The organism is Mycolicibacterium austroafricanum, assembly GCF_902705885.1.
Classification (GTDB): Bacteria; Actinomycetota; Actinomycetes; order Mycobacteriales; family Mycobacteriaceae; genus Mycobacterium; species Mycobacterium vanbaalenii_A.
Map to the genome: position 1 here is coordinate 1 of NZ_CACSIP010000041.1, position 54,520 is coordinate 54,520.

Annotated in this window: 49 protein-coding genes and 1 pseudogene; 23 read left to right on the plus strand and 27 right to left on the minus strand. The window is 68.2% G+C overall.

The window, feature by feature from the left end:
• Positions 1 to 162: 162 nt before the first annotated feature.
• Together BEMPMBAN_RS23995 and BEMPMBAN_RS24000 are read right to left on the minus strand one after the other, a co-directional pair.
• Entirely contained in the window at positions 163 to 1,200 is a 1,038-nt protein-coding gene (locus tag BEMPMBAN_RS23995) for a lipase family protein (protein ID WP_159233769.1), read from the minus strand.
• A 60-nt stretch (positions 1,201 to 1,260) separates the two neighbouring features.
• Positions 1,261 to 1,872: a TIGR03086 family metal-binding protein gene (locus tag BEMPMBAN_RS24000; RefSeq protein WP_159233770.1), complete on the minus strand. Its 612-nt coding sequence runs from the start codon at positions 1,870 to 1,872 to the stop codon at positions 1,261 to 1,263.
• 51 nt (positions 1,873 to 1,923) lie between these two features.
• Here BEMPMBAN_RS24000 and BEMPMBAN_RS24005 point away from each other — a divergent pair, with 51 nt between their 5' ends.
• Genes BEMPMBAN_RS24005 through yhjD form a run of 3 tightly spaced genes read left to right on the plus strand, consistent with a single transcriptional unit; the run spans position 1,924 to position 4,479 of the window.
• Positions 1,924 to 2,364, plus strand: coding sequence for a MarR family winged helix-turn-helix transcriptional regulator (locus BEMPMBAN_RS24005; protein WP_159233771.1), 441 nt, complete (start codon positions 1,924 to 1,926; stop codon positions 2,362 to 2,364).
• A 16-nt stretch (positions 2,365 to 2,380) separates the two neighbouring features.
• Positions 2,381 to 3,397, plus strand: coding sequence for a tryptophan--tRNA ligase (trpS, locus tag BEMPMBAN_RS24010; RefSeq protein ID WP_159233772.1), 1,017 nt, complete (start codon positions 2,381 to 2,383; stop codon positions 3,395 to 3,397).
• An 8-nt stretch (positions 3,398 to 3,405) separates the two neighbouring features.
• Positions 3,406 to 4,479, plus strand: coding sequence for an inner membrane protein YhjD (gene yhjD / locus BEMPMBAN_RS24015; RefSeq protein ID WP_272952250.1), 1,074 nt, complete (start codon positions 3,406 to 3,408; stop codon positions 4,477 to 4,479).
• A gap of 76 nt (positions 4,480 to 4,555) precedes the next feature.
• Here the strand turns inward: yhjD and BEMPMBAN_RS24020 are convergent, their stop codons facing one another.
• Positions 4,556 to 5,782, minus strand: a complete 1,227-nt coding sequence (locus BEMPMBAN_RS24020) for a D-alanyl-D-alanine carboxypeptidase family protein (protein ID WP_159233773.1) — start codon at positions 5,780 to 5,782, stop codon at positions 4,556 to 4,558.
• Positions 5,783 to 5,946: 164 nt separating this feature from the next.
• Here BEMPMBAN_RS24020 and BEMPMBAN_RS24025 point away from each other — a divergent pair, with 164 nt between their 5' ends.
• Positions 5,947 to 7,110, plus strand: coding sequence for a metallophosphoesterase (locus tag BEMPMBAN_RS24025; protein WP_159233774.1), 1,164 nt, complete (start codon positions 5,947 to 5,949; stop codon positions 7,108 to 7,110).
• A gap of 523 nt (positions 7,111 to 7,633) precedes the next feature.
• On the opposite strand, the gene BEMPMBAN_RS24030 is transcribed toward BEMPMBAN_RS24025, so the two are convergent.
• The 4 genes from BEMPMBAN_RS24030 to BEMPMBAN_RS24045 all read right to left on the minus strand — a co-directional run bounded on the left by BEMPMBAN_RS24030 (position 7,634) and on the right by BEMPMBAN_RS24045 (position 11,130).
• Positions 7,634 to 7,954, minus strand: a complete 321-nt coding sequence (locus tag BEMPMBAN_RS24030; protein ID WP_159233775.1) for a hypothetical protein — start codon at positions 7,952 to 7,954, stop codon at positions 7,634 to 7,636.
• Between the two features lie 167 nt (positions 7,955 to 8,121).
• Positions 8,122 to 9,132: an SMP-30/gluconolactonase/LRE family protein gene (locus BEMPMBAN_RS24035; RefSeq protein WP_159233776.1), complete on the minus strand. Its 1,011-nt coding sequence runs from the start codon at positions 9,130 to 9,132 to the stop codon at positions 8,122 to 8,124.
• A 94-nt stretch (positions 9,133 to 9,226) separates the two neighbouring features.
• Complete coding sequence (locus BEMPMBAN_RS24040; RefSeq protein ID WP_159233777.1) at positions 9,227 to 10,615, minus strand: aspartate aminotransferase family protein; 1,389 nt, start codon at positions 10,613 to 10,615, stop codon at positions 9,227 to 9,229.
• Positions 10,612 to 11,130, minus strand: a complete 519-nt coding sequence (locus BEMPMBAN_RS24045; protein WP_159233778.1) for an Lrp/AsnC family transcriptional regulator — start codon at positions 11,128 to 11,130, stop codon at positions 10,612 to 10,614. The genes BEMPMBAN_RS24040 and BEMPMBAN_RS24045 overlap by 4 nt, the downstream gene beginning before the upstream one ends.
• A 121-nt stretch (positions 11,131 to 11,251) precedes the next feature.
• Between BEMPMBAN_RS24045 and BEMPMBAN_RS24050 the strand changes: the two genes are divergently transcribed.
• Positions 11,252 to 12,727, plus strand: coding sequence for a gamma-aminobutyraldehyde dehydrogenase (locus BEMPMBAN_RS24050; protein ID WP_159233779.1), 1,476 nt, complete (start codon positions 11,252 to 11,254; stop codon positions 12,725 to 12,727).
• 82 nt (positions 12,728 to 12,809) lie between these two features.
• Here the strand turns inward: BEMPMBAN_RS24050 and BEMPMBAN_RS24055 are convergent, their stop codons facing one another.
• From BEMPMBAN_RS24055 to BEMPMBAN_RS24080, 6 genes are all read right to left on the minus strand, one after another.
• Complete coding sequence (locus BEMPMBAN_RS24055) at positions 12,810 to 13,670, minus strand: universal stress protein (protein WP_159233780.1); 861 nt, start codon at positions 13,668 to 13,670, stop codon at positions 12,810 to 12,812.
• A gap of 27 nt (positions 13,671 to 13,697) precedes the next feature.
• Positions 13,698 to 15,209, minus strand: a complete 1,512-nt coding sequence (locus BEMPMBAN_RS24060; RefSeq protein ID WP_159233781.1) for an APC family permease — start codon at positions 15,207 to 15,209, stop codon at positions 13,698 to 13,700.
• Positions 15,210 to 15,484: 275 nt separating this feature from the next.
• Entirely contained in the window at positions 15,485 to 17,044 is a 1,560-nt protein-coding gene (locus tag BEMPMBAN_RS24065) for a PTS ascorbate transporter subunit IIC (protein WP_159233782.1), read from the minus strand.
• Between the two features lie 19 nt (positions 17,045 to 17,063).
• A complete protein-coding gene (locus BEMPMBAN_RS24070; protein ID WP_159233783.1) occupies positions 17,064 to 17,837 on the minus strand; it encodes a PTS sugar transporter subunit IIAB in 774 nt (257 codons plus the stop codon).
• A 144-nt stretch (positions 17,838 to 17,981) separates the two neighbouring features.
• Positions 17,982 to 18,959 (minus strand): LLM class flavin-dependent oxidoreductase, encoded by a 978-nt coding sequence (locus BEMPMBAN_RS24075; RefSeq protein WP_159233784.1) that lies wholly within the window; start codon positions 18,957 to 18,959, stop codon positions 17,982 to 17,984.
• A 238-nt stretch (positions 18,960 to 19,197) separates the two neighbouring features.
• Positions 19,198 to 19,812: a TetR/AcrR family transcriptional regulator gene (locus tag BEMPMBAN_RS24080; protein WP_159233785.1), complete on the minus strand. Its 615-nt coding sequence runs from the start codon at positions 19,810 to 19,812 to the stop codon at positions 19,198 to 19,200.
• A gap of 103 nt (positions 19,813 to 19,915) precedes the next feature.
• Between BEMPMBAN_RS24080 and BEMPMBAN_RS24085 the strand changes: the two genes are divergently transcribed.
• The gene (locus tag BEMPMBAN_RS24085) at positions 19,916 to 22,705 is read left to right on the plus strand and encodes an MMPL/RND family transporter (RefSeq protein WP_159233786.1); all 2,790 of its coding nucleotides are present in this window, start codon (positions 19,916 to 19,918) and stop codon (positions 22,703 to 22,705) included.
• A 21-nt stretch (positions 22,706 to 22,726) separates the two neighbouring features.
• On the opposite strand, the gene BEMPMBAN_RS24090 is transcribed toward BEMPMBAN_RS24085, so the two are convergent.
• Positions 22,727 to 23,230 carry a CGNR zinc finger domain-containing protein gene (locus BEMPMBAN_RS24090; protein ID WP_159233787.1) on the minus strand — a complete coding sequence of 168 codons (504 nt, stop codon included), beginning with the start codon at positions 23,228 to 23,230 and terminating at the stop codon, positions 22,727 to 22,729.
• Between the two features lie 86 nt (positions 23,231 to 23,316).
• Between BEMPMBAN_RS24090 and BEMPMBAN_RS24095 the strand changes: the two genes are divergently transcribed.
• Together BEMPMBAN_RS24095 and BEMPMBAN_RS24100 are read left to right on the plus strand one after the other, a co-directional pair.
• Positions 23,317 to 24,180, plus strand: coding sequence for an alpha/beta fold hydrolase (locus tag BEMPMBAN_RS24095; RefSeq protein WP_159233788.1), 864 nt, complete (start codon positions 23,317 to 23,319; stop codon positions 24,178 to 24,180).
• A 96-nt stretch (positions 24,181 to 24,276) separates the two neighbouring features.
• On the plus strand, positions 24,277 to 25,431 hold the full coding sequence (locus BEMPMBAN_RS24100) for an AI-2E family transporter (RefSeq protein WP_159233789.1): 1,155 nt from the start codon (positions 24,277 to 24,279) through the stop codon (positions 25,429 to 25,431).
• Positions 25,432 to 25,473: 42 nt separating this feature from the next.
• Here the strand turns inward: BEMPMBAN_RS24100 and BEMPMBAN_RS24105 are convergent, their stop codons facing one another.
• The 4 genes from BEMPMBAN_RS24105 to sdhC all read right to left on the minus strand — a co-directional run bounded on the left by BEMPMBAN_RS24105 (position 25,474) and on the right by sdhC (position 28,983).
• Positions 25,474 to 26,253, minus strand: a complete 780-nt coding sequence (locus BEMPMBAN_RS24105) for a succinate dehydrogenase iron-sulfur subunit (protein WP_159233790.1) — start codon at positions 26,251 to 26,253, stop codon at positions 25,474 to 25,476.
• Between the two features lie 4 nt (positions 26,254 to 26,257).
• The gene (gene sdhA / locus BEMPMBAN_RS24110; protein ID WP_159233791.1) at positions 26,258 to 28,051 is read right to left on the minus strand and encodes a succinate dehydrogenase flavoprotein subunit; all 1,794 of its coding nucleotides are present in this window, start codon (positions 28,049 to 28,051) and stop codon (positions 26,258 to 26,260) included.
• Between the two features lie 12 nt (positions 28,052 to 28,063).
• On the minus strand, positions 28,064 to 28,483 hold the full coding sequence (locus tag BEMPMBAN_RS24115; protein WP_234897675.1) for a succinate dehydrogenase hydrophobic membrane anchor subunit: 420 nt from the start codon (positions 28,481 to 28,483) through the stop codon (positions 28,064 to 28,066).
• Between the two features lie 62 nt (positions 28,484 to 28,545).
• Complete coding sequence (gene sdhC / locus BEMPMBAN_RS24120; protein ID WP_159233792.1) at positions 28,546 to 28,983, minus strand: succinate dehydrogenase, cytochrome b556 subunit; 438 nt, start codon at positions 28,981 to 28,983, stop codon at positions 28,546 to 28,548.
• 237 nt (positions 28,984 to 29,220) lie between these two features.
• On the opposite strand from sdhC, the gene BEMPMBAN_RS24125 reads away from it, so the two are divergent.
• Genes BEMPMBAN_RS24125 through BEMPMBAN_RS24135 form a run of 3 tightly spaced genes read left to right on the plus strand, consistent with a single transcriptional unit; the run spans position 29,221 to position 32,028 of the window.
• Positions 29,221 to 29,628, plus strand: a complete 408-nt coding sequence (locus BEMPMBAN_RS24125) for a cytidine deaminase (protein ID WP_159233793.1) — start codon at positions 29,221 to 29,223, stop codon at positions 29,626 to 29,628.
• Positions 29,625 to 30,929 (plus strand): thymidine phosphorylase, encoded by a 1,305-nt coding sequence (locus BEMPMBAN_RS24130; protein ID WP_159233794.1) that lies wholly within the window; start codon positions 29,625 to 29,627, stop codon positions 30,927 to 30,929. The genes BEMPMBAN_RS24125 and BEMPMBAN_RS24130 overlap by 4 nt, the downstream gene beginning before the upstream one ends.
• A 10-nt stretch (positions 30,930 to 30,939) precedes the next feature.
• Complete coding sequence (locus tag BEMPMBAN_RS24135) at positions 30,940 to 32,028, plus strand: adenosine deaminase (RefSeq protein WP_159233795.1); 1,089 nt, start codon at positions 30,940 to 30,942, stop codon at positions 32,026 to 32,028.
• Positions 32,029 to 32,117: 89 nt separating this feature from the next.
• Here the strand turns inward: BEMPMBAN_RS24135 and satS are convergent, their stop codons facing one another.
• On the minus strand, positions 32,118 to 33,368 hold the full coding sequence (satS, locus tag BEMPMBAN_RS24140; protein ID WP_159233796.1) for a protein export chaperone SatS: 1,251 nt from the start codon (positions 33,366 to 33,368) through the stop codon (positions 32,118 to 32,120).
• A gap of 123 nt (positions 33,369 to 33,491) precedes the next feature.
• Between satS and BEMPMBAN_RS24145 the strand changes: the two genes are divergently transcribed.
• Positions 33,492 to 35,330, plus strand: coding sequence for an AMP-dependent synthetase/ligase (locus BEMPMBAN_RS24145; protein ID WP_159233797.1), 1,839 nt, complete (start codon positions 33,492 to 33,494; stop codon positions 35,328 to 35,330).
• A 4-nt stretch (positions 35,331 to 35,334) separates the two neighbouring features.
• Here the strand turns inward: BEMPMBAN_RS24145 and BEMPMBAN_RS24150 are convergent, their stop codons facing one another.
• Positions 35,335 to 35,520 carry a hypothetical protein gene (locus BEMPMBAN_RS24150; protein ID WP_159233798.1) on the minus strand — a complete coding sequence of 62 codons (186 nt, stop codon included), beginning with the start codon at positions 35,518 to 35,520 and terminating at the stop codon, positions 35,335 to 35,337.
• Positions 35,521 to 35,556: 36 nt separating this feature from the next.
• On the minus strand, positions 35,557 to 35,895 hold the full coding sequence (locus BEMPMBAN_RS24155; RefSeq protein WP_234897671.1) for a hypothetical protein: 339 nt from the start codon (positions 35,893 to 35,895) through the stop codon (positions 35,557 to 35,559).
• A 133-nt stretch (positions 35,896 to 36,028) separates the two neighbouring features.
• Between BEMPMBAN_RS24155 and BEMPMBAN_RS24160 the strand changes: the two genes are divergently transcribed.
• Positions 36,029 to 36,406 (plus strand): hypothetical protein, encoded by a 378-nt coding sequence (locus BEMPMBAN_RS24160; RefSeq protein ID WP_159233799.1) that lies wholly within the window; start codon positions 36,029 to 36,031, stop codon positions 36,404 to 36,406.
• Between the two features lie 4 nt (positions 36,407 to 36,410).
• Here BEMPMBAN_RS24160 and BEMPMBAN_RS24165 read toward each other — a convergent pair whose 3' ends face one another.
• Entirely contained in the window at positions 36,411 to 37,508 is a 1,098-nt protein-coding gene (locus BEMPMBAN_RS24165; RefSeq protein ID WP_159233800.1) for a C40 family peptidase, read from the minus strand.
• A complete protein-coding gene (locus BEMPMBAN_RS24170; RefSeq protein ID WP_234897672.1) occupies positions 37,508 to 37,804 on the minus strand; it encodes a type VII secretion target in 297 nt (98 codons plus the stop codon). Before BEMPMBAN_RS24170 ends, BEMPMBAN_RS24165 begins: the two co-directional genes overlap by 1 nt.
• A gap of 64 nt (positions 37,805 to 37,868) precedes the next feature.
• Between BEMPMBAN_RS24170 and upp the strand changes: the two genes are divergently transcribed.
• Positions 37,869 to 38,492, plus strand: a complete 624-nt coding sequence (gene upp / locus BEMPMBAN_RS24175; RefSeq protein WP_159233802.1) for a uracil phosphoribosyltransferase — start codon at positions 37,869 to 37,871, stop codon at positions 38,490 to 38,492.
• Between the two features lie 26 nt (positions 38,493 to 38,518).
• Here upp and BEMPMBAN_RS24180 read toward each other — a convergent pair whose 3' ends face one another.
• Positions 38,519 to 40,135 (minus strand): phospho-sugar mutase, encoded by a 1,617-nt coding sequence (locus BEMPMBAN_RS24180; protein WP_234897673.1) that lies wholly within the window; start codon positions 40,133 to 40,135, stop codon positions 38,519 to 38,521.
• 90 nt (positions 40,136 to 40,225) lie between these two features.
• Positions 40,226 to 40,699 carry a MarR family winged helix-turn-helix transcriptional regulator gene (locus BEMPMBAN_RS24185; RefSeq protein WP_159233803.1) on the minus strand — a complete coding sequence of 158 codons (474 nt, stop codon included), beginning with the start codon at positions 40,697 to 40,699 and terminating at the stop codon, positions 40,226 to 40,228.
• Positions 40,700 to 40,778: 79 nt separating this feature from the next.
• Here BEMPMBAN_RS24185 and BEMPMBAN_RS24190 point away from each other — a divergent pair, with 79 nt between their 5' ends.
• Complete coding sequence (locus BEMPMBAN_RS24190) at positions 40,779 to 41,945, plus strand: AbrB family protein (RefSeq protein ID WP_159233804.1); 1,167 nt, start codon at positions 40,779 to 40,781, stop codon at positions 41,943 to 41,945.
• Here the strand turns inward: BEMPMBAN_RS24190 and BEMPMBAN_RS24195 are convergent.
• Complete coding sequence (locus BEMPMBAN_RS24195; protein WP_234897674.1) at positions 41,891 to 42,682, minus strand: purine-nucleoside phosphorylase; 792 nt, start codon at positions 42,680 to 42,682, stop codon at positions 41,891 to 41,893. The genes BEMPMBAN_RS24190 and BEMPMBAN_RS24195 overlap by 55 nt on opposite strands.
• A 40-nt stretch (positions 42,683 to 42,722) precedes the next feature.
• Between BEMPMBAN_RS24195 and BEMPMBAN_RS24200 the strand changes: the two genes are divergently transcribed.
• The 4 genes from BEMPMBAN_RS24200 (at position 42,723) to BEMPMBAN_RS24215 (ending at position 49,137) form a co-directional block, all read left to right on the plus strand.
• Complete coding sequence (locus BEMPMBAN_RS24200; RefSeq protein ID WP_159233806.1) at positions 42,723 to 43,901, plus strand: M20 family metallopeptidase; 1,179 nt, start codon at positions 42,723 to 42,725, stop codon at positions 43,899 to 43,901.
• The gene (locus tag BEMPMBAN_RS24205; RefSeq protein ID WP_159233807.1) at positions 43,898 to 45,070 is read left to right on the plus strand and encodes an amidohydrolase; all 1,173 of its coding nucleotides are present in this window, start codon (positions 43,898 to 43,900) and stop codon (positions 45,068 to 45,070) included. Before BEMPMBAN_RS24200 ends, BEMPMBAN_RS24205 begins: the two co-directional genes overlap by 4 nt.
• Before the next feature lie 184 nt (positions 45,071 to 45,254).
• Complete coding sequence (locus BEMPMBAN_RS24210; protein WP_159233808.1) at positions 45,255 to 48,134, plus strand: MMPL/RND family transporter; 2,880 nt, start codon at positions 45,255 to 45,257, stop codon at positions 48,132 to 48,134.
• Between the two features lie 115 nt (positions 48,135 to 48,249).
• The gene (locus tag BEMPMBAN_RS24215; protein WP_159233809.1) at positions 48,250 to 49,137 is read left to right on the plus strand and encodes a type IV toxin-antitoxin system AbiEi family antitoxin; all 888 of its coding nucleotides are present in this window, start codon (positions 48,250 to 48,252) and stop codon (positions 49,135 to 49,137) included.
• Between the two features lie 66 nt (positions 49,138 to 49,203).
• On the opposite strand, the gene BEMPMBAN_RS24220 is transcribed toward BEMPMBAN_RS24215, so the two are convergent.
• Entirely contained in the window at positions 49,204 to 49,677 is a 474-nt protein-coding gene (locus BEMPMBAN_RS24220) for a gamma-glutamylcyclotransferase family protein (RefSeq protein WP_159233810.1), read from the minus strand.
• Between the two features lie 89 nt (positions 49,678 to 49,766).
• Between BEMPMBAN_RS24220 and BEMPMBAN_RS24225 the strand changes: the two genes are divergently transcribed.
• The 4 genes and pseudogenes from BEMPMBAN_RS24225 to BEMPMBAN_RS24240 form a co-directional block, all read left to right on the plus strand.
• Positions 49,767 to 51,182 (plus strand): NAD(P)H-quinone dehydrogenase, encoded by a 1,416-nt coding sequence (locus tag BEMPMBAN_RS24225; RefSeq protein ID WP_159233811.1) that lies wholly within the window; start codon positions 49,767 to 49,769, stop codon positions 51,180 to 51,182.
• Positions 51,183 to 51,237: 55 nt separating this feature from the next.
• Entirely contained in the window at positions 51,238 to 52,983 is a 1,746-nt protein-coding gene (locus BEMPMBAN_RS24230) for a glycerol-3-phosphate dehydrogenase/oxidase (RefSeq protein WP_159233812.1), read from the plus strand.
• A 5-nt stretch (positions 52,984 to 52,988) separates the two neighbouring features.
• Entirely contained in the window at positions 52,989 to 53,846 is an 858-nt protein-coding gene (locus BEMPMBAN_RS24235; RefSeq protein ID WP_200846104.1) for a pseudouridine synthase, read from the plus strand.
• 492 nt (positions 53,847 to 54,338) lie between these two features.
• A pseudogene (locus BEMPMBAN_RS24240) lies at positions 54,339 to 54,520 on the plus strand (hypothetical protein); the annotation flags it as partial.

Below are 54,520 nucleotides of genomic sequence, written 5' to 3' on the forward strand. Positions count from 1 at the left end.
CCCCAGCCGTAACTACCAACCCGGCGACAAAACCACCCGCACCTATCGCAACCGCAAGCCCCAGCCGGCACCATAAGTGTCAGCGATGTCCCGAGACATAAGTGTCAACGATGTCCCGAGACACCACATCAACCTGCGCGTGACCAACTGCGCCGAAATCGCCTAGCAGCCTTGTCGGTTGGGCGTCTCCAGGGCGCCGTCGGCGCTTTCGATGGCGCCTCGTACCGTTTCGAGCACCTGCGGGTCCCAGGTCAGCGCGGACTCCCACGGCAGCCCTGCGGCGTCGGCGACGAAGATGCTGTGGGTGTCGTCGAAGACCGCGCAGCGACGGTGCGGCAGTACCCGGTCGGTGACGTCGGTGGCCAGCGCGCTGTGGCGTGACACCAGGCCGTCGTTCGGCCACGTCATCGGGTTCACCGGTTCCGGACGGGTGAAGCGGGCGCCGGCGATCAGCACGACGGGGATCCGGTCGAGCACCCCTGCCTGGTATTCGTTCCAGCCCTGCGGCCCCATCAGGTATCCCTGGTTGACCTCGCGTGCCGAGCCGGTCTGCAGCTGCAGCATCTCGTCCTGGAACGCTGTGGCGGCCTGCTCACAGAACGCGTCGCCCGCACAGTCCGACAGCGGGCGAAAGCCATTGGCGTAGTCGGACAGGTAGCTGCCCTGCCACGGGGTGCCCAGGGTGGTCAGTGACCGGATCCGCACAGGTGAATCCAGGCCTTGCAGCACCCGGAACGCCGCACGGGAGTACAGCCCACCCATGGAATGGCCGACGACGTCGACGACGTCGACACCGCGGGTCTCGTGCAGGTAGGTCAGGAACCGGGCCAGGTGCTCGCCGGCGAGGTCGATGGAGGCGGTCGAGTCGACGGTCATGTTCTCCGGCAGCGTGATCGGGCAGTCGCCGAAGGCGCCGAACCCGCCCTGATCGGTCACCGGGCCGCGCCCGGCCATCGCCGGTGAGGTGTAGACGGCGTAGCCGGCGTCGAGCAGGTGGCCACGCAGCGCGGTGTCGGTGTTGCCTGCGGCCAGGCCGGACGCACACCCGTCCCGCGGTGTCGTGAACGGGCTGACGGCCGCCCCGCCCGAGACGATGACCACCGCGTGCCCGGGGGATCGCGGTGCGCCGTGGGCGATTCCCGCGCCGAAGACGGCCGCGAACAGCAAGGCCAGGACCGCCGACCACTGACGCACGAGCATCCCCCAAGTCGTCGCACCGAATCGCGAGAATGCTACCGACTGCATGGGTCTCGGGACGCGTTATGCCGATGCCCGAGCCCAGTCCGGTCGCCGACCGAGATGACGCAGGATGTCTGCGAAGTCCCTGCCCTCGGCGGCGTCGAGGGCAGGGGCGAACGGAGAGTCGGCCGCCGCGCGGAATTCTCCGTCCGGTACCGCCATCGCGAGCGGCAGCACGGCGGTGACCACGTCGTCGGGCAACGTGAACGGCGTCTCGAGCGTCGCCGCGACATCCCAGGCGTGCACCACGTAGTCCACGAAGTGAAAACCCATCGCCATCTCACCGGGAACAGTGACGTCTGCACCGAACTCGGGTAGCGCGAACGGTGCGTCGTCTATCCCGTCGGCGGCGAATGCCGCCAGGACGTCGTGGGCCGCGGCGGCGTAGGTGCCCCCCGGATCGGCGACGATCGCCGCCGAGAACCGTTCGGTACGCCAGACCGCGGGGTCGGCGCCGTGACCGCGCGCTGCCGCGGCGAATCCGTGGTGCTGCGCGGTCATGTGGGTCAGCAGGTCCGCGAGGGTCCAGCCCGCACACGGGGTGGCGAGTCCGAGGTCGTCGGGCGAGACCGCGGCGACGACGTCGATGGAGGCGTGCACCGCGACGCGGTGCTGTAGGGAAAAGATAGTCATATGTAGATGATAAGCAACAGCTTATAATAGGGCAACGCCTACGCTCGTCGGATGGCCACCTCACCCCGGCGCCCGGACCTGGCAGCGATGCTCGCCCCGTTGCTGCGCGAGTTGATCGCCGCTGAGGCGCCGGTGCTCGCTGCCCACGGCCTGACGATGTGGGGCTACGTGGTGTTGTCGACGCTGGACCGGGGGGCGATGCGCACTCAGGCAGCGCTCGCCGAGGCCATCAACGCCGACAAGACCCGCATCATCCCCACCCTCGATGAATTGCAGCAGCGCGGTTACATCGAACGTTTCCCCGACCCGGAGGACCGTCGTGTGCGGCTTCTGGCGATCACCGAAAGCGGCCGCGCGGTCAAGGATGCGGCACAGGCCGAGATCCAGCGCGGCGAAGAGCGGTGGCTGGGGGAGTTGAGCCTCGACGAGCGGCGGATGTTCCTGAAAGCGCTGCGCCGGATGGCCCCCGACGGAATCGAACGGCGCGCATGAAAAACTGGACAGCACCATGAGCTCAAACACCAGGCCGGTCGTCTTCTCCGGCGCGCAACCCACCTCGGACTCCCTGCACCTGGGCAACGCGCTGGGTGCAGTGAGCCAGTGGGTCGCGCTGCAGGACGGTCACGACGCGTACTTCTGCGTCGTGGACCTGCACGCCATCACCATCCCGCAGGATCCCGAGACGCTGCGCCGACGCACCCTGGTCACGGCCGCGCAGTATCTCGCGCTCGGCGTCGACCCCGACCGGGCGACGGTCTTCGTCCAGAGTCATGTGCCCGCGCACGCCGAATTGGCTTGGGTGCTGGGCTGTTTCACCGGCTTCGGGCTGGCCTCGCGGATGACGCAGTTCAAGGACAAATCCCAGAAACAGGGCGCCGAAGCCACCACGGTCGGGCTGTTCACCTATCCGGTGCTGATGGCCGCCGACGTGTTGCTCTACGACACCGAGCTGGTGCCGGTCGGCGAGGATCAACGCCAGCACCTCGAGCTGGCCCGCGACGTCTCGCAGCGGGTCAACGCCCGCTTTCCCGACACGTTCGTCGTCCCCGAGGCGATGATCCCCAAAGCCACCGCCAAGATCTACGACCTGGCCGAACCGACGGCCAAGATGAGCAAGTCGGCCGCCACCGAGGCCGGCCTGATCAGCCTGCTCGACGATCCGGGCAAGACCGCCAAGAAGATTCGCTCCGCGGTCACCGACAGCGATCGGGAGATCCGGTTCGACCCCGAGGCCAAACCCGGGGTGTCCAACCTGCTGACGATCCAGTCGGCGGTGACGGGGGCCGACACTCACAAGCTCGTCGAGGGCTACGCCGGGCGTGGCTACGGCGATCTGAAGAAGGAGACCGCCGAGGCGGTGGTGGAGTTCGTCACGCCGATCAAGGCGCGGGTCGACGAGTTGCTCGCCGACCCGGCCGAATTGGAGAGCGTGCTGGCCAGGGGTGCCGCCCGGGCCCGGGAGGTGTCTGGGGAAACGTTGCGGCGCGTATATGACCGGTTAGGGTTCCTAGCACCGACGAGATAGGGGATCGGATGACTGCGCCGCCCACGCAGGTAGCCACCGGCGACTCGACGGACTCGGCCGATCCCGAGGAGAAGCCGGGCTTCCTGGATCGGCTGCGCGCCCGGATGCCGTGGTTCGACCATGTGATGCGCGCTCAGGAGCGGTACAAGGACTGCAAGGGCGACTTCTACGCCGCCGGCATCACCTACTTCACGATCTTCGCGCTCTTCCCGCTGTTGATGGTCGGCTTCGCCATCGGCGGCTTCGTGCTGGCCAGCAGGCCCGAGCTGCTCGCCGAGGTCGAGAACCAGATCAGGGGCGCCGTCAGCGGCGACCTCGGTCAGCAACTCGTCGAGCTGATGGAATCGGCGATCGACTCCCGTACCTCGGTGGGCATCATCGGTCTGGCCGCCGCCGCCTGGGCGGGTCTGGGCTGGATGGCCAACCTGCGCGAGGCGCTCAGCCAGATGTGGGGCGGCTTCCGTGGCGAATCGCCCGGCTTCCTCCGGACCAAGCTCTCGGATCTGGTGACGTTGCTCTCGGCGTTCGCCGCGATCGTCGCCACTATCGCGCTGACGGCGCTGGGCAGTACCTCGGTGATGAAGGATGTGCTGGGCTGGTTCGGTGTCGCCGACACCTCCGGGCTGAGCCTGCTGTTGCGCTCGGCGTCGGTTCTGGTGTCGGTTCTGGTGTCCTGGTTGCTGTTCACCCTGGTGATCGCCCGGTTGCCGCGGGAGTCGGTGAGCTTCCGCAGCAGTGTGCGGGCAGGGCTGATCGCCGCCGTGGCGTTCGAGATCTTCAAGCTCGTCGCCGCCATCTACCTACGCTCGGTGGTCACCGGTCCGGCGGGTGCGACGTTCGGTCCGGTGCTCGGCCTGATGGTTTTTGCCTACATCACCGCCAGGCTGATCCTGTTCGCCACCGCGTGGGCGGCGACGATGCCGGAGAACATGGGCGAGGATCTGCTGCCGGCTCCCGGGCCCGCGGTGATCAAGAACCGGATCATCACCCGCCCGGGGCTGGGGCCGTGGCAGGCCACCGCCGCGGTGGCCGCGGGTGCGCTCGGCGCGCTGAGCGTGACGCGGTGGCGCAAGCGTCAGTAGCTCCGCCGGAATTGCGTTCCAGCAGGCGTTGTTTCGGGATTTCGCTGCTGGAATACCGTTCCGGCGAGGCGTCGGATCAGCGCACCGGGCGGCGGTTGAGCGATCGGGCGCACATGATCAGGCTGAACACGATGATGGAGCCGATCACGCCCACCCCGACCCGCACCGGCAGCGCGTTGACGTCGGGCAGCGCCGCGTTGGCGTTGTTCATGACACCCGTGGTGCCCGCAGTGGCGGGGTCGGGCGGGATGGCGCCGAGTGAGGGGTCCGGCTCGATCAGGGTGCCCACCTTGGTTCCGGGCGGGGTCGCGAATCCGTAGTCGAGCAACCGGGCAGCCTGCTCCCAGGGGGCGATCGGCTGCCGGGTACCGCGCAGCAGCACGGCCACCAGGCGGCGGCCGTCGCGCTCGGCCGCGCCGACGAAGGTCTGCCTGGCATCGTCGGTGAAGCCGGTCTTGCCGCCGAGGGCGCCCGGGTAGTGCTCCAGCAGCTTGTTGTCGTTCTCGATCGGATAGCCGGTGCCGTCGCGTCCGGGGAACGTGGTCGAGCGGGTGGCGACGATGTCGGCGAAGACAGGGTTCTTCCAGGCGTACCGGTAGATCAGGCCGATGTCGTAGGCCGAGGTGCTCATGCCGGGGCCGTCGAGGCCGGACGGTGTGGCCACCCGGGTGTCGCGTGCTCCCAGCTTGCCTGCCAGGACGTTCATCTTGTTCAGGGCGTTGTCCATGCCGCCCAGTTGCATGGCCAGCGCGTGGGCGGCGTCGTTGCCCGAGTACATCAGCAGGCCGTGCAGCAGGTCGTTGATGGAGTAGAAGCCGCCTTCGCCGACGCCGACGTTCGTGCCTTCGACGGCAGCGTCCTCGGCGGTGCCGGGCACCACCTTGTGCAGGGGCAGGTCGCGGATCGCCTGCATCGCGGTGAGTGCCTTGATGATGCTGGCGGGGCGATGCCGACCGTGGGGGTCCCGGGCGGCGATGACGTCGCCGGTGTCGAGGTCGGCGACCAGCCAGGCCTCGGCGGAGATGTCGGTGGGCACGGGCGGGGTACCGGGCGCGGTGATGACGCCGCACCCGGACAGGGCGTCCCCGCCCAGTGGCTTGGCGGGTACCGGCAGTGGTTCCGGAGGGGGACCGACCTTCGGGATCTCCGAGGCGTCGACCGCGGGCGGCGTCGCCACCCGGTAGGGGCAGGTGTTGGCGTCCAGCACCGCGTCGGGCTCCGCGGCAGCGACCGGGGCCCCGATCAGCAGTGCCGCGATGACCAGCGCAGACACCCGCGCGGAGAGCTTTCTGAAGGTCGCCATCGTCTGCGCAGATTAGGCGATCCAGCCCCCGGGATCGGGGAGCCACGCGGTGACTGCTGTGGCGAGAGTTTCAAATGTGACTCAGGGGGAACGCACGAGACGGGCTCCCGATGGCGTGGTGGCTAGGCTGTCGGCAACCGCCTGGCGCGCAAAAAAGGACGTACATGTTCATAGTTGTCCTCGGCTCGATTCTCGGGCTGATGCACCTTTACGTCTGGAAGCGGATGGTGAAGGACACCACCCGGCCGGGCCGCACCCGATGGCTGTTGACGATCGTTCTGCTCGCGGCGTTTGCACTGTTGCTCGGCACCCTGGTCGGGCCGCGGGTCTTCGGTATCCCGGAAGCAGGCTGGTTCGCGTGGCCGGGGTACTTCTGGTTCGGGCTGATCGTGTACCTGTTTCTGACGCTGCTGGTGGTCGAACCGATCAGGCTGGCGCTCAGGGGCTGGGTCAAGCGCGGACAGTCCTCGGAGGAACAGGCGCCGTCGGTGCAGCGGCGGATCTTTCTCGCCCGTGCAGGAGCCGTGGCCGCCGGAGCCGCCGCGGTCGGTCTGGTCGGCACCGGAGCGGCCACCGCCCTGGGACCGCCGAAGGTGTTGCGCGTTCCGGTGCGGCTGAGCCGGCTCGACCCGACGTTCGACGGATTCCGTATCGCAGTGGTATCCGACATCCACCTCGGCCCGCTGCTGGGCCGTGCGCATACCGAGCGGATCGTCCGGATGATCAACGAGACCGAACCCGATCTGGTGGCGGTGGTGGGTGATCTGGTGGACGGGACGGTCGAGGAGCTCGGTTCCGCCGCGGCGCCGCTGCGTGACCTGCATTCGCGGGAGGGCTCGTTCTTCGTCACCGGCAACCACGAGTACTTCGTCGAACAGACCGCGCCGTGGCTGCGGGAGCTGGAACGACTCGGCCTACAGGTGTTGGACAACGAGAACACCCGGATCCGGCGGGGGACGGCCGCATTCGACCTCGCCGGCATCAACGACCCCGCCGGCGAGTCCCGTTCCGATCCACCGGACTTCGACCGGGCGCTGGCCGGGGTGGACCCTGCGGGGCCGACGATTCTGCTGGCCCACCAACCGGTGCAGGTGCAGCAGGCCGCCGAGCGGGGGGTGGACCTGCAGTTGTCCGGACACACCCACGGCGGCCAGATGTGGCCGTTCCACTACGTGGTGTCGCTGGCGCAGCCGGCGCTCGCCGGGCTCTCGACGGTGCAGAACACCCAGCTCTACGTCACCCGGGGGGCGGGGTTCTGGGGTCCGCCGGTCCGAGTGGGCGCGCCCCCCGACATCAGCGTGCTGGCGCTGCAGAGCGACCGCCCCTGACGGACTTCGGGCAGTGTGCGCGGCGTGTTTATCAAACCGTGACCGCGGGAATCTCTTATCAAGCTCACGGCTAACTCTGAGGGTGATGCACAGGTTCACCGAGCAAGGTGGAAGCAATAGCTGGGGGCGACCCTGGAGTTCTCAGCGGAAGGCGCTGATATGACGACCACAACCGCCGGCGCGACCGTGGTACATCTCGAGTCGCACCCTGCCTGGCTCCGAGCGCAACGTCGCGAGCGCGAACTCGCCGAAGCGATGCGCCGACACCCCTCGTTCCAATCCCGCAGTGAGCCCGTCGCACGCTGAGCCACCTGCATGAGAAGGGGGCGCCCCTGGTGGTGGGGGCGCCCCTTTCTGCACGGTTGCCGCCGGCATCGAGTTGGCTGGCAGAAATCGGGTGCAACACCCCAATTGTCATGCGCGAAAGCCCCTCCCACCACGCCCGGGGGCGTTCCTGCAGAGCTGACTCGGACGCACGAAAGGGGCACCCCATAGGGAGGGTGCCCCTTTCTGTGCGGCGTCGCTAGCGGACGTCGACGAAGAAGACCGTGCCCACTTCCTGCAGCACTGTGTCGATCTTGTTGCGGTTGTCGCCTTGGCGTCCGGGCACTGAGACCCATTCGCGGATGGCCGGGCCGGGGCGGACCGCAACCACTTCAGCTTCCGACAGTGGGGTGCTGGTCTGCCGATTGACGATGACGCGATTGCCGTCGGCTTCGATTCGGCTGATGGTGTCGGCGGCGCTATCGGTTCCGCTGGGGGCGGCCAGGGCGGGGGCGGCCAGACCGAGGACGGCGGCCGACAGTCCTGCCGCGACGGTGGTGGTGACTGCGAATTTCTTCATGGTCTGCTCTTCCCTGGTGTCGGGTCGGAGCCGTGGAGCGTGTCGCGCGGTTTCGACTTTCTTGGTGGTCCGTGGTGCTACATCGGTTTGAACCGGCAGGTCAGGGTATTAATTCCGCTGGCAGGAATTGATCGACGGGTGGCAGGAACCCGTCGGTTGAGCCCCGGTCAGAGGGCCGTTGCGGTGATGTCGGTGTAGCCGAGATACGGGGCGCCGATGCTGCCCATCCACAATCGGCCGTGCGCCTCGACGGCGCTGGTCACCATGCTGAACGACGGGTGCTCGGTGCGCAGGCCCGCGACGGCGTCCCCGGTGTCCGGGTCGAATGCCACCGCCCATACCACCGCCGCCGGCTTGGGCTGTAGCGGCTTGGGCAGTTGCCAGATCACCTTCCGCACCACCGGGGGGCCCGCGGCGAGCCGGTCGGCGAGCGGGTTGGCGGGAGTGACCATCGCACACCAGATCCGCCCGTCCGGGCCGGTGGACAGATTGTCGGGCATCGCAGGCAGATTCACCGCCAACGGCGTCACCGAACCCTGGCGCGGACCGGTCAGCCAGTACTTCGACAGCCGACGCCCCTGCGTCTCGGCCACTACCAGGGCCGAGCCGTCCGCGGTGGGCGTCACCCCGTTGGCGAAGTACAGCCCGTCGACGACACAGGTGACGGTGCCGTCGGGGTCGAGTCGGTAGAGATTCCCGTCGCCCCGGGCCTCCAGGATCGCGCCCACGTAGTCGGCCACCGTGAACGCGCTGGTGGATTCGGTGAAATAGACTGTGCCGTCGGCAGTTTCGGTGACATTGGAGCAGAACTGCAGGGCGCGGCCGGCGACGGAGTCGACCAGAGTCTCGATCTCGCCCGTCGCGGTGTCCAGCGCGAGCAGCCCCTTCGGGCTGTCGCAGACCAGCAGCCGACCGCTGCGTGCCACCGCCAATCCCAGTGGCCGCCCTCCGGTGTTGGCGACAACCTCCGGACCGCCACCGGGTGGCAGCCGGACGATGCTGCCGTCGAGCGTGCCCATCCACAGGCACCCTTCGGGGTCGACCACCACATCTTCGGGCTCGCCGCCGGGCACGCGGATCAGCGCGAGTTGGGCGGACGGGAACGCCGGCAGCGGATCAACGGGCGGTGCCTGCCAGCGAACCGGATCGATGGCGGGTCTTCTGCGCGTCAAAGCCACGCCCCAATTCTCGCCGGAACGGTATTCCAGCAGGCCGATTCTCGCGATTCTCGTGCTGGAATACCGTTCCGGCGAGGTGTTGGCGAGAGGGGGGCTACATTCTCCGGCTGGCTTCGGTGAGCACGCTGCGCAGGATGTCGTAGATGGCGTCGAACTCCTTCTGGCCACTGATCAGTGGGGGAGCCAACTGCACCACCGGGTCCCCACGGTCGTCGGCGCGGCAGTACAGGCCCGCCTCCCACAGTGCCGGGGTGAGGAATCCGCGCAGCAGCCGTTCGCTCTCCTCGTCGTCGAACGTCTCCTTGGTGGTCTTGTCTTTGACCAACTCGATGCCGTAGAAGAACCCCTCACCGCGCACGTCGCCGACGATCGGCAGTTCGGAGAGCTGCTCGAGCGTAGAGCGGAACGCCGGGGCCATCTGCTTGACGTGCTCGTTGATGCCCTCACGCTCGAAGATGTCGAGGTTGGCCAGCGCCACCGCAGAGGACACCGGATGCCCGCCGAACGTGTAGCCGTGTCCGAAGACGGTCTGCCCGTCGTTGAACGGCTCGAACAGCCGGTCGCTGGCGATCATCGCGCCGATCGGTGAGTAGCCCGACGTCAACCCCTTGGCGCAGGTGATGATGTCCGGCACGTAGTCGAAGTCGTTGCACGCGAACATCGATCCGATACGGCCGTAGGCGCAGATGACCTCGTCGGAGACCAGCAGCACGTCGTATTCGTCGCAGATCTCGCGGACCCGCTCGAAGTACCCGGGCGGCGGCGGGAAGCAGCCGCCGGCGTTCTGCACCGGCTCCAGGAACACCGCGGCGACGCTGTCGGGCCCCTCGAACTCGATGGCCTCGGCGATGCGGTCGGCGCAGTACCGGCCGAAGGCCTTGATGTCGGTGTCATAAGGCGCGGGAGCCCGGTAGAAGTTGGTGTTGGGCACCCGGAAACCGCCCGGCACCAGCGGCTCGAACGGGACCTTGAACGCCGGGATGCCGGTGATCGACAGCGCGCCCTGCGGGGTGCCGTGGTAGGCGATCGACCGCGAGACCACCTTGTGCTTACCGGGTTTGCCGGTGAGCTTGAAGTACTGCTTGGCCAGCTTCCACGCGCTCTCGACGGCCTCACCGCCGCCGGTGGTGAAGAACACCCGGTTCAGGTCACCCGGCGCGTACCCCGCGAGCCGTTCGGACAGTTCGATCGCGGTGGGCGTGGCGTAGGACCACAGCGGAAAGAACGCCAGCTTCTCGGCCTGCTTGGCGGCGGCCTCGGCGAGTTCCTTGCGGCCGTGGCCGACCTGCACCACGAACAGGCCCGAGAGCCCGTCGATGTAACTCTTGCCCTTGTCGTCGAAGATGTGCACGCCTTCGCCGCGGGTGATGATCGGTGGGTTGATGCCTTCGCCGTGCCGGGCGAAGTGCCCCCACAGGTGGCGGTTGGCCTTGGCTGCCAGGTCGGAGGTGGCGCTCTGGTCGGTTTCGGAGATGATCGTCATCGTGTACCCCAATTATATTGCTGTTTAACAAGTTTCAAATAGACAAGGGTCTCGGTGGATATCACTCCCGGCAGCGCGCGGATTCTGGTGTTGAGTAGTTCGAGCAGGCTGTCGTCGTCCTCGCAGACGACTTCGATGATGGCGTCGAACGACCCCGCGGTGAGCACCACGTAGTCGACCGATTCGATCGCGGCGAGCTTCTCGGCGATCTTGGTGGTGTCACCGGTGCACTTGATCCCGATCATCGCCTGCCGGGCGAAACCCAGCTGCATCGGATCGGTGACCGCGACGATCTGCATCACCCCGGCGTCGACCATGCGCTGCACCCGTTGCCGGACTGCAGCCTCGGAGAGGCCGACCGCCTTGCCGATGCCCGCGTAGGAGCGGCGGCCGTCCTGCTGCAGCTTCTCGATGATGGCTTTGGACAGGTCGTCGAGCTGGAACGCGGCGCCGGGGCGCGAGTTGACGCGGAATGAGACGGGTCCGACGGCGTGCGGAACCCCCGGATTGGCCATGCAGTGATTGTCACGGAATCCGTCGTGCCAAGCAACCATGACCATGAAATCACTTGTTTCGAGTGGTTGCCACAGCCGTAATACGTAGCCCTCGGGCGCGCTGTCGCGATAGCGTTGTGCCATGACTGTGGCAAGCAGCTGGATCGATGGCGCGCCGGTACCGACCGGGGGCGCCGAGCACACTGTGATCAACCCGGCGACCGGCGAGACCGTCGCCGACATGGCGTTGGCCCAGCCCGGCGACGTCGACGCCGCCGTCGCCTCGGCGCGCGCCGCATTGCGGGACTGGGCCGGCGCCACCCCCGCCGAGCGGTCGGCGGTGCTGGCCAAGTTGGCGAAGTTGGCCGACGAGGCCACCGACGTGCTGATCGCCGAAGAGGTCAGCCAGACGGGGAAGCCGGTGCGGTTGGCACGAGAGTTCGACGTCCCCGGCAGCGTCGACAACATCGACTTCTTCGCCGGGGCCGCGCGCCACCTCGAGGGCAAGGCGTCGGCGGAGTACTCCGGCGATCACACCTCCTCGATCCGCCGCGAGGCCGTCGGAGTGGTCGCCACGATCACCCCGTGGAACTACCCGCTGCAGATGGCGGTGTGGAAGGTGCTGCCCGCGTTGGCCGCCGGGTGCAGTGTCGTGATCAAACCGGCCGAGCTCACCCCGTTGACGACGCTGACGCTGGCGCGCCTGGCCACCGAGGCCGGCTTGCCCGACGGGGTGTTCAACGTCGTCACCGGCGCCGGCGGGGACGTCGGCGCCGCGCTGGCCGGCCACCCGGGCGTCGACATGGTGACGTTCACCGGGTCCACGGCCGTGGGGCGTCGCGTCATGCTGGCGGCGGCTGAGCACGGCCACCGCACCCAGCTGGAGCTCGGCGGCAAGGCGCCGTTCGTGGTGTTCGACGACGCGGACCTCGACGCGGCGATCCAGGGCGCGGTCGCCGGGGCGCTGATCAACACCGGCCAGGACTGCACGGCCGCGACCCGCGCGATCGTGGCACGTGATCTGTACGACGACTTCGTCGCGGGTGTGGGCGAGGTGTTCTCGAAGGTGGCTGTCGGCGACCCGCACGATCCGGAGACCGACCTGGGTCCGCTGATCACGGCGGCGCACCGGAACAAGGTGGCGGGCATGGTGGAGCGGGCGCCCGGTGAGGGCGGACGGGTGGTGACCGGTGGTGTGGCGATCGACGGGCCCGGCTCGTTCTACCGGCCGACGCTGATCGCCGACGTGGCCGAGTCGTCGGAGGTGTACCGCGAGGAGATCTTCGGTCCGGTGCTGGTGGCCAGGTCGTTCACCGACGACGACGACGCCATCCGGCAGGCCAACGACACGCAGTATGGCCTGGCCGCCTCGGCGTGGACGCGTGACGTCTACCGTGCGCAGCGGGCGTCACGGGAGATTCACGCCGGCTGCGTGTGGATCAACGACCACATCCCGATCATCTCGGAGATGCCGCACGGTGGTTTCGGCGCCTCCGGGTTCGGCAAGGACATGAGCCAGTACTCGCTCGAGGAGTACCTGTCGATCAAGCACGTGATGAGCGACATCACCGGTGCGGCCGACAAGGACTGGCACCGAACAGTTTTCACGAAGCGGTAGGCGGGCGCGAAATATCATTCCGGGTCGTGATCGCGGGCTCGGTCACAGCCCGGAATGATATTTCGCGGGGAGCCCACCGCGGCTAGGCCTCGCGCGGGACGACGATCACCGGCACGTCGACCCCGGCCAGGATGCGCGCCGCCGTCGACCCCAGGAAGATCCGCCGCGGCGAGCCGAAGCGGCTGGAGCCGACGACAAGCAGATCACCGTCGTCCCAGTTGAGTTTCTTCAGCGCCGACTCGAGCGTCATGCCGTCGGCGACCAGCGACGCGATCTCGGGAGCGTCGGGCAGCGCGTGGGCCGCGAGCAGCAGGTTCTCCTCGGCCGCGACCACCTGCAGTTGCCGAACCTCCCTGGCACTGTCCGCCTCGGCGAGGTTCTCCGCCGAGACCAGCGACAGCATGCGGATGGGTAGCCCGGCCGCACTGGCCAGGGTGATCGCGAACGGCAACGGGTTGTCCTCACCCGGCCGCGTCGGCACCGCGGCGGTGACGGCCTCGATCACCTCGTCGGGGTCCTCGGCGTAGCCGCGCGGCGCCAGCGCCACCGGGATCGGTGAGGAGTGCAGCAGCGCGCCGGTGACCGGCCCGATGGTGTGCCGGCCGAAGAACCCGTCGCGCGCGCCGCCGACCACGATCAGGTCCGACGACTTCTGCACCGCGAAGTCGATCAGCGACTGGGCGAACGACTCGCCGACGGTCACCGTCGACTCGGCGGCCACCCCGTCCTCGGCGAGCAGCGAGATCGCCCTGGAGACCCACTGCTCGCCGCGCTCGACGAGCATCCGCTGATACTCCGCACGACCGGGGTGGCCGTCGGGAAGTTCCTCGCGGACGACGAGCACGACGTCGACGTCGGCGCCGAACGTCTTGGCCAGCGCGCTGGCCAGTGCGACCCCGTCGTCGCCGGTCGGGGTGGCTAGGTAGCCGACGGTCAAATGCATTGCGGGTCCTGCTCTTTCAGTGATGGTTCAGTAGACGTCCGGGACCTTGACTTCGGTACTCGCGTTCAGCGTCTCACCGCGGAAGAACCGCTTGGTGCCGAATGCGAAGCATGCCAGCATCAGGGGGATGCCGAGGNCCAGCATCCCGATGCCGAGTACGAACACCCCGCCCACGGGACCGAATGCGGTGTAGCCGTAGTCGGGCTGGATCATGTCCTTGGCGCTGATGCCGAACGCCACAGCCATGGACAGCCCGCCCAGTAGCGGGAAGATCCCACGGAAGAAGAGATTTCGGGCCGAGGTGAACAGCGTCCTGCGGAAGTACCAGACACAGGCGAAGGCGGTAATTCCGTAGTAGAACGCTACGGCCAGGCCCAGCGAGGCCACCGAGTCGAGCAGCGCATTCTCCGACAGGAGCGTCAACACCAGGTAGAAACTCAGCGCCGCGACGCCCATCACGACGGTGCCGAACGCCGGGGTCATGTAGCGGGGGTGGACGTTGGCGAACCGCTTGGGGATGGCCTCGTAGACCGCCATCGACAGCGAACCGCGGGCGGTCGGCAGGATCGTGGTCTGCGTCGACGACAGCGCCGACACTGACACGGTGAGCAACAGGGCGGAGGCGGCGATCGACCCGGCGACCGGTCCACCGAGCACAGTGAGCACATCGTCGGTGTTGTTCGGGTTGTTCAGGCCGATTCCGACGTAGCCGAAGCCGGCGAACGACTGAATCGCGAAGGCGACCAGCACGTAAGTGCACACCAGGATCACTGTGGTGATCAGTGCCGCGATGCCGGGGGTCTTGCCCGGGTCCTTGGTTTCCTCACCGACGGCCAGGCAGGCGTCCCAGCCCCAGTAGATGAAGATGCACAAGATGATCGCGGCGGCGATCGACGACGCGTCCAGGCCGCTGGGCCAGAGCCACGACAGCTGCGGTGAGATGGCCTGGGCGCCGGCGTTGCCCGCAAAAACCCGGATGAGCGCGATGACGCTGATGGTGATCAGCACTCCGAACTGAATGGCGATCAGGATGTTCTGGATCCGTTCGCTGACGACGATGCCGCGCGCCGACACCACCGTCATCGCGATGATGAAGAAGCACCCGAGGCCGACCTTGGAGAACACATTTTCGGCGAGGCCGTCGAGGCCGAGGAAGTTGAACAGGTAGATCGCGGCGATCTCGGCGACGTTCGCGAGCACGATGATCGCCGATACGGCCAGACCCCAGCCGCCGATCCACCCGATCCATGGACCGAATGCCTTGGTGCCCCAGGTGAAGGTGGTGCCACAGTCGGGGGTGTCCTGGGACAGCTCCTTGTAGGCGAACGCGACGAGCAGCATCGGGATGAATGCCAGCACGAACATTGACGGCGCCTTCTCGCCGACCGCCAGCACGACGTAGCCGAGCGTGGCCGCGAGGCTGTAGGCGGGTGCGACGGCGGCCAGGCCGATCACCACATTGCCGACGAGACCGAGCGCACCTGCCTGCAGGCCCTTGCCGCCGACCGCGGGAGCCGCCGGCCCCTCCGTGAGTGTCATGCGCGCAATATACGGTTCCGGTGGTGTTTACGCGCGCTGTACGCGGAAATCGTCGGAGATGGGTTGAGTGGCGACGAAATCCGTCCCGACGCAGCGAGACTCCGCCGGCTTCCTGCTCGGACTGGCGCGGCGCTACGGTCCCGGGTTGTTCGAGCTGGGCAGGCTGGGTCTGGCGCGCCTCCCCCTTGTCCCGCGAGCGCGCATGTTTGCACACCGACGCGCCGTAACTCTTGGCAGTTGGCGCGCGCTCGCGGCCGCCGAGCGCTGCGTGCCGGTCATTCCGGCGGCGGTGGCGGTGCCGGTGCACCCTTCGGAGCCGGGATCTTCGGGTAGCTGCGGGCACCGGTGACCGCAGTGCCGGCCGCGGACTCCGCGGAGCCGACGGGTGCGGCGCGGCCCGGCGACGGATCCCAGCCGGTGTCGACGAGCTTGCGCTGCACGGCGATGGCCAGCCCCAGCAGCGCCGCAGCGATCATCAACATCACCACCACACCCCAGACCGTGCCCAGTTTGGCGGCGTTGCCCAGCAGGATCCCGTACCAGCCGAAGTCGGCGTCGCCGAAGGTGGTGTTCTCTTCACCGAACGAGCCGAGCACCCGGACCAGCAGTGCCGGCAGGAAGGTGATCAGCAGACCGTTGACGAAGCCGCCCGCGATCGCCCCCCGGCGGCCTCCGGTGGCGTTGCCGTACACGCCGGCAGCGCCGCCGGTGAAGAAGTGCGGGACCAACCCGGGCAGCACCAGCACCCAGCCGAACGCCGGACCCAGCCACAGTGACAGCACGGCCAGCCCCGCCAGTCCGGCCACGAAGCTGGAGATGAACCCGATGAGCACGGCATTCTGGGCGAAGGGGAAGACGATCGGCGCGTCGAGGGCGGGCACCGCGCCCGGGACCATCCGCTCGGCGATGCCCTGGAACGCCGGCACCAGTTCGCCGAGGATGGTTCGCACTCCGAACAGGATCACGGCGACCGCGACGCCGAAGCTCAGGCCCTGCGTCACCCCCATCATCAGGTAGTTGCCGACCCCGCTGGCCGCGCCGGCGCCGGTGTCGTCGGCGAACGCCTCGAACGCCGTGTCCTGTCCGGCCCTGGCGAGGTAGACCAGCGAGACGATCACATACATCAGCACCATCGACAGCGCTGTTGCCACCATCGAATCCCGGAGAAAGCGAAGGGATTCCGGAAGCTTGAGATCCTCGGTGGACCGGCTCTTGGCACCGCCGACGAACCGTCCGGTGATGCCCGATGCGATGTAACCGAGGGTGCCGAAGTGCCCGATCGCGATGCTGTCGTCCCCGGTGATGCGTTTGGTCCACGGCTGGGAGATGGCCGGCAGCGCCACCATCACGACACCCAGCAGCAGCCCGCCGACCAGTACGACCGTGACTGCGGGCAGCCCCGAGGTCGCCAGCACGATCGTCAGCAGGGTGGCCATGAACAGCGTGTGATGGCCGGTCAGGAACACGTAGTGCAACGGGGTGAACCGTGCCAACAACAGGCTGATGGCAAAACCGAGGATCATCAACCAGGCGACCTGGCCACCGAACTGGTCCTGCGCGATGCCGACGATGGCCTCATTGGTGGGCACGACGCCCTGACTACCGGCGGCGCCCTGGATCATCACCCCCAGTGGTTGCAGGGACGACACCACCAGGGTGGCGCCTGCGCCGATCAGCAGGAAGCCGAGGGTGGCCTTCAGTGCCCCGCCGATCACCTGCCCGGTGGACTTGCGCAGCGCGATCAGGCCGACGGCGGTGATGATGCCGATGAGATAGGCTGGTACGGAAAGGATTTCGTTGACGATGAACTCGGCGATGCCGACCAGCCAATTCACAGTGAACTCCTTGGTGATGTCAGACGTCGTAGGAGTCGCGCAGGGTGGTGTCCACTTCGCGCGTGGAGGTGAAGTTCTCGATCACCTTGACCGGCACGCCGATGTCGCCCAGGGTCCTGGCGATTTCGCCGGAGGTCAGAATGAGGTCGGCCTCTTTGGCTCTGCCCTTGGCGGAAATGGTGTCGGTGGCCTCGACTCTGATGAACTGCGCCCAGCCCCAGGTGGAGAGCACCTGCTCCAGGGTGTTCTTCAGAAACAGGCTGGTGCCCAGGCCGTTTCCGCAGACCGTCAGGATCAGGTTCTTGGGCTGCGCCGCCCCGGCCGGGGCGGCGCTGGTGGGCGGCGCCGTGGCCCCCAGCGCTGTCAGCAGCTCTGCCGGCGTCGCTGCGGTGTCCAGGGCGGCGCGTCGGTCGGCATCACCGAGCAGTTTCGCCAGCTCGGCCATCGCGGTGTTGTGCGCACCGGAATCGGTGGCGGCCAGCGCGACGACCAGAGACACCGGATCATTGGTCTTGTGCCCGAAGGTAACTGGCTGTGCCAGCCGAACCCAGGACATGCCGGTGTGGTGGACCGCAGCAGACGGTCGAGCGTGGGCGAACGCGAATCCCGGGGCCACCACGATGTAGGGCCCGTTGGACTCCACGTTGTCGATCATCGACTGCGTGTAGGCCGCGTCGGCGATGCCGGCGCGTTCCAGCAGTCCTCCGGCCGCGACGATCGATTCCTGCCAGGTGTCGGCTGCTACGTCGAGTTCGATGCACTGCGCGGAGAGCAGCTCGAGCAAGTCGGCCATGGCCGAACGATACCCAAACCGACCACGGTTGTTGGGTGGTTTGCCCTGTGCACCCTGCCCCGCGAGCGGGCGTGTTTGCACGCCGACGCGCCGCGAACTCTGGCACGTGGCGCACGCTCGTGGCCGACGAGCGCGCCCGAACCGTCAATCCGCCGCTAGCTGCGGTATGACGTGCTCTGCGAAGCTCCGTAACGAGTCCATAGCCAGCGCCGCATCGCCGATCGCCTCGTGGTAGACGGCGATCCGGCGCGCACCAGTTTCGATGATGAAATCGCCGAGCTTGTCGACGACGTATCCCACCGATCCGACGATCGCCCCGGCTGCGACCATGTCGGCCATAGCATCGGCGTCAATTGGGGCGCCGTCAGGCCCGAAGTGGCGTGCGGGGGCCTGTGGGACGTGGGGATGTTCACCGTCGCGGAATGATTGACGCAGGGCCGCCCTCAAGCGTTCGCGGGCATCGGGTGCATCGTTGACGACGGCGATGATGGTGTGCAGGTGGTCGGGATCTGCGCCGCTGATGTCGCGGTAGCGCTTCTCCAGAGCCGTCCGGGCGGCAACCGGAGTGGCGAAATAGTGTTGCAGTGCAAGGCTGTTGGTGGCCGCGCACTTCACGCCGGCCTCGCTGCTGGTGGCCATCAGCAGCGAGGGGTGTGGGCTGGTGCGCGGCGGCGGCTGGATTTCGGCAGGTTCCCGCGGCGTCGACCAGATGTCGAGGAGCCGGGTCGCGGTGGCCTGCGGTTCGTCGTCCCAACGGGTGAAGTCGATGTCGAGGAGTTCGTAGTCGCGGCGGTAACCACCCCGGCCAAGGCCGAGTTCGAACCGGCCCTGGCTGAGATGATCAAGAAGCGCTGTACGCTCCGCGAGTTCGACGGGATGGCACAGCGGAGACAACACCACTGAGGTCCCGACGCGAATGGTGTGGGTGCGTCCGAGCAGGAACGCAGCGGTCGTCAGCGCGCTCGGATTGATGCCGAATCGGATGAAATGGTGTTCGGTGACCCACAGTTCGTCGTAGTGCAGCTCCTCGGCGAGGGATGCCTGGGACAGGGTGCTGTCGAAGATGTCCTCAGGTGTCTCGCCGAGAGCTGCTCCCATGTTGAGCAGAACGCCAAATCGCATATGAGTTAGGGTAGCCTAACTCGACGACATCGGGTGGGCTACGCCGCGACAGCCCGCCCAGGACACGCACTTCACCGACCTGACGTTTTGGCCAAGCGGTACACCAGCCGGGTCAGCAGCGACGCGCGGGCGGGTGGCAACGGGGTGAAACGTGTTGTCGTCATCCAGGTGAGACGAGACGGCGCGTGAAAGTGTGACAGTCAGTCGCGGCTTCACTGGACGAGCGCCGACCGCGTGCTCAAGCAGGATTGTCGCCGGAATTGAACTGTTGGGTGGCGCCCAGCATTCCGAAGAACTGCCCGGCGAGCCAGTCGACCAGGGTGTCGCGGCTCACCGTGGGCTGGTGCAACCACTGCAGCGTGGCCTCCTCGATCACCGGCATCCAGCACCAGAGCGTGAGCTCGGTGAGTGGATCGACGTCGTTCAGTCCGGCGCGTGTCTTGATATGGCTGACGACGGCGGTGCGCACCTCGCCGAGCAGGTCGCCGGCCTCGGGTGAGATGGCCGAGCTGTTCCGAAACAGCGCCGTGACCGCTGACTTGTGTTGCACCGCGAAGTCGATGAACTCGCCGACGTTCTGCCGCGCCTGCTCAAATGCGCTCCCCTCCGGTAGCGCAGTCAACCGCTCCACCAGACCGTCGATGGCAACCCGCGACGCTGCCGCGAACAGCTGCGCAGGGTTCTCGAAGTAGCGGTAGAACAGCGCACGAGAGACGTCGGCGGCCTCGGTGATGTCGTCGACCGACACCCGTTCGTACGGGCGGGTGCTGTAGAGCTCGATCGCCACTTCGACGAGCTGCTGGCGACGTTGTTCCGGTTGCAGGCGCCGGGGGCTCCGCGCACGTCGGGTCACATCGCTCACCGTAATCCCGACCTCGTTGGTTCCCTTCCGGGCGTCCGCATCTTGTGATACAGATTGTCATTGTAGACACAATGTCAGTAACCGGAAGGTTGCAGTGCCCACCTCGCTCAGTCGGCTCATCACGCGTCGGCCACTCCTCGTGGTCGCGGCCTGGCTGCTGGCGGCAACCCTGGGCAACCTGGCTGTACCGCAGCTCGAGGAAGTGGTACACGACCAGTCCCGCAGCTTCTTCCCTATCGACGCCCCGGCGAGCGTGGCTGCCGAGCGGATGGGCGAGGTGTTCGGGGATGCCGACACCAACAACGTCGCCTATGTGGTGCTCGAGGGTGATCGGCCGCTCGGGCCCGCCGACGAGGCCTACTACGGCGCGCTGCTCGACGCGTTGCGCTCCGACACCGCACACGTCCGCTCCGTGCTGGACCTGTGGTCCCAGCCGATGGCCGCAACGGTGGTCGAGAGTGACGACGGTCGCGCGGTATCGGTGATGCTGCGGCTGGCCGGTCAGCTCGGCAGCGCCGAGGCGAACGATTCGGTTGCCGCGGTGCGTGCCGCCGTGGCGCGGTCACCGGCACCGTCGGGTCTGCATGCCTATGTCACCGGCCCCGGCGCCACGTTGGTCGACGAGTTCCGGTCGATCGATTCCCAGATGGTGCTGATCACTGGCGTCACCGTCGGCCTGATCGCGTTGTTGCTGCTGATGGTCTATCGATCTGTCTGGGCCGCGGCGATCCCGCTGGCCGCCGTCGGCCTGTCCCTCGCTGTCGCCCGCCCGGTGGTCGCGGCCCTCGGAGGCGCTGGAGCCGTGGAGATCTCGCTGTTCTCCGTCGCGCTGATGTCGGCGATGGTGCTCGGCGCCGGCACCGACTACAGCATCTTTCTGCTGGCGCGCTACCACGAACACCGGCGCGTAGGAGTTCGGAGCGACGATGCTCTCGTCGGTGCCTACCGCAGCGTCGCACCGGTGATCCTGGCGTCGGCGCTGACCACCGGCGCCGCATTGGCGTGTCTGGTGTTCACCGATGTCGGCATGCTGCGCAGCGCGGGAATACCTTGTGCTATCGGCATTCTCACCACCATGGTGGCGTCGCTGACGCTGATGCCTGCGCTCGTGACGCTCGGTGGGCGGCGAGGGTTGCTGGAACCGCGACGTTCGGCGACGCGTCGACGGTGGCGCCGGGTGGGCACTGTGGTCACCCGGTGGCCCGGCCCGGTGGTGGTGGTTGCCGCAGCGGCGTTGCTGGTGTGCCTGCTGCCGCTGCTCGGGATGCGGTTGAGCTTCAGCGAGATCGACGCCCAACCTGCCGGCACCGAGTCCAACCTCGGGTATCAGGCGATGGACCGGCACTTCGATCCGAACGCTCTGTTGCCCGAGATCGTCGCCGTCGAAGCCGATCGCGACTTGCGCAATCCGTCCGGTCTGATCGCGATCGAGAAGGTGTCGCGACAGCTGATGAAGGTCGCAGGGGTGCGGTCGGTACAGTCGGCCAGCCGCCCTGCCGGGCGCTTACCGGACGAGGCCAGCATCACTTACCAGGCCGGGTTGATCGGCGAGCGCTTCGATAGGACTGCGGATTCCCTTTCTGCTCAGTTGGATTCGGCCGACAACAGCCAGCAGACACTGACCAGGTTGAGCAGCGCGATCGACCAGCTGGAACGCGGAATGTCCGGGGGTGTGGCGGGAATGGACCAGGTCGGCGACGGTGCGGCCGACCTACGGTCAGGCATGCAGACGCTCAGCGACAACGCCGTCACCGTGGCGGCTTACCTGGATCCGCTGCGCGAATTCGTCGGTCGGACACCACATTGCCCGATGAACCCGATATGCGCCCCGGTGCAGAACATGCTCGATCCAGTCGACGGGATGCTGCGCGGTGCCGGACAGGCCGACGGTGCCACCGCCAAGTTCACCGACGGGACCGAGCAGGCCTCGGCCGGCCTCGCCGATGCCACCGACGCTCTGGCCGCCATGCGGTCCACGGTGACCGAACTGCGTCAGCTCGTCGGCACGCTGACCGCCACGGTGGACACGATGGCGCCGCAGATACGCGAGCTGACCGAGTACCTGACCATGATGCGCACCGATTTCGCGGGCACCGGAGAAGGTGGGTTCTACCTCCCGCAGCAGACTCTCGACGATCCGCGCTACCAGATGCTGCTGCCGCTGTTGTTCTCCGCCGACGGTCACGCCACCCGGATGCTCGTCTACGCAACGGGTGACGTGTGGGGTGCCGACGGCGCTGACCGGGCCGCCCAGATCGAACAGGCCGTGCGCGACGCTGACAAGGACGGAGTTCTGGCCGGCGCCACCGTGCTCGTCAATGGCGTCGGATCGGCGACCGAGGATCTGCAGGGCTTCGTCGCAAGCGATTTCACGTTCCTGGCCGTCGTGACGCTGGCGCTGGTGCTGTTGATCGTGACGGTGATGTTGCGCAGCCCGGTGGCCGGCCTTGCGGTGGTGGCGACCGTGGTGCTGTCGTTCGGTTCCGCGCTGGGGTTGAGTGCGCTGATCTGGCAGCACCTGCTCGGCCACGACCTGCACTGGGCGGTCCCGGCGATGGCGTTCATCGCGTTGGTCGCGGTCGGCGCGGACTACAACCTGCTTCTGGCGGCGCGGCTGAAGGAGGAGGCCGTCGCTGGGATGGGGACCGGGCTGATCCGCGCCTTCGGCGGGACCGGGGGAGTAGTCACGACGGCGGGAATCGTGTTCGGTCTCACCATGTTCGCGATGTTGAGCAGTGACGTGCGCACCATCGCGCAGGTCGGGTCGACGATCGGCATCGGGCTGGTCCTCGACACGCTGATCGTAAGGACGTTGGTGGTGCCCGCGATCGCCGCCCTGCTCGGCCGCTGGTTCTGGTGGCCGGCCCGGCCGATGTGGCGCTGAGATCGCACGCAGGTGTGACAGTCAGTCGCGGCTGCGGCGATAGTGCCGCCGGGCCTTCATCCGATTGCCGCAGATCGCCATCGAGCACCAGCGGGCGGTGTTCGGCTTGCTGCGGTCGATGAGGAACAGCTGACACTCGGTGTTGGCGCACGGCCGCAGCCGGCCCGGGCTGCGGATTCGCAGGCCGTCCCACGCTACGACGGCGCGCACCGCGCCCTGGGCGGTGTCGAGCCGCCAGTCCACTCCTGCGTCACCTGCCGTCGGGACCAGGCGGACGTCGTCGAGAAACGACTGCAGGGTCGCTGCTGACCGGTTGCCGCGGATGACTGCCTGCAGCGCCGTACGGGCCTCGGTGAGCCCCTTCCATTCCGACCGGGTCAGCGCGACGCCGTGTGCGCTCATCCACGGGGATGCGGCAGCGAGGTCGCCGAGGGTGTCCGTCGGCACACCGTCGATCACCGGCGTGGTGTTGAGCAGGTCGAGCAGGAACGCCTCGTCGTCGGCGGTCGTCGCGTACAGATCCATAACTAACCTCCAAAAGCCTATTGACAGGTTACACCTCCTCGGGTTCACTGATGACTAACCGTAAAAAGACAATTTAGGAGTTAGACATGTCCGCTGTGCATCACCGCTACCAGGCCGTCGCCGGGCGCCAGATCTTCTACCGCGAGGCCGGCCGGCCGGATGCGCCGGCCCTGGTACTGCTGCACGGATACCCGACCAGCTCGTTCATGTTCCGCAACCTGATCCCGCAGCTGTCCGACCGATACCGGGTGATCGCGCCCGACTTCCTCGGCTTCGGTCAGTCGGATGCCCCCGCGGTCGAGGAGTTCGACTACACCTTCGACGCACTGGCCGACGTCACCGCCGGGCTGCTGACCCAGCTGGGTGTCTCGCGGTACGCGATGTACGTGCAGGACTACGGCGCGCCGGTCGGCTGGCGGCTGGCGCTGCGTGACCCGGAGGCCATCACCGCGGTGATCACCCAGAACGGCAACGGCTACGACGCCGGTTTCGTGGACAGCTTCTGGGCGCCGGTGTGGGACTACCACCGCGAGCAGACCCCGCAGACCGAGGAGGCGATGCGTGGGGCGCTCAGCCTCGAGGCCATCCGGTGGCAGTACCTCACCGGTGTGCCGGACGAGAGCCTGGTCAGCCCGGACACCTGGCACCACGACTTCGCTCTGGTCTCTCGGCCCGGAAACGACGCGGTCCAGCTCAAGCTGTTCCTCGACTACGCCACCAACCCGACGCTCTATCCCGCGCTGCACGACTACCTGCGCACCAGCGAGGTCCCGGTGCTGGCAGTCTGGGGCGAGAACGACCAGATCTTCGGGCCGGACGGCGCCCGGGCATTCGCCGAGGACGCCGTCGACCCGGAGATCCATCTGCTCGACGGCGGCCACTTCCTGCTGGAGAGTGCGCTCGCTGACGTAACCGCCCTGATCCGCGACTTCCTGTCCCGGCGGTTGTAGCGATTTCGGCGTACTTCGTCACGCTGACCGTCACGCTGACCGTGACCGTCTACGCCGAAATCGCTGAAGCGGCCGCGGGGCGGGTAGAAGTGACGGGTGGACGATCAGACATCTGAAGTTTCCGCCCGCGGGCCGGTCTACAGTGCCCATCTCCGGTGGAGCGCGACGGTGGCGGTGCAGTTGGTGGCGGTGGCGGTGGCGCTGTGGGTGCTTGCCTGGGTGCTCGGCAAGACGTGGGTGATCGTGCTGCCGGTGCTGCTGGCGGTGATCGTGTGCACCGTGCTGTGGCCGCCGGTGCGGTGGCTGCGAAGCAAGGGCCTACCGCCGGCGGCGGCGGTACTGGCCGTTCTGGTGATGGCAGTCGGTGTGATCGCCGGTGTGGTGTCGGCCGTGGCGCCGGCGATCGTGAACCAGTCCGGCGAGCTGGCCGAACAGGCCACGGCGGGCATCGTTCAGGTGCGCGACTGGCTCGGCGGTCCGCCACTGAACATCAGTGAGGCTCAACTGAATTCAGCGGTGGAGGCGATCAACGACACTCTCAACTCGAGCAGTGCTCAGATCGCGTCGGGACTGTTCACCGGGGTGGGGGCGGCGACCTCGGCTCTGGTGACGTTGTTCACGACGATCGTCGTCACGTTCTTCCTGCTCAAGGACGGTCCGCAGTTCGTCCCGTGGTTGCGTCGCGCGGTGGGCAGGCCGGCCGCGTCCCATGTCGCGGAGCTTCTCGAGCGTGTCTGGTCGACGCTCGGTGGCTTCATTCGCACCCAGGCACTGGTGAGCCTGGTCGATGCGGTGCTGATCGGGATCGGCCTGGTGATCCTCGGTGTGCCGTTGGCCTACGCGCTCGCGATCATCACGTTCATCGGTGGCTTCGTGCCGATCGTCGGAGCGTTCGTCGCGGGTGGTCTCGCGGTGCTGGTGGCCCTGGTCGCCAACGGTCCGGTCAACGCACTCATCGTGCTGGGGATCATTCTTGCGGTGCAGCAGTTCGAGGGCAATGTCCTGCAGCCGTGGTTGCAGTCCAAGTCGATGAAGTTGCATGCGGTGCTCGTGCTGCTCGCGGTGACCCTGGGCGCCACGGCCTTCGGGGTCATCGGTGCGTTCCTGGCCGTGCCGGTGGCCGCCGCGTTGGCGGTGGTGCTGCGGTACTACGACGAGCAGGTCAGCCTGCAGGCCACTGAGGCAGACGACCCCGACCACGACGACCCCGAGTCCGCCGGAACTGTATTCCAGGAGGAAAAGGCCGAGTGACGACGTGCTGGAATACCGTTCCGGCGGAAGGGAGTCGGGACGTCAGCGGGCGAACATCAGCGCGCGCTTGACCTCTTGGATCGCCTTGGTCACCTGAATGCCACGGGGGCAGGACTCCGTGCAGTTGAACGTGGTCCGGCAGCGCCACACCCCGTCGACGTCGTTGAGGATGTCCAGCCGCTCGGCCGCCGCCTCGTCGCGGCTGTCGAAGATGAACCGGTGGGCGTTGACGATCGCCGCCGGCCCGAAGTAGGACCCCTCGCTCCAGTACACCGGGCAGCTGGTGGTGCAGCACGCGCACAGGATGCACTTGGTGGTGTCGTCGTAGCGGGCCCGGTCGGTCTGGCTCTGGATCCGTTCGCGCGTCGGCTGATTGCCGCTGGTGATCAGGTACGGCTTGACCGCGCGGAAGGCGTCGAAGAACGGCTCCATGTCGACGACCAGGTCCTTCTCCACCGGCAGGCCGCGGATCGGCTCGATCGTGATCGTCAGCTGCTTGGACGCCTTCTTGGGCAGCATGTCGCGCATCAGCACCTTGCACGCCAAGCGGTTGACGCCGTTGATGCGCATCGCGTCGGATCCGCACACGCCGTGCGCACACGACCGCCGGAACGTCAGCGTGCCGTCGAGGTACCACTTCACGTAGTGCAGCAGGTTGAGCAGCCGATCCGACGGCAGGCACGGCACCCGGAAGCTCTGCCAGCCGGCGGCGTCAGGGTCCTCGGGGTTGAATCGCGCGATCTTCAGCGTCACCATCACCGCGCCCTCGGGCACCGGCGGCAGTTCGGGATCCTTGGTCTGGGGTTCCAGCGTTGCAGTCATCGGGTCAGTACTTCCGTTCCATCGGCTCGTACCGTGTCTGGACCACCGGCTTGTAGTCCAGCCGGATGTCGCTGAGGAGGTCCGAACCTGAGTTGGTCCCCCCAGTCGCTTCGCTCCCACCCCTCGGGACCTTGTAAGCCATCGTGTGTCGCATGTAGTTGGTGTCGTCGCGGTTGGGATAGTCCTCACGCGCGTGCCCGCCGCGGGACTCCTTGCGGTTGAGCGCCCCGGCCACGGTGACCTCGGCGAGCTCGAGCAGAAAGCCCAGTTCGATCGCCTCCAGCAAGTCGCTGTTGTAGCGCTTGCCCTTGTCCTGCACCGTGATTCGCGAGTACCGCTCTTTGAGGGCATGGATGTCGGTCAGCGCCTGCTTGAGGGTTTCCTCGGTGCGGAACACCGCGGCGTTGTTGTCCATCGACTGCTGCAGCGCGCCGCGGATGTCGGCGACGCGTTCGTTGCCGTGTTCGGAGAGGATGTCGCCAACCCAGCCGGTCACCATCGAGGCCGGCTCGGCGGGCAGGTCGACGAAGTCGTGGCCGCGGGCGTAGTTGGCCGCGGCGATTCCCGCGCGCCGGCCGAACACGTTGATGTCGAGCAGCGAGTTGGTGCCCAACCGGTTCGCCCCGTGCACCGACACACACGCGCATTCCCCGGCGGCGTACAGGCCGGGAACGATGGTGGTGTTGTCGGACAGCACCTGACCGTTGACGGTCGTCGGGATGCCCCCCATCACGTAGTGACAGGTCGGGTACACCGGGACGAGCTCCTTGACCGGGTCCACACCGAGGTAGGTGCGGGCGAACTCGGTGATGTCGGGCAGCTTCGCCTCGAGCACGTCGGCGCCCAGATGGCGGACGTCGATGTAGACGTAGTCCTTGTTGGGGCCGGCGCCGCGGCCCTCGAGCACCTCGAGCACCATCGAGCGGGCCACGATGTCGCGTGGTGCCAGGTCGACGATCGTCGGCGCGTAGCGCTCCATGAACCGTTCCCCGTCGCCGTTGAGCAACCTGCCGCCCTCACCGCGCACGGCCTCGGAGATCAGGATGCCCAGGCCGGCCAAGCCGGTCGGGTGGAACTGGTGGAACTCCATGTCCTCCAACGGAAGTCCCTTGCGGAACACGATCCCCAGGCCGTCGCCGGTGAGGGTGTGGGCGTTGGAGGTGGTCTTGTACATCCGGCCGGAACCGCCGGTGGCGAACACGATCGCTTTGGCGTGGAACACATGGATGTCGCCGGTGGCCAGTTCGTAGGCGATGACGCCGGTGGCGACCGGGCCGGACTGGGTCTCGGTCAAGGTGATGTCGAGCGCGTAGAACTCGTTGAAGAACTCCACGTTGTGCTTGACGCAGTTCTGGTACAGCGTCTGCAGGATCATGTGGCCGGTGCGGTCGGCGGCATAACAGGCACGACGCACCGGGGCCTTGCCGTGATCGCGGGTGTGCCCGCCGAACCGGCGCTGGTCGATGCGACCCTCGGGGGTGCGGTTGAACGGCATCCCCATCTTCTCCAGGTCGAGCACCGCGTCGATGGCCTCCTTGGCCATGATCTCCACGGCGTCCTGGTCGGCCAGGTAGTCGCCGCCCTTGACGGTGTCGAAGGTGTGCCACTCCCAGTTGTCTTCTTCAACGTTGGCCAACGCCGCGCACATGCCGCCCTGGGCGGCACCGGTGTGACTGCGGGTCGGGTACAGCTTGGTCAGCACCGCGGTGCGGACCCGCGGACCGGCCTCGACGGCGGCGCGCATCCCGGCGCCGCCCGCGCCGACGATGACGACGTCGTAGCGATGTTCAACAATCATGTGAGCTCCCGGTCAGGCGATCGTCGCGTCGAAGGTCAGCAGCACATAGGTGCCCAGCACCAGCGTGAACGCCATCGACAAAGCCAGTAAGGCGTTGAGCCAGAACTTCGTGGAGTCCTTGCGGCTGTAGTCGGCGATGATGGTGCGCATTCCGTTGCCGCCGTGCAGTTGTGCCAGCCACAGCAGCAGCAGGTCGTAGGTCTGCCAGAACGGCGACGACCAGCGCTGCGCGACGTAGTTGAAGTCGATGCGGTACACGCCGCCGTCCCACATCAACATGATGAACAGGTGCCCGAGAGCCAGGAAGACGAGCACGACGCCCGAGAACCGCATGAACAGCCAGGTGTACTTCTCGAAGTTGGGCATTCCGCTGCTGCGGCGTGGCGCACGCGGATTGTCCAGGCCGGGCGGACGGTCGTAGCTGCGTTGCATCACCGGCGCGGGGCCGCCGCGGTCGCTGATGTGGTCGTAGGGGTTCTCGCCCAGGCCGGCGCTCACAGGAACCGCTCCGCCATGTGCATGCCGATGACCCCCAGTGAGGCGACGAAGACGGCGATCCAGACGCCCGCGACGACCCACAGCATCTGCCGCTGGTACTTGGGTCCGTGCTGCCAGAAGTCGATCAGGATGATGCGCACCCCGTTCAGCGCGTGGTAGAGGACCGCGGCCACCAGTCCGATCTCCATCAGCCCGATCAGCGGGGTCTTGTAGGTCTCGATGATCTGGTTGTAGGCCTCCGGGCTGACCCGCACCAGCGCGGTGTCGAGCACGTGGACGAACAAGAAGAAGAAGATGGTCGCGCCGGTGATGCGGTGGAGCACCCACGACCACATACCCGGATCGCCGCGGTAGAGGGTCCATCTCCGCGATTGGGTACGCGGAGCGGGTACTTCCTCGCTACCGGGTGTCAGACTCGGTGTCTGAGTGCTCATCTGGCCTCCAACGCCATCGGTGGACGCTCGGGGCGGTGGTCCAGTGGCTCCGACAGGCGTGGCCCGGACCGCTGCCCCTAACCTCGGGGCGACTCTAAACCCACTTCTACTGCTAATCGAACTACCGTGTAGCCGATCAGGACGCGCAATTCGCAAAGTTAGGTGTACCTATCCAGAAAGCGTCGTCGACGGGCGAGGTTTCGGAATGCATTCAGAAATATCTTCAGGGGGACTGTGGTGACCGTGGCTGTTGATTGGAAAGCATTGCGGGCCAAGGCAATCGAAGCGTCGTCGGCGGCTTATGCGCCATATTCGGGCTTCCCGGTGGGGGCAGCGGCACTGGTGGACGATCACCGCATGGTGGCCGGCTGCAATGTGGAGAATGTCTCATATGGCCTAGGTCTCTGTGCCGAGTGTTCTGTGGTCTGCGCCTTGTATTCCAGCGGCGGTGGACGGCTGGTCGCACTGGCGTGTGTGGACGGGGCGGGCAACACGTTGATGCCCTGCGGGCGGTGCCGCCAAGTGCTCCTCGAGCACGGTGGACCCGACATGCTCATCGACCACCCTCATGGGCCGCGCACGCTGTCCGAACTGTTGCCCGACGCGTTCGGCCCCGACGACCTGGCCCGGGTGACGAAACCATGACGGTGTTCGATGCGCCGACCGTGATCCGGACCAAGCGCGACGGCGGGGTGCTGTCCGACGACGCCATCGACTGGGTGATCGACGCCTACACCCACGACCGTGTCGCCGACGCACAGATGTCGGCGCTGCTGATGGCGATCTTCCTGCGCGGTATGACGACCGCCGAGATCGCCCGGTGGACGGCCGCCATGGTCGACTCGGGGGAGCGCCTCGACTTCCGTGATCTTCGGCGCGGCGGCAAGCCGTTGGCGTTGGTGGACAAGCACTCCACCGGCGGCGTCGGCGACAAGATCACGATTCCGCTGGTACCCGTCATCATGGCCTGTGGCGCGGCGGTGCCGCAGGCCGCGGGGCGCGGACTCGGCCACACCGGGGGCACCCTGGACAAGCTGGAGGCCATCCCCGGCTTCACCGCCGAGATCTCCAAAGTCCAGATCCGCCAACAACTCTGCGACCTGGGTGCGGCGATCTTCGCCGCGGGCGAGCTGGCCCCCGCCGACCGCAAGATCTACGCGCTGCGGGACGTCACCGGCACCACCGAGTCGCTGCCACTGATCGCCAGCTCGGTGATGAGCAAGAAGATCGCCGAGGGCACCCGTGCGTTGGTTCTCGACTGCAAGGTGGGTTCGGGGGCATTCCTGGCCACCGAGGCCGAGTCCCGGGAGCTGGCCCGCACGATGGTCGATCTGGGTACCGAGCACGGGCTGCTGACCCGCGCGCTGCTCACCGACATGGAGGCCCCGCTGGGACGCACCGTCGGCAACGGCGTCGAGGTCGTCGAATCTTTGGAGGTGCTCGCCGGCGGGGGACCCGACGACGTCGTCGAGCTGACGCTGGCGCTGGCCCGCGAGATGCTCGACGCCGCGGGGGTCGACGGGGTCGACCCGGCCCAGACGTTGCGGGACGGGTCCGCGATGGATCGGTTCCGTGCGCTGGTCGCCGCCCAGGGCGGCGACGTCAGCATGTTGTTTGCCGAGGCGTTACCCATCGGTGCGCACAGCGAGACCGTGACGGCCACGCGGGGTGGCACGATGGGCGATATCGACGCGATGGCGGTGGGGCTGGCGGTGTGGCGGCTCGGAGCGGGCCGCTCCGAGCCGGGCCAGCGGGTGCAGGCGGGCGCCGGGATGCGCGTCCACCGTAAGCCGGGCGAACCCGTCGCCGCGGGGGAACCGCTGTTCACCCTCTACAGCGACACCCCGGAGCGGTTTCCCGCGGCGCTGGCCGAACTCGATGGCGGATGGAGCGTCGGTGACGCACCGCCGGTGACCCGGCCGCTGATCATCGCCCGCATCACGTGAGGAGCAACTCATGACGACACCACTGATGTTGGACACCATCCGGCAGGCGCCCAAGGCGCTGCTGCACGACCACCTCGACGGCGGGTTGCGGCCCGCGACGGTGCTGGAGCTGGCCGAGGAGCACGGATACGACGCGCTGCCCGCCACGGACGCGGAGGCGCTCGCGACGTTCTTCCGCACCGCCGCGCACAGCGGATCGCTGGTGCGCTATCTGGAGCCGTTCGCGCACACCGTCGGCGTCATGCAGACCCCCGAGGCGCTGCACCGGGTCGCCTTCGAGTGTGTCGAGGACCTGGTCGCCGACAACGTCGTCTACGCCGAGATCCGGTTCGCCCCCGAGCTGCACATCGACGGGGGACTGTCGCTGGACGCCGTTGTCGACGCGGTGCTCGCCGGCTTCGCCGACGGGGAGAAGGCCGCCGCTGCCGACGGCCACCCGGTCGTGGTGCGTTGTTTGGTCACCGCGATGCGGCACGCCGCCCGATCGCGTGAGATCGCCGAGCTGGCGATCCGGTTCCGGGACAAGGGCGTGGTGGGGTTCGACATCGCCGGAGCCGAGGCGGGCTATCCACCGACCCGGCACCTGGATGCCTTCGAGTACATGCGGGGCAACAACGCCCGATTCACCATCCACGCCGGTGAGGCCTTCGGTCTGCCGTCGATCCACGAGGCCATCGCGTTCTGCGGGGCCGACCGGCTCGGCCACGGGGTGCGCATCGTCGACGACATCGAAATGGGCGCCGACGGTTCGGCCCGGCTGGGCCGGTTGGCGTCGCTGTTGCGGGACAAACGGGTTCCGTTCGAGATGTGCCCGAGCTCCAACGTGCAGACCGGCGCGGTGGGCAGCATCGCCGAGCACCCGTTCGACCTGCTGGCGCGGCTGCGCTTCCGCGTCACCGTGAACACCGACAACCGGTTGATGAGCGACACCTCGATGAGCCTGGAGATGCTGCGCCTGGTCGAGGCGTTCGGTTACGGGTGGAGCGACCTGGAGAGGTTCACGATCAACGCGATGAAGTCGGCGTTCATCGCGTTCGACGAACGGCTGGCGATCATCGACGAGGTGATCAAGCCGCGCTACGCCGTGCTCATCGGTTGATGGCACCTCGTGCCGCGAGCGTGCGTGTCTGCACGCCGCCGCGCCGCAAACCGTGGCATTCCGCGCACGCTCGCCGGCGGCGAACGCGCTTACTCCTGGCGCAGCCTGGACTCGACGAACGTCTCCAGCGACTCCCACTGCGCGACCGCGTCGGCGTACGGCGGGCTCGGCCGGGCGACCGACTGGGGATCGAGCGCGTAGGCGATCACCTGACCCAGCGGCGCGTCGGGCGCGAGCTTGGCGTCGACGCTGGTGTCCTCGGCGTAGTCGCCGACGTCGCGTAGCAGCTCCACTGCCAGCGCCAGCTGGTCGCGGTCGAGGCTGTCGGGGCCCTCGGCCAGCTCCTCGACGATGTCGGTCAGCACGTAGACGTTGTCGTCGGTGACCTCGACGCTCAGCGAACCGTCGGTGGCTGCGGTCCGGATGTCGTCGTAGGTGGCGAGGTCGGACAGGTCGTGGTCGTGTTCGTCGGCCAGGTAGCGGGCCAGCGCCCGCTCGGATCCGAACACGCTGATGCGCCCGTTGCGGCCCAGGAAGATCGGCTGGTCGTCGAGGTAGCAGCGCAGGGTGAACGAGGTGCCGCTGCGGGTCATGATGCGCACCGGGTCGATGCCCACCCGCTGCCAGAAGTCCTCGTCGTCGCCGAGCACCCGGGTTTCGGCGACGGCGGTCAGCTCGTCCGACTCCTCTTCGGTGTCGACGAGGTCGTCGATGACGACCTCGTCCTCGTCGGGTTCCGGCGCCGGCTCGTCGAGCTCGGCCTGGGCCTTCTCCGCGGCGGCCTTGTCGACCTCGGGGGTGGTGATGATCTCGTCGATCGCCTCGACCACCTTGTCCCAGCCGCGCGCGATGATCTTCGCGATGTCGGCCCAGCGCTTGCGTCCGGCCCGCCCGGCGAACGCCTCCGCGCCCCCGCCGACGGTCCCGAGCACCGGGTTGCCGTTGAAGAACTTGGTGACCGACGGCAGCTCGCAGACCGTACCGATGGACGACACCACCGCCAGCGCCTGGTGCAGTTCTGCGACGTTGTCGTCGGTGGGCTTGTCGGCGAGCAGTTCCTCGAAGCCGGCGAGGTCGTGCGTGTGGCTCTCGGTGGGGTCCAGCTTGTGGGCGTTGGCCTCGGTCAGCTTCTGCCACGCCGGGTGGTCGACGATGTCGTTGTCGGTGTTGGTCCGCACGAAGGCCACCAGGTCGGCGACCGAGTCGAACACGTAGAGGTCCTCGTCCTTGCCGAGGAAGGCTTCCCAATCGTCGCCGTCGGCGCGCCACCGCGGCGCCCACAACGTGTACACGTCGCCCTTGGTCAGCCTGAGCCGGATCGGCACGATGTCAGCAGCCATGCGGCACAGCCTAACCATCGGACCCGCGAGCCAGTCCGGCTGCTCACCAGTGGAACGATCCCCGGCGCTCCGGCTCTACGTGTTTCCCCCGAATCCGGTCACCGGGGTGCCTAGGCTGGGTGTGTGGAGAGGCTGCGCGCGGTCGACACGGCCGCCGACCTCGGCAAGCTCGACAATCCGGCGCCGTCGGTGGCCCGATTGTTCCTCGACCGTGTCGCCGCCACCCCGCGCGGCGAGGCGTTCCGTTTCCCCACCGATGGCAGCTGGACGAGTGTCACCTGGCAGCAGGTCGGTGACCGCGTCCACTTCATCGCCGCCGGTTTGATCGCGCTGGGGATCGCCCCCGAAGACCGGGTCGCGCTGGCGTCGTCGACGCGCTACGAGTGGGTGCTGGCGGACTTCTCCGTGCTGTGCGCGGGCGCCGCGACCACCACCTTGTATCCGACGACGAATGCCCGCGACGTCGCATTCATCGTCGCCAACTCCGGAAGCCGCATCGTCATCGCCGAGGACCAGACACAGGTCGACAAGCTGCTGGAGCGGCGCGCCGAGCTACCCGACGTGGAGAGGGTCGTGATCGTCGACGGGGAGGGCGACGGCGAGTTCGTGATCACGCTCGACCAACTCGAGAAACTCGGTACGCAATTGCTCGTCGACTCTCCCGACGTCATCGAGCAACGCGTCGACGGCATCCGCCCCGAACACCTGGCCAGCATCATCTACACCTCGGGAACCACCGGCCGCCCCAAAGGGGTGCGGCTTCCGCACAGCGCGTGGACCTACACCGCTGCGGCCATCGACGCACTCGGCATCCTGCGCGCCGACGATCTGAACTTCCTGTGGCTGCCGCTGGCGCACGCGTTCGGCAAGGTGATGCTCGCGCTGCCGTTGACGATCGGTTTCCCGACGGCGATCGATGGCCGGGTGGACAGGATCGTCGAGAATCTCGCGGCGGTGCATCCGACGTTCATGGCGGCCGCCCCGAGGATCTTCGAGAAGGCGCACGCCCGGATCCAGGGCATGATCGCCGACGAGGGCGGGATCAAGAAGCGGATCTTCGACTGGGCCATAGGCGTCGGGATCCAGGCCTCCGAGGCCAGGGAGGCGGGAAGGAGTCTGTCTCCGCTGCTGTCTGTGCAGCACGCGCTCGCGGACCGGCTGGTGTTCTCGACGATCCGGGAACGCTTCGGCGGCCGGCTCCGGTTCTTCGTCTCCGCGGCCGCGCCGCTCAACCACGATCTCGCGCAATGGTTCGACGCCGTCGGCATCATCGTGCTTGAGGGCTACGGTCTCACCGAGACGGCGGCAGCATCATTCATCAACCGCCCCAACGCCTATCGATTCGGCACCGTCGGGCTGCCCTTCCCCGGTACCGAGGTCAAGATCGCCGACGACGGCGAGATCCTGCTGCGAAGCCCGGGTGTGATGACCGGCTACCACGACCTGCCCGAGGCCACCGCCGAAGCGCTCGATGCGGACCGCTGGTTCCACACCGGTGACATCGGCACGATCGACGACCAGGGCTTCCTGCGCATCACAGACCGGAAGAAGGATCTGTTCAAGACCTCGCAGGGAAAGTACGTCGCGCCGTCGGCGATCGCCGCGGCATTCAAGGCCATCTGCCCGTACCTGAGCGAGATGATCGTCTACGGCGAGCAACGCCCCTACTGCGTGGCGCTGGTGAGCCTGGACAGCGAGGCGATCACCGACTGGGCCGTCAAGAACGGCTTGGAGGACAGGTCGTTCACCGAGATCGCGCAGCACGACTCGACGCGCGAGTTGATCGCCGGTTACATCAACACGCTCAACGAACAACTCAACCGCTGGGAGCAAGTCAAGAGGTTCGCGATTCTCGATCGCGAATTGTCCATCGAGGCAGGCGATCTCACTCCCAGCCTGAAGGCCAAGCGCAATGTCATCGTGAAGAACTTCGCCGACACCCTCGCGGGTCTCTACGACTGAGCCGTCACTCCCGCGAGATCGGAGGCTGCGGCGGCTTGCCGGGCTCGGCCCCGACCACCAGCGCATACGCCTGTGCCAGGTGAAGAACCCCGGCTGTCGACCCACTCTTCGGCGCGGCACTCGTGATCGCCTTCAACAGAGCCTCGGCGGCCTCGTCGGCCAGCGCAGCCAACTCGGTGCGGTCAGCCATGTCTCGGTGTCCTTCCGGTGCACCGGGATGCTGTGCTCATTTGTCCACGTCGTCGGATTTGCGCAGTGTTCGGTCGGCGCTGTGTACGACGCTGCGCAGGAACTCGTACTGCGTGGTGACGAGTCGGTCGGCCATGTCCAGGGCCGCGTCGATCACGGTCTCCCGGCGCGACGGGTGGTCGTCCTTCGCCGGCAGTGCCTCATCGACGGTGTCGACGAACTGGCGCACCGCCTCAATTGCGGCCCGCTGGCCGGCTTCGACGGATTTGAGCACGTCGTCGGACAACCCAGCCGCGCGCTCCACCACCGTGTGGACGGTGCTCGCGGTCGAGTCGGGTTCTTTGGCGGCAGTGCTCTCGCCGGTGGTTTTTGTCATGACGCGCTCCTGGTCTCGGATTCGGTGTGTGCACTTGAGAATCCGCTCGTCGGGTGGGCCGCAACAAGGGTCTTTCGACTCCCCTTTGACGCATCGAGCCTCACGTCGGCGGCGACTTGGGCAGAATCCGGGTATGACGAATGGCCGAGGCATGGCGGTGGCAGGCATCATCGGTGCGGCGGTGCTGGCAGCGGTGCTGCTTGTCCCGGCGATGCGGGCGGGCGCTGACCAGCCTTGGCTGGGCGCGGTGATCATGATCGTGCCGGTCGCGGCGCTGCTGACCGTCACCGGTCTGAGGCACTACGGACCGTGGCGCTCGCTGGGGGTCGCGGTGGTGGTGACGCTGGTGGCCGGCGGCGTCAGCTGGCTTGTTTCGATCTTCACGCTGGTAGGGGCGTTGAGCGGTGCTGGTGTGGGACTTGTCTGGGCGCTGCTGCTCTTCGTCACGCCGGTGATATCAGTGCTGGCGCTGGGTGCGTTGGCGCTGCGTCTGCTGCCGACGGGGAAGTAGACAGTCAAGCCGTAGGCCGCCAGAACCCCTGGAAACCCTGCCCGGCGTTGGCGGTCCTGACCGGGGACAGCTGCACCGGGTCACCGGCCTCGACCATCATGCCGTTGCCGACGATCATCGCGACATGGCCGTCCCACACCGCAAGATCACCCGGACGCAACGAGCCGGGGTCGACCGTCGCACCGATGTCCTGCTCCTGGGCTAGCCGCGGAATGCTCAGGCCCGCTTCGTGATACGCCCACTGGGTCAGGCCGCTGCAGTCGAGCCCGACGCCGGGGGTGGTGCCTCCCCACAGGTAGGGCACCCCGAGTTGGGTCAGCGCATGTCGGACGGCGCCGGCCGCGACCGCGTTCGGTGCCATCACCACGGTGCCGTCGGGCAGTCGTACCGCCACCCCCTCGCCGAACGCCGCCGCGTCCGCGGTCTCTGCCATGTCCGGGCGGGTGAACGCGGCCATGTCGGCCGAGCCGCCGGCCCCGCTCCACCCCGGCGCACCCAGCGGGGCGCCACCCCCGCCGCCGAAGCCCGAGCCCATCCCCGAGCCCATCGCCGGGGCGCCGCCGAATCCGGCCGGAGCGGTGGCGGCCGGGGCGGCGGGCGCGTGGGGAGCCAGGGCGGCCGCGTGCCCGTCCAGTTCGGCAAGCAACTCCTCGACGACCGTCACCGCTTCGGCCAACGCGTCGCGCGCCTCGGTCAACAGCTTCTCGGCGACGCCGGGGGAGTCCAGGTGCGGTTCCAGCGCGCCGGCGCGCGCTTCGAACTCGTCCACGATCGCCTGCAGGCGACGGTGCGCCGCCGCTACCGACTCCGCGGCCCGGCCCGCCGTGACGCCCAGCCCCGCCGCCCGCTCGGTGGCTTCGTCGATCGCCGCGGTTGTTGTCGCCGCGAACTGGGCGGCGGCGTCGGATCCCGCGCCCGACCATTCGCCCGACGTGCGCTGCCAGGCCTGTGCGGCGGAGTGCGCCACGTCGGCCAGCATGTCCCGCGTGGCGGCCAACCCCGCGGCGGGGTCGGCCGCTGGATCACCGGACCATCCGGGACCGACCAGCGCCTGCACCCGGCGAATCGGCGTGGACAACGCCGTGATCAGCGCGCTGGGCATCACCAGTCCCCGGCGAGCCGGGCTCCGGCGGCGTCGTCGGCGCTCTCGTAGGCCTGTGCGGTGGCCTGGGCCACGGGGTGCGCCGCCGCGACGGCGGTGCCGAGATCGGTGATGGTGCCGGCCTCCCGGTCGATCGCTCGGGCCAGGGCAGCCTGGAACCGGGCGCCGACCGGTCCGAGCCCCGCGGCGGCGCCGGCGTCCAGGGCGGTCAGCCGCGCGACGACCGCCTGAAGGTCGGCCGCGTGGCCCGCCGAGGCCGACCCGTAGGCGCGGATGAACTCGGTGTCTGCAGACAAGCGCGCGACCATAGAAGTTAGGACGCCGGGAAAGGCCGATCGGTTCCCATTAGGGTCAGGGTCCATGGACGTGCGCGTTGTGGACCATCCGCTGGCCGCGGCGCGGCTGACCACCCTGCGTGACGAGCGCACCGACAACGCGGTGTTCCGGGCGGCGCTGCGCGACCTGACGCTGATGCTCGTCTACGAGGCGACCCGCGAGCTGGCGGTCGATACGGTCGCCGTCCGCACGCCGATGGCCGACACCGCAGGAACGAAGCTGGCCAACCCGCCCCTGCTGGTGCCGGTGCTGCGGGCCGGGCTGGGCATGGTGGATCAGGCGCACGCGCTCATCCCCGAGGCCCGGGTGGGGTTCGTCGGTGTGGCCCGCAACGAGGAGACCCATCAGCCGACGCCCTATCTGGAGTCGCTCCCCGAGGATCTCAGCAGGCAGCCGGTGATCGTGCTCGACCCGATGCTGGCCACCGGCGGCTCGATGGTGCACGCCATCGAACTGCTCTACGCCCGTGACGCCGTCGACGTCACCGCTATCTGTGTCGTAGTCGCCCCGGAAGGGATCGCCGCGGTCGAGAAGGTGGCGCCGCGATTGCGCTTGTTCACCGCCAGTATCGATTCGGGTCTCAACGACATCGCCTACATCGTCCCGGGTCTCGGCGACGCCGGGGACCGGCAGTTCGGCCCACGCTGACCTCCCGCCGTTCCGGCGGGGGTCGACTACGCCCACTGGGGTACTTCCGCGGCGAGCGCGCTCTGTGATTTCTCCGCCCGCGCCCTGGCAGCGGCCAGTTCCCCGGTGCACCGGACTTCGATGTAGGACTTCAGTTTCGGTTCGGTCCCAGAAGGGCGCGTCACCACCCGCACCGTCGCCGTGTCATCGCCGCCGGTGAAGACCAGCGCATCGGTGCGTGGTTGCAGGTCGGTGACGCTGACGTCGAAGCCCGCCAGTGACACCGGGGCGTGGCTTCGTAGCCGGGCCATCACCTCGACGGCCTCCTGCGGCGAGCCGACCCTGCGGGTGACGGCGGTGGTGGTGTGCACGCCGTGGCGACGAGCCAGGTCGTCGAGGGCGTCGAGCACCGTGCGTCCCCGATCACGCAGTGCGACAACAAGATCGCAGGCCAGCACCGCGGTGCTGATCCCGTCCTTGTCGCGGACCGCGGCGGGGTCCACGCAGTGCCCGATCGCCTCCTCGTAGGCGTACACCAGCGTTCCGTCGAGGTCGTCGGCGCGCGCCAGCCACTTGAACCCGGTGAGCGTTTCGACGTGGCGCGCTCCATGATCGGCGGCGATGCTTGCCAGCATCCGCGACGACACCACGGTGCTGGCCACCACCGCGGCGCCACTGCGGTGTGTCGACAGGATGTAATCGCCGAGCAGCCAACCGGTTTCGTCGCCGGTGAGCATCCGCCAGCCGGCCGGGGTGGGCACCCCGACCGCGCACCGGTCGGCGTCGGGGTCCAGTGCGACGGCGATCTCGGCATCGATGTCGGCGGCCAGTGCGAGCAGTTGGTCGGCGGCGCCGGGTTCTTCCGGGTTCGGGAAGGTGACGGTCGGAAAGTCCGGATCCGGCGCGAACTGGCTCTCGACGACGTGCACATCGCCGAAACCGGCCAGTGCCAACGCATCCAGGGCGAACTCGCCGCCCACCCCGTGCATGGGTGTCAGCGCCACCCGCACCGACCCGCTGGTGCGGCGGACGGTCGCGGCGCGTTCGAGGTAGCTGCGCACCTGCTCGACGCCGTCGTGGTCGACGGGGGTGCGGGGGATCTGGTCGGCGGGCGGTGCGGCCGCGATGGCGTGCTCGATGTCACGGTCGGTGGGTTCGACGATCTGCAGCCCGCCGGCGGCGTACACCTTGTAGCCGTTGTCCGAGGCCGGGTTGTGCGACGCGGTGATCTGCACACCCGCGGCCGCGCCGATGTTGCGCACGGCGAACGCCACAACGGGAGTGGGGACCGGGCAGAACATCAGTGAGACGGAAAACCCCTGAGCGGCAAAGACTTCAGCGGAAGCTCGGGCGAACTCCGCGGAACGGTGCCGCGCGTCGTAGCCGACCACGATGGCCGAACCGGGGGAGTGGTCGCCGAGCACCTGAGCCACCCCCCAGGTCGCCCGCAACACCACGGCCAGGTTCATCCCGTTGGGCCCGGCGCGCAGCGGACCGCGCAGGCCGGCGGTGCCGAACGTCAGCGGCCGAGCGAAGCGGTCGGCGAGGTCGTCGTCGTCACAGGCGGCGAGCTCGGCGGCTGAGGCAGGGTCGGGGTCGTGGGCGACCCATTCGGCGACGGCGGCGGACAGCTCGGTGTGCACGGCCATGAGCATGGCAGACATGCCCGCCTTGCCCAGTACGAGCGAAAGATTCGGTCGTCGGACAGTTGTGCTAACCAGGCTCCGAAGGTTTCGCTCGAGGTGGGCAGCGGGTCAGTCGTCGCTGGCCGCGAGATGCAGCCGGGCGGGCTCGGCCTCGGCCAGCTTGCGCAATATCGGCGCCACCAGCATCAGCAGGTCGAACTCCAGCGGCGACAACGTGTCGCGCATGGTGTCGCGCAGCCACGCGTCGCGCTCGGCACGGTCGGTGTTCAGCAGCGCTGCGCCCGCGGCGGTCAGCTCGACCAGTTGTCGGCGGCGGTCGGTGTCGTCGGGCCGACGGGCGATCAGTTTCCGGGCCTCGAGCTCGTTGAGAGAGTCCGTCAGGGACTGGACCCGCACCTGCATCCGTACCCCCAGCTCGGCCGGTGTGGTGACCTCGGCCCGGCCGATCTCGCCGAGCAGCTGCATCTGGCTCAGCGTCAGCCCGTTGTCGGGCCGGTGCCTGCGCATCTGCCGGGCGACGGCCATCACCGACTCCCGCAACTCGGTGGCCGCCGAGGACGCAGAGGAAACGTTGTCAGCCATTACCAAGTTATACCTTGGCAACAGAACAAAGATCACGTGATTGAGATCTTGAAATGACAAGCGCATACTTGGCATCGGAATGCGACGAATACTTCGGTGGGTGCTGCTGGCGGCGGTGACGGTTGCCGCGACGGTGCCGTTGACCCTCCTCGGTGTGCCCTCGGCCGCGCTGTTCGCGGCGTTGGTCGTGGGCATCGTGCTGGCGCTGCTGGCCGCCGCGCCGGTGGGCGTCCCGCGCAGGCTCGGTGTGGCCGCCCAGGGCGTGCTCGGCGTCTACATCGGCACGATGGTGCACGAGGACGCTCTCGCCGCGCTGGGCGGTGACTGGCCCGTCGTCGTCGGTATTGCCGTCGCGACGCTTGCGCTCAGCGTCGGAGCCGGCGCGCTGCTGGGCCTGCACCGCGACGTCACCCCGCTGACCGGATCGCTTGCGCTGGTGGCCGGCGGCGCCTCCGGGCTGGTGGCCATCGCGCGTGAACTCGGCGGTGACGACCGCGTCGTTGCCGTCGTGCAGTACCTGCGGGTGGCGCTGGTGACCGCGTCGATGCCCGTCGTCGTCACGCTGATCTACCACGCGGACAGATCCCGTCCCGACGCCGCAACCGCGCCCGGCGACCAGACCTCGTGGTCTGATGTCGCCGCCGGGGCGGCTCCGTGGTCTGATGTCGCCGCCGGGGCGGCTCCGTGGTACCTCAGCATCGCCATGGTGATCGTCCTGGTGCTGGTCGGCGGCACCGTGGGCAAGCTGATCCGGCTGCCCGGGGCCGGGTTGCTCGGGCCGCTGGCGTTGACGGTCGCGCTCGAGGTCAGCGGTCTGACGTTCGGCTTGTCGGTGCCCGTTCTGCTGGTCCAGGTGGGCTATCTGCTGATCGGCTGGCAGGCGGGACTGGCGTTCACCCGCGACGCGCTGCGCACCGTCGGGCGGCTGCTGCCGGCCGCGATCGGCCTGATCGTCGTCCTCACGGTGGCGACCGCGGGCCTGGGGGTGCTGCTGGCCCGCGTCACCGGACTGAGCCTGCTCGAGGGCTACCTGGCGACCAGTCCCGGCGGCGTGTACGCCGTGCTGGCCACCGCGGTCGAGACCGGATCCAACGTCACGTTCATCATCGCCGCCCAGGTGGTGCGGATCCTGCTGATGCTGTTCGCCGCGCCGTTGCTGGCCCGCGCAGTGATGCGGCTGAGCCGCCGAAGTCAGAGACGAGCGATCACCGAGGACAGCAGCGAGCCCATCCGGGTGGCCGACTGACGACCGGCCTCGAGCACCTCGGCATGGCTGAGCGGCTCGCCGGTCATGCCGGCCGCCAGGTTCGTCACCAGCGAGATGCCCAGCACCTGGGCGCCGGCCGCGCGGGCGGTGATGGTCTCGTGCACGGTCGACATGCCGACCAGATCGGCGCCCAGCGTCCGCAGCATCCGGATCTCCGCCGGCGTTTCGTAGTGCGGACCCGGCAGGCCGGCGTAGACGCCGTCGGCCAGCGTCGGTTCGATCTCGCGGGCGATGGCCCGTAGCCGCGGCGAATACGCGTCGACCAGGTCCACGAACTCGGCGCCCACCAGCGGCGAGCGCGAGGTGAGGTTCAGATGGTCGCTGATCAGCACCGGTTGGCCTACCGCGTAGTCGGGCCGCAGTCCGCCCGCGGCGTTGGTCAGCACCACGGTGTGCACGCCCGCCGCGCAGGCGGTGCGCACCGGATGCACGACATGGCGCAGGTCGTGACCCTCGTAGGCGTGGATCCGGCCGACGAGCACCAGCACCCGATGCGCGCCGACGTGCAGCGACAGCACCTGGCCGCGGTGGCCCTGTGCGCTGGGCGGAGTGAAGCCGGGGAGCTCGCCCATCGGGACGACGGCGGTCGCGTCGCCGAGTTGTGATGCCGCTGGCGCCCATCCGGAGCCGAGCACCACGGCGATGTCGTGTGCGTCGACGCCGGTCCGTTCGGCGAGGGCGTCCGCTGCGCGCTGTGCGTGCTCGGCCGGGGTCACGCCCCGCAGCTTAGTTCGCCGGCAGTGAGATACTGCCAGCATGCCCACCGCCGCGCCGTCCCGCGTCGAGGACGCAGTGAACCGACGCCGCGGCGACCTGATCGAGCTCTCCCACTCCATCCACGCCGAGCCTGAGCTGGCGTTCAACGAGCATCGCAGCTGCGCCAAGGCCCAGGCGCTCGTCGCCGAGCGCGGCTTCGACATCACGCCGAATGCGGCGGGTCTGGACACCGCGTTCCGCGCCTCCTACGGCAGCGGCCCGCTGGTCGTCGGCATCTGCGCCGAGTACGACGCGTTGCCCGAGATCGGTCACGCGTGCGGGCACAACATCATCGCGGCCTCGGCCGTCGGCACCGCGCTGGCGCTCGCGGAGGTCGCCGACGAGCTCGGCCTGACGGTGGTGCTGCTGGGCACACCCGCCGAGGAGGCAGGTGGGGGCAAGGCGCTGATGCTGCAGGCGGGCGTGTTCGACGACATCGCCGCGACGGTGATGTTGCATGCCGGACCCATCGATATCGCGGCCGCGCGGTCGCTGGCGCTGTCGGAGGCGACGGTCCGCTACCTCGGGCGGGAATCACATGCCGCCGTCGCCCCGTACCTGGGGATCAACGCCGCCGACGCCGTCACCGTGACGCAGGTGGCGATCGGACTGTTGCGCCAGCAGTTGGCGCCGGGGCAGATGATGCACGGCATCGTCACCGACGGCGGTCAGGCGCCCAACGTCATCCCGGCGCGCGCCGAGATGCGCTACGCGATGCGCGCGACGGACTCGGAGTCATTGCGCGAGTTGGAATCCCGGATGGCGGGGTGCTTCGCGGCCGGTGCCGTGGCGACCGGCTGCGAGCACGTCGTGACCGAGGCGGCCCCCGCGTACGCCGAATTGAAGCCCGATCCGTGGCTGGCCTCGGTGATGCGGGCCGAGATGGTGCGTGTCGGCCGCTCGCCGGTCGGTGAAGACGTCGAGGCGGCGTTGCCGCTGGGCAGCACCGACATGGGCAACGTGACCCAGGTGATGCCGGGGATCCATCCGATCGTCGGCGTCGAGGCCGGGGGCGCGTCGCTGCATCAACCGGCGTTCGCCGCCGCGGCGGCGTCCGCCAGTGCCGACACCGCGGTGGTCGAGGGGTCGATCATGCTGGCGCGCACAGTGGTGGCGTTGGCCTGCGATGACGCCCAGCGTGAGCGGGTGCTCGAGCTGCAGAAGAGGCGGGCCTCATGAGTTCGCTGGCGCACGCGGCCGCGCGCTGGCTGTCCGAGCACCACCACGAGATGGTCGGCTGGCGCCGGCACATCCATGCCAACCCGGAGCTCGGACGACAGGAGTTCGCCACCACGCAGTTCGCCGCGTCGCTGTTGGCGGACGCGGGGCTCAACCCCAAGGTGCTGCCCGGCGGCACGGGACTGATGTGCGATTTCGGCCCCGAGCACGGCCCGCGCATCGCGCTGCGCGCCGACATGGACGCCCTGCCGATGGCCGAGCGGACGGGGGCGCCGTACGCCTCGGTGGTGCCGGGTGTCGCCCACGCCTGCGGCCACGACGCGCACACCGCGGTGCTGTTGGGCGCCGGGTTGGCGCTGGCGTCGGCGCCGGAACTGCCCGTCGGCGTGCGGCTGATCTTCCAGGCCGCCGAGGAACTGATGCCCGGCGGCGCGATCGACGCGATCGCCGCCGGCGCGCTGACCGGGGTGTCGCGGATCTATGCACTGCATTGTGACCCCCGCCTGGCGGTCGGCAGGGTCGCGGTGCGGCCGGGGCCGATCACCTCGGCGGCCGATCAGATCGAGGTGACGATGCACTCGCCCGGCGGGCACACATCGCGTCCGCATCTCACCAGCGACCTGGTGTACGGGATGGGCACGCTGATCACCGGCGTGCCCGGGGTGTTGTCACGGCGCATCGACCCGCGCAACAGCACGGTGATGGTGTGGGGTGCGGTCAACGCCGGGGTGGCCGCGAACGCGATCCCGCAGACCGGCACCCTGTCCGGCACCATCCGCACGGCCAGCCGCGAAACCTGGCTCACGCTGGAAGGCATTGTCCGGGAGACGGTTTCGTCTCTATTGGCCCCGCTGGCGATCGAGCACACGGTGCTGTACCGGCGCGGCGTGCCGCCGGTGGTCAACGAAGAGGTGTCCACGCGGATCCTCACCCACGCCATCGAGGCGATCGGCCCGGACGTGCTGGCCGACACCCAGCAATCCGGCGGCGGCGAGGACTTCTCCTGGTATCTCGAAGAGGTGCCGGGTGCGATGGCGCGGTTGGGGGTGTGGAGCGGCCGGGGCCCGCAGCTCGACCTACACCAGCCGACGTTCGACCTCGACGAGCGCGCGCTGGGCGTCGGGGTGCGGTTGCTGGTCAACCTGATCGAGCACGCGTCGACGGCGTGACGCCGACAGGCGCGTTGTGCCCCACGTCACTGTTCAGCCCGGCGGGGATGCGGACCACCACTTGACCGCTGGGGTTGCCAACCGACTGCAGAATGGTTAGCCTGGCTTTGCTTATCGGTTATTTCCGGCCGAACACGGCGGCGCCGTAACGACTTTCGGCTCAACCCCCCGAAGGAGTCGTACGGTGGAAGGGCACAAACCGCACTTCTACGGTATCGCCCGGTTCATCCGTCTGGCCTCCGTCCCGATCATCCTGATCTGGATCGCCGTCGCCGCCTTCCTGAACGTCTCGGTACCGCAGCTCGAGGACGTCGGAAAGCTGCGGTCGGTGTCGATGAGTCCCGAGGACGCGCCTGCCGTCATCTCGATGCAGCGCATCGGCGAGGTCTTCGAGGAGTACGAGTCCAACAGCTCGGTGATGATCGTGCTCGAGGGCGAGGAACCCCTCGGCGACGACACCCGGGATTACTACGCCGACCTGATCGGCGAGCTCGAGGCCGACACCCGCCACGTCGAGCACGTGCAGGACCTCTGGAGCGACCCGCTCACCGCCTCCGGCGCCCAGAGCTCCGACGGCATGGCCACCTACTTCCAGGTGTACCTGGCCGGCGACCAGGGTGAGGCCCTTGCCAACGAGTCGGTCAAGACCGTGCAGGACATGGTGGCAGAAAGCCAGCCGCCCGACGGCGTCCGCGCCTACGTCACCGGGGCATCGGCACTGGCCGCCGAACAGGAGACCGCCGGGCACGAGAGCATGCGGATGGTCGAGGCGCTGACGTTCCTCGTCATCACGATCATGTTGGTGCTGTTCTTCCGGTCTATCGTCACCACTCTGCTGATCCTGGTGATGGTCGGGCTCAGCCTGATGACCGTCCGCGGCGCGGTGGCGTTCCTGGGATTTCACGAGATCATCGGCCTGTCGACGTTCGCGACCAGCCTGCTGGTCACGCTGGCCATCGCGATCGCCGTCGACTACGCGATCTTCCTCATCGGCCGTTACCAGGAGGCCGTCGGCAAGGGCGAGACCCCCGAATCGGCGTACTACACGATGTTCGGTGGCACCGCGCACGTCATCGTCGGCTCCGGCCTGACCATCGCCGGTGCGACGTTCTGTCTGAGCTTCACCCGGCTGCCCTACTTCCAGACCCTCGGTGTGCCGCTGGCGCTGGGCATGCTGGTGCTGATCCTGGTGGCGATGACGTTCGGTCCGGCGGTGGTGACCAGCGCGAGCCGGTTCGGTCTGCTGCAACCCAAGCGCGCCATGCGGGTTCGCGGCTGGCGCAAGATCGGCGCAGCCACGGTGCGTTGGCCGGGCGCGATCCTGGTGGCCAGCGTCGCGGTCTCACTCATCGGTCTGCTGGCGCTGCCGGGATACCAGACCAGCTACAACGACCGGAACTACCTGCCCGACAGCGTCCAGTCCAACGTCGGCTACGCCGCCGCCGAAAGGCATTTCTCGCCGGCCCGGCTCAACCCCGAGATGCTGATGGTCGAGACCGATCACGATCTGCGCAACCCGGCCGACTTCATCGTCATCGAGAAGATCGCCAAGGCCCTGTTCGGGGTGGAGGGCATCGGGCGGGTGCAGACCATCACCCGCCCCGACGGCACCCCGATCAAGAGCACCTCGATCCCGTACATCATGAGCCGGCAGGGCGGCACCCAGCAGCTCAACGAGAAGTACATGCTCGACCGGATGGACGACATGCTCGTCCAGGCCGACGCGCTGCAGAACACCATCAACACGATGGAGCGGATGCAGAGCCTGATGGGGCAGATGTCCGAGATCACCACGAGCATGGTGGCCAAGACCAAGACGATGGCGGTCGACGTCGCTGAACTGCGGGACCACATCGCCGATCTCGACGACTTCCTCCGGCCGATCCGCAACTACTTCTACTGGGAACCGCACTGCTACAACATCCCGGTGTGCTGGTCGATGCGGTCGATTTTCGACATGATCGACGGCATCAACCTGATGACCGACAACGTCCAGGATCTGGTGCCCGACCTCGAGCGGCTCGCCGCGACGATGCCTGAGCTGATCGCGCTGATGCCGTCGCAGATCGAGTCGATGAGGTCGCAGCGCGACATGATGCTGACGATGTACCAGACCCAGAATTCGCAGCTGGAATCTGGCGCGTTGATGCAGGAAGACTCGACCGCGATGGGCGACGCGTTCAACGACGCCTGGAATGACGACACGTTCTACCTGCCGCCGGAGGCCTTCGACAACGCGGACTTCCAGCGCGGCATGGAGCAGTTCATCTCGCCCAACGGGCACGCGGTGCGGTTCATCATCGCCCACGAGGGTGACCCGCTGTCCCCGGCAGGCGTCGAGAAGATCGACGCGATCAAGTCGGCAGCCAAGGAGGCGATCAAGGGCACCCCGCTGGAGGGGGCCCGGGTCTATCTCGGTGGGACCGCGGCCACGTTCAAGGACATGGCCGACGGCACCCGCTACGACCTGCTGGTCGCCGGGATCGCTGCGATCGGGCTGATCTTCATCATCATGCTGATCCTGACGCGGGCGGTGGTGGCTGCCGCGGTGATCGTCGGCACGGTGGTGCTGTCTTTGGGCGCGTCGTTCGGGTTGTCGGTGCTGGTCTGGCAGCACCTGATCGGCATCGAACTGCACTGGATGGTGTTGCCGATGGCGGTGATCATCCTGCTGGCAGTCGGTGCGGACTACAACCTGCTGGTGGTGTCGCGGCTCAAAGAGGAGGTCCATGCGGGCCTGCACACCGGGCTGATCCGCACCATGGGTGGCAGTGGCTCGGTCGTCACGGCGGCCGGCATGGTCTTCGCGCTCACGATGATGACGATGGCGATCAGCGACCTGACGATCATCGGTCAGGTGGGCACGACCATCGGCATGGGGCTGATCTTCGACACCCTGGTGATCCGGTCGTTCATGACGCCGTCGATCGCGGCGCTGATGGGTCGCTGGTTCTGGTGGCCGCAGCGGGTGCGGGTGCGCCCACGCCCTGTCCCGTGGCCGGCGCCCTTGTCCGGCGAGGGCTTGTCCGGCGAGCGCGCGGGTCTGCACACCGACACGCCGTAAATCCTGGCACTGCGCGCGCGCTCGTCGCCGACGAGTTCTGCACAATCGCCAGTTGATCCCCAGATGATGGTCGACACCCGCCGGAGTGGGGCGCCATCGCCGCACGATGGCCGCCATGAACGACGACATCATCGCCCTGTTCGCCGCCCAGGGTGGCGTCGCGACCAGCGGCCAGATCCTCACCCACCTCACCCGTCGGCGTTTCGAGGCGGCGGTGAACACCGGTGTGCTGGAACGGCTGTGGCAGGGCGTCTACTGCCTGGGTGAACCCACCGACGGGCTACGGCTGCGTGGCCTCGACCTGTCCTGCCGCAAGCCGGTGGCGGTGTGCCTCGCGACGGCGGCGGCGTTGTTCGGCTTCGACACCGAGGAACCGGCGGATCTGCACGTCCTCGACCCTCCTGGCTGCGCGCTGCGCAGCGCCGATGGCCTTGTTGTGCATCGGCGCGACGGCGCGCCGTTGGTGATGCGCGACGGACGTCGGGCCACCTCGCCAGCATGGACGGCCGTCGAGGTGGCGCGCAGCCTGCGCCGTCCGCGAGCGCTGGCCACCCTCGACGCGGCGCTGCGCAGCGGCACCTGCACCCTGCCTGGCCTGTGGCGAGCGGCGGTCGAGCAGAAGGGGCGCCGGGGCATTGTCGCGGTCCGCGATCTGCTGCCGCTGGCCGACGCGCGGTCGGAGTCCCCGATGGAGAGTGAAGCCCGGCTGGTCATGCTCGACGGTGGATTGCCGATCCCGGAGTTGCAGGTCGAAATCGTGGACGGCAATGGCGAGCTGCGCCGACTCGACTTCGCCTGGCCGGAATTCGGAGTCGCCGCCGAGTACGACGGGGTGGCCTGGCATTCCGGCCCGGAAGCGATGAAACGGGATCGGCGTCGGTACAACGCGCTTCACGATGCCGGCTGGTCGGTTGTTCCGATCGTGTTCGAGGATGTCCGGTATCGCGCGTGGGAGGTGGTGGCGCGCATCGACGGGCAGCTTCGTCGCGCTCGTGCGGCGTGAGCGCGCGCAAAATGCCGGCAATTACGGCGCGCCGACGGGCAAACGCGCGCGCTCGCGGGAAAAAAGCTACGTGCCCGGGCCGATGTTGCTGGCCGGGCGGGTCCGCAGGTCGTGAACGTATTCGGCGGGGGCCCCGGCGATCTCGGCCGCTTCGGCCATCACGCCCAGATACCGCGCCGACGGGATGCCGCCCTCCCAGGCGTCTACCACATACAGCCACGCCAGCACCGGGTCGGTGTCGGTGTCCGACGACAACCGCTCCACCCGGCACCGGATCTTCTTGTGGAACCCGAGCTCGGAGCCCTCCCAGCGGTCGAGGTTCTCCTCGTCCTCCTTGGTCATGTCGTAGAGCACGACGAACACCTTGGAGGTCGGGTCCTCGACAACGGTGGCCAGTGCGCCCTCCCATCCGATGTCCGCACCGCCGAACGTCAAACGCCAGCCGTGCAGCCACCCCGTCCCGGCCATCGGGGAGTGCGGTGCCCGCAGCTGCATCTGCTCGGGATGCATATTCGATCCGTAAGCGGCGTAGATCGGCACGCGAGCAGCTTAGTCGCATCGTGTTCGGCGGGCCGACAACCGTCGGACTCCCGGTATCTGAACGCGCCCCGGTGTCCTAGGTTGAAACGGTGGTAACGCGCATCGTGGTCATCGGCGGCGGGCCGGCGGGATATGAGGCGGCGCTGGTGGCTGCCGGGAAGGGCAAAGACGTCACGCAGGTGACGCTCGTCGACTCGGACGGGGTGGGCGGCGCCTGTGTGCTCTACGACTGCGTACCGTCCAAGACGCTGATCGCCTCGACCGGGGTGCGCACCGAGTTGCGCCGCGCCGAGGGGCTGGGTTTCGATATCGCCATCGACGCCGCCCAGATCTCGCTGGGCCAGATCAACAACCGGGTCAAGACGCTGGCCGCGTCGCAGTCCGCCGACATCGGCCGCCAGCTGCTCAACCAGGGTGTGACGATCATTGCCGGCCGCGGCGAGCTCGTCGACGACACCGAAGGCATGGCACATCACCGGGTGAAGGTCACCACCTCCGACGGCAAGGTCGGGGTGCTCAAGGCCGACGTGGTGCTGATCGCCACCGGCGCCAGCCCCCGGGTGCTGCCCAACGCCGAGCCCGACGGCGAGCGCATCCTGACCTGGCGGCAGCTCTACGACCTCGCTGAGCTGCCGGAACACCTGATCATCGTGGGGTCGGGGGTGACGGGAGCGGAGTTCTGCAACGCCTACACCGAGCTCGGGGTGACGGTGACGGTGGTCGCCAGCCGCGACCAGATCCTGCCGCACGAGGACTCCGACGCCGCCGCGGTGCTCGAAGAGGTGTTCGCCGAACGCGGCGTCACGCTGATCAAGAACGCCCGCGCCGACTCGGTGAACAGGACCGACACGGGCGTGCAGGTGAAGATCGCCGACGGCCGCACCGTCGAGGGCAGCCACGCGTTGATGACGGTCGGCTCGGTGCCCAACACCGCCGGCCTGGGTCTGGAGCGGGTGGGCGTCGAGCTCGAACCCGGCGGTTACATCCCGGTCGATCGGGTGTCGCGCACGCCGGCGGCGGGGATCTACGCCGCAGGTGACTGCACCGGTCTGCTGCCGTTGGCCTCGGTGGCCGCGATGCAGGGCCGCATCGCCATGTACCACGCGCTGGGGGAGGGGGTCTCGCCGATCCGGCTGCGCACGGTGGCGTCGGCGACGTTCACCCGGCCCGAGATCGCCGCGGTGGGCATCCCGCAGTCGGCGATCGACGACGGCAGCGTGCCCGCCCGCACCATGGTGCTACCGCTGAACACCAACGCCAGGGCGAAGATGTCGCTGCTGCGGCACGGTTTCGTGAAGATCTTCTGCCGGCCGGCGACGGGCGTGGTGATCGGTGGCGTCGTGGTGGCGCCCATCGCCTCAGAGCTGATCCTGCCGATCGCGCTGGCGGTGCAGAACCGGATCTCGGTGACCGACCTGGCGCAGACGCTGTCGGTGTATCCGTCGCTGTCGGGGTCCATCGTGGAGGCCGCGCGCCGGTTGATGGCGCACGACGATCTGGACTGACCCACGTAGCCTGGGACGGACAGCCGTACTGACGAGTAACGAGGAGTCGGTCAACGTGAGCGACGCGGTCCCCGGTCCGGGCAACGGGCAGACCCTGCTGGGTCCCGAGCAACGGGCGCGTGCCTGGCAACGGCTGGGTAGCGAGCAGTTCGACGTCGTCGTCATCGGCGGGGGCGTGGTCGGCGCCGGCGCCGCGCTGGACGCCGCGACGCGGGGTCTGAAGGTGGCGCTGGTCGAGGCGCGCGACTTCGCGTCGGGAACCTCCAGTCGCAGCAGCAAGATGTTCCACGGCGGCCTGCGCTACCTGGAGCAGTTGGAGTTCGGGTTGGTGCGCGAGGCGTTGCACGAACGTGAGCTGTCGCTGACGACGTTGGCGCCGCACCTGGTCAAGCCACTTCCGTTCCTGTTCCCGCTGACCAATCGTTGGTGGGAACGGCCGTACGTGGCGGCCGGCATCATGCTCTACGACCAGCTCGGTGGCGCGAAATCGGTTCCGGCGCAGAAACATCTGACCCGGTCCGGGGCGCTGCGGCTGTCCCCGGGGTTGAAGCGCAGCTCGCTGATCGGCGGAATCCGGTACTACGACACCGTCGTCGACGATGCCCGGCACACGATGACGGTGGCGCGCACCGCGGCCCACTACGGAGCGGTGGTCCGGACATCCACCCAGGTGGTGGCGTTGCTGCGGGAGGGCGACCGGGTCACCGGGGTGCAGGTCCGCGACACCGAGGACGGCGCGGTCGCCGATGTGCACGGCCACGTCGTGGTCAACGCCACCGGGGTGTGGACCGACGAGATCCAGGCGTTGTCCAAGCAGCGCGGGCGATTTCGGGTGCGGGCGTCCAAGGGTGTGCACATCGTGGTGCCGCGCGACCGCGTCGTCAGCGAGGTCGCGATCATCTTGCGCACCGACAAGTCGGTGCTGTTTGTCATCCCGTGGGGAACGCACTGGATCATCGGCACCACCGACACCGACTGGAACCTCGACCTCGCGCACCCGGCGGCCACCAAGGCCGACATCGACTACATCCTCGGCACTGTCAACACCGTGCTGGCCACCCCGTTGACCCACGACGACATCGACGGTGTGTACGCCGGGCTGCGGCCGTTGCTGGCGGGGGAGAGCGAGGAGACCTCCAAGCTGTCCCGCGAGCACGCGGTGGCGGTGCCGGCGCCGGGACTGGTCGCGATCGCCGGCGGCAAGTACACCACCTACCGGGTGATGGCCGAAGACGCCATCGACGCCGCGGCCGAGTTCGTGCCGACCCGGGTGGCGCCGTCGATCACCGAGAAGGTGCCGCTGGTGGGCGCCGACGGATACTTCGCGCTGGTGAACCAGACCCAAAGCGTCGGAAAGCATTACAGCCTGCACCCGTATCGCGTGCGGCACCTGCTCGACCGCTACGGGTCGCTGATCGGTGAGGTGCTGGCGCTGGGTGAGGAGAACCCGGACCTGCTCGGGCCGATCACCGACGCGCCGGTGTACCTCAAGGTCGAAGCCGCCTACGCCGCGGCGGCCGAAGGGGCACTGCACCTCGAGGACATCCTGGCGCGCCGGATGCGAATCTCGATCGAGTACCCGCACCGCGGTGTGGACTGTGCCCGTGAGGTCGCCGAAGTCGTTGCGCCGATTCTGGGTTGGAGTGCTGCGGACGTCGACAACGAGGTCGCGATGTACCTGGCGCGGGTCGAGGCGGAGGTGCTGTCCCAGAATCAGCCCGACGACGAATCCGCCGACGCGCTGCGGGCCGCCGCGCCCGAGGCCCGCGCGGAGATCCTCGAACCGGTGCCGCTCACTTGACGCGGATGCCCGCGCCGCTTCCGGTGCGCGACGGACTCGGGCCGGCACGGGTCCGGTTGCGCGGCGGCGCGGTCCTCGTGGAGTTGGCGAACCGGTTCGGTGAGGCCGCCGCCGCCAAGGTGCTCAACGGTGAAGTGTGCACCGCCGACGGTACGGTCGTCACCGCATCGACTGTGCTGAAGCCGAATTCGCACGTGTACCTGTATCGCGACCTGCCCGACGAGGTGACGGTCCCGTTCGAGATGCCGATCCTGCACCACGACGCCGACATCGTCGTCGTGGACAAGCCGCACTTCCTGGCCACGATGCCGCGCGGCCGTCACGTCGCTCAGACCGCGTTGGTGCGGCTGCGTCGCGAACTGGCCCTGCCCGAGTTGAGCCCGGCGCACCGTCTGGACCGGCTGACGGCGGGGGTGTTGTTGTTCACCGTGCGACCGCAGGTGCGCGGCGCGTATCAGTCGTTGTTCGCCCGTGGCCTGGTGCGCAAGACCTACCTGGCGCACGCGCCCGTCGACCCAGCGCTGATCTTCCCGATCACGGTGCGCAGTCGGATCGTCAAACGCCGTGGCTGCCTGCAGGCAGTGGAGGAGCCTGGCGAGCCGAACGCCGAGACGGTCGTCGAGCACTGCGGCGGCGGCCGCTATCGACTGACCCCACGTACCGGTCGAACCCACCAGCTGCGGGTGCACATGGCGTCGCTGGGGCTGCCGATCACCGGTGACCCGCTGTACCCCGACGTCGCCGACGTGCCCGACGACTTCGGCACCCCGCTGAGGCTGGTGGCGCACCGGCTGGAGTTCGAGGACCCGCTGACCGGAATGACACGGCAATTCACCAGCGCCCGCGAGCTACCTACTGATTAGCTTGCGCTCAGATCGCAGTTCCCCTCGGCTTCACGCATTACTGCGATCTGAGCGCATACCGTGCGCGGTCCGGATGCGCACAGAGGCAATGTACGACATCCCCGAAATATTCGCTGGACGATTCGACGACCTGGTCAAAAATGGCTTGGACAAGGCATCTAGTGCCACAGTGGGCCTCAGCAGAATTTGCCCGACGGGTGCGATAGCCGCTACGAAACGGTCACCGGACGCCGACCGCGTCTCGGTGCCCGCGTGCAGTGCCGATGCCTTCGACGCATACGCCGAGTCGCATACCTAGCAAATCCGGTGCGCTGATTCGACCCCCTCGTAGCCCGCTGCGTGCTCGTGGGCGCCGCGGTGATGTGCGCGATGCGCACCGGCGTGATCCCGCTGCGGGCGCGCCGCCGGCGTTCAGCCCCATCCGGGCGTCGCTGCTGTAACAATCGGGAGACCTCGCGGCGCCCGCCGCCGGAACACTCGAAGGAGCCGACAGTGCGCAAGACCTGGCTCGTGACGGCAGCGGCGCTGTGTGCGGGGGCGGTGCTGGGTCCAGTGCCCGCCGCACCCGCAGCGGTGTGCGGTTCGGTCGGCGGCGTGCACGTCGACGTCACCGGCTGCGCGGACCCGCTGTCGGAACTCAACGCGTTCCCGCCACCTCCGCCACCGCCTCCGCC

What these genes read in the sequence shown, in the direction of transcription:
- BEMPMBAN_RS23995 (WP_159233769.1), bottom strand. Translation starts at nt 1,200, where the DNA reads ATGCTCGTGCGTCAGTGGTCGGCGGTCCTGGCCTTGCTGTTCGCGGCC.
- BEMPMBAN_RS24000 (WP_159233770.1), bottom strand. Translation starts at nt 1,872, where the DNA reads ATGACTATCTTTTCCCTACAGCACCGCGTCGCGGTGCACGCCTCCATC.
- BEMPMBAN_RS24005 (WP_159233771.1), top strand. Translation starts at nt 1,924, where the DNA reads ATGGCCACCTCACCCCGGCGCCCGGACCTGGCAGCGATGCTCGCCCCG.
- trpS (WP_159233772.1), top strand. Translation starts at nt 2,381, where the DNA reads ATGAGCTCAAACACCAGGCCGGTCGTCTTCTCCGGCGCGCAACCCACC.
- yhjD (WP_272952250.1), top strand. Translation starts at nt 3,406, where the DNA reads ATGACTGCGCCGCCCACGCAGGTAGCCACCGGCGACTCGACGGACTCG.
- BEMPMBAN_RS24020 (WP_159233773.1), bottom strand. Translation starts at nt 5,782, where the DNA reads ATGGCGACCTTCAGAAAGCTCTCCGCGCGGGTGTCTGCGCTGGTCATC.
- BEMPMBAN_RS24025 (WP_159233774.1), top strand. Translation starts at nt 5,947, where the DNA reads ATGTTCATAGTTGTCCTCGGCTCGATTCTCGGGCTGATGCACCTTTAC.
- BEMPMBAN_RS24030 (WP_159233775.1), bottom strand. Translation starts at nt 7,954, where the DNA reads ATGAAGAAATTCGCAGTCACCACCACCGTCGCGGCAGGACTGTCGGCC.
- BEMPMBAN_RS24040 (WP_159233777.1), bottom strand. Translation starts at nt 10,615, where the DNA reads ATGACGATCATCTCCGAAACCGACCAGAGCGCCACCTCCGACCTGGCA.
- BEMPMBAN_RS24045 (WP_159233778.1), bottom strand. Translation starts at nt 11,130, where the DNA reads ATGGCCAATCCGGGGGTTCCGCACGCCGTCGGACCCGTCTCATTCCGC.
- BEMPMBAN_RS24050 (WP_159233779.1), top strand. Translation starts at nt 11,252, where the DNA reads ATGACTGTGGCAAGCAGCTGGATCGATGGCGCGCCGGTACCGACCGGG.
- BEMPMBAN_RS24055 (WP_159233780.1), bottom strand. Translation starts at nt 13,670, where the DNA reads ATGCATTTGACCGTCGGCTACCTAGCCACCCCGACCGGCGACGACGGG.
- BEMPMBAN_RS24070 (WP_159233783.1), bottom strand. Translation starts at nt 17,837, where the DNA reads ATGGCCGACTTGCTCGAGCTGCTCTCCGCGCAGTGCATCGAACTCGAC.
- BEMPMBAN_RS24075 (WP_159233784.1), bottom strand. Translation starts at nt 18,959, where the DNA reads ATGCGATTTGGCGTTCTGCTCAACATGGGAGCAGCTCTCGGCGAGACA.
- BEMPMBAN_RS24090 (WP_159233787.1), bottom strand. Translation starts at nt 23,230, where the DNA reads ATGGATCTGTACGCGACGACCGCCGACGACGAGGCGTTCCTGCTCGAC.
- BEMPMBAN_RS24095 (WP_159233788.1), top strand. Translation starts at nt 23,317, where the DNA reads ATGTCCGCTGTGCATCACCGCTACCAGGCCGTCGCCGGGCGCCAGATC.
- BEMPMBAN_RS24105 (WP_159233790.1), bottom strand. Translation starts at nt 26,253, where the DNA reads ATGACTGCAACGCTGGAACCCCAGACCAAGGATCCCGAACTGCCGCCG.
- sdhA (WP_159233791.1), bottom strand. Translation starts at nt 28,051, where the DNA reads ATGATTGTTGAACATCGCTACGACGTCGTCATCGTCGGCGCGGGCGGC.
- BEMPMBAN_RS24115 (WP_234897675.1), bottom strand. Translation starts at nt 28,483, where the DNA reads ATGCAACGCAGCTACGACCGTCCGCCCGGCCTGGACAATCCGCGTGCG.
- sdhC (WP_159233792.1), bottom strand. Translation starts at nt 28,983, where the DNA reads ATGAGCACTCAGACACCGAGTCTGACACCCGGTAGCGAGGAAGTACCC.
- BEMPMBAN_RS24130 (WP_159233794.1), top strand. Translation starts at nt 29,625, where the DNA reads ATGACGGTGTTCGATGCGCCGACCGTGATCCGGACCAAGCGCGACGGC.
- BEMPMBAN_RS24135 (WP_159233795.1), top strand. Translation starts at nt 30,940, where the DNA reads ATGACGACACCACTGATGTTGGACACCATCCGGCAGGCGCCCAAGGCG.
- satS (WP_159233796.1), bottom strand. Translation starts at nt 33,368, where the DNA reads ATGGCTGCTGACATCGTGCCGATCCGGCTCAGGCTGACCAAGGGCGAC.
- BEMPMBAN_RS24150 (WP_159233798.1), bottom strand. Translation starts at nt 35,520, where the DNA reads ATGGCTGACCGCACCGAGTTGGCTGCGCTGGCCGACGAGGCCGCCGAG.
- BEMPMBAN_RS24155 (WP_234897671.1), bottom strand. Translation starts at nt 35,895, where the DNA reads ATGACAAAAACCACCGGCGAGAGCACTGCCGCCAAAGAACCCGACTCG.
- BEMPMBAN_RS24160 (WP_159233799.1), top strand. Translation starts at nt 36,029, where the DNA reads ATGACGAATGGCCGAGGCATGGCGGTGGCAGGCATCATCGGTGCGGCG.
- BEMPMBAN_RS24165 (WP_159233800.1), bottom strand. Translation starts at nt 37,508, where the DNA reads ATGCCCAGCGCGCTGATCACGGCGTTGTCCACGCCGATTCGCCGGGTG.
- upp (WP_159233802.1), top strand. Translation starts at nt 37,869, where the DNA reads ATGGACGTGCGCGTTGTGGACCATCCGCTGGCCGCGGCGCGGCTGACC.
- BEMPMBAN_RS24180 (WP_234897673.1), bottom strand. Translation starts at nt 40,135, where the DNA reads ATGTCTGCCATGCTCATGGCCGTGCACACCGAGCTGTCCGCCGCCGTC.
- BEMPMBAN_RS24185 (WP_159233803.1), bottom strand. Translation starts at nt 40,699, where the DNA reads ATGGCTGACAACGTTTCCTCTGCGTCCTCGGCGGCCACCGAGTTGCGG.
- BEMPMBAN_RS24190 (WP_159233804.1), top strand. Translation starts at nt 40,779, where the DNA reads ATGCGACGAATACTTCGGTGGGTGCTGCTGGCGGCGGTGACGGTTGCC.
- BEMPMBAN_RS24200 (WP_159233806.1), top strand. Translation starts at nt 42,723, where the DNA reads ATGCCCACCGCCGCGCCGTCCCGCGTCGAGGACGCAGTGAACCGACGC.
- BEMPMBAN_RS24205 (WP_159233807.1), top strand. Translation starts at nt 43,898, where the DNA reads ATGAGTTCGCTGGCGCACGCGGCCGCGCGCTGGCTGTCCGAGCACCAC.
- BEMPMBAN_RS24215 (WP_159233809.1), top strand. Translation starts at nt 48,250, where the DNA reads ATGAACGACGACATCATCGCCCTGTTCGCCGCCCAGGGTGGCGTCGCG.
- BEMPMBAN_RS24235 (WP_200846104.1), top strand. Translation starts at nt 52,989, where the DNA reads ATGCCCGCGCCGCTTCCGGTGCGCGACGGACTCGGGCCGGCACGGGTC.